The sequence below is a fragment of the Micromonospora sp. CPCC 205546 genome (assembly GCF_036902715.1).
Lineage (GTDB): Bacteria > Actinomycetota > Actinomycetes > Mycobacteriales > Micromonosporaceae > Micromonospora.
This window is the reverse complement of the sequence record NZ_JBAKHL010000057.1, coordinates 1-42,661: the sequence shown is the minus strand read 5'-3', so window position 1 is coordinate 42,661 and position 42,661 is coordinate 1. Positions and strand designations below refer to the sequence as shown.

Annotated in this window: 35 protein-coding genes; 15 read left to right on the top strand and 20 right to left on the bottom strand. The window is 70.1% G+C overall.

The genetic code is table 11. The annotated features are described in order from the left end of the window. The first annotated feature begins 261 nt into the window (after positions 1-261). A complete protein-coding gene (gene coaD, locus V6U77_RS23320; RefSeq protein WP_334608759.1) occupies positions 262-873 on the top strand; it encodes a pantetheine-phosphate adenylyltransferase in 612 nt (203 codons plus the stop codon). Between the two features lie 35 nt (positions 874-908). Here coaD and V6U77_RS23315 read toward each other — a convergent pair whose 3' ends face one another. Beyond that, complete coding sequence (locus tag V6U77_RS23315) at positions 909-1,175, bottom strand: helix-turn-helix transcriptional regulator (RefSeq protein WP_334608758.1); 267 nt, start codon at positions 1,173-1,175, stop codon at positions 909-911. Between the two features lie 75 nt (positions 1,176-1,250). Between V6U77_RS23315 and map the strand changes: the two genes are divergently transcribed. Further along, on the top strand, positions 1,251-2,069 hold the full coding sequence (gene map, locus V6U77_RS23310; RefSeq protein WP_334608757.1) for a type I methionyl aminopeptidase: 819 nt from the start codon (positions 1,251-1,253) through the stop codon (positions 2,067-2,069). A gap of 238 nt (positions 2,070-2,307) precedes the next feature. Here the strand turns inward: map and V6U77_RS23305 are convergent, their stop codons facing one another. After that, on the bottom strand, positions 2,308-3,540 hold the full coding sequence (locus V6U77_RS23305; protein ID WP_334608756.1) for a cytochrome P450 family protein: 1,233 nt from the start codon (positions 3,538-3,540) through the stop codon (positions 2,308-2,310). Between the two features lie 239 nt (positions 3,541-3,779). Here V6U77_RS23305 and V6U77_RS23300 point away from each other — a divergent pair, with 239 nt between their 5' ends. Genes V6U77_RS23300 through V6U77_RS23290 form a run of 3 tightly spaced genes read left to right on the top strand, consistent with a single transcriptional unit; the run spans position 3,780 to position 5,626 of the window. Next, complete coding sequence (locus V6U77_RS23300; RefSeq protein ID WP_334608754.1) at positions 3,780-4,643, top strand: 3-hydroxybutyryl-CoA dehydrogenase; 864 nt, start codon at positions 3,780-3,782, stop codon at positions 4,641-4,643. Then, on the top strand, positions 4,640-5,137 hold the full coding sequence (locus tag V6U77_RS23295; RefSeq protein WP_334608753.1) for a YbaK/EbsC family protein: 498 nt from the start codon (positions 4,640-4,642) through the stop codon (positions 5,135-5,137). Before V6U77_RS23300 ends, V6U77_RS23295 begins: the two co-directional genes overlap by 4 nt. Positions 5,138-5,140: 3 nt before the next feature. Further along, positions 5,141-5,626: a pyridoxamine 5'-phosphate oxidase family protein gene (locus V6U77_RS23290; RefSeq protein WP_334608752.1), complete on the top strand. Its 486-nt coding sequence runs from the start codon at positions 5,141-5,143 to the stop codon at positions 5,624-5,626. Positions 5,627-5,654: 28 nt separating this feature from the next. On the opposite strand, the gene V6U77_RS23285 is transcribed toward V6U77_RS23290, so the two are convergent. The 7 genes from V6U77_RS23285 to V6U77_RS23255 all read right to left on the bottom strand — a co-directional run bounded on the left by V6U77_RS23285 (position 5,655) and on the right by V6U77_RS23255 (position 14,832). Beyond that, positions 5,655-6,287, bottom strand: a complete 633-nt coding sequence (locus tag V6U77_RS23285; protein WP_334608750.1) for a hypothetical protein — start codon at positions 6,285-6,287, stop codon at positions 5,655-5,657. Positions 6,288-6,290: 3 nt separating this feature from the next. After that, positions 6,291-8,015 (bottom strand): acyl-CoA dehydrogenase family protein, encoded by a 1,725-nt coding sequence (locus V6U77_RS23280; RefSeq protein WP_334608749.1) that lies wholly within the window; start codon positions 8,013-8,015, stop codon positions 6,291-6,293. A 93-nt stretch (positions 8,016-8,108) separates the two neighbouring features. Beyond that, positions 8,109-9,158, bottom strand: a complete 1,050-nt coding sequence (locus tag V6U77_RS23275; protein WP_334608747.1) for a methyltransferase — start codon at positions 9,156-9,158, stop codon at positions 8,109-8,111. Continuing rightward, positions 9,155-9,898 carry an N-acetyltransferase gene (locus V6U77_RS23270; RefSeq protein ID WP_334608746.1) on the bottom strand — a complete coding sequence of 248 codons (744 nt, stop codon included), beginning with the start codon at positions 9,896-9,898 and terminating at the stop codon, positions 9,155-9,157. The genes V6U77_RS23275 and V6U77_RS23270 overlap by 4 nt, the downstream gene beginning before the upstream one ends. Before the next feature lie 18 nt (positions 9,899-9,916). Continuing rightward, complete coding sequence (locus tag V6U77_RS23265; RefSeq protein WP_334608745.1) at positions 9,917-10,675, bottom strand: leucyl/phenylalanyl-tRNA--protein transferase; 759 nt, start codon at positions 10,673-10,675, stop codon at positions 9,917-9,919. Continuing rightward, positions 10,675-13,674 (bottom strand): non-ribosomal peptide synthetase, encoded by a 3,000-nt coding sequence (locus tag V6U77_RS23260; protein ID WP_334608744.1) that lies wholly within the window; start codon positions 13,672-13,674, stop codon positions 10,675-10,677. Before V6U77_RS23260 ends, V6U77_RS23265 begins: the two co-directional genes overlap by 1 nt. A gap of 291 nt (positions 13,675-13,965) precedes the next feature. Further along, positions 13,966-14,832 (bottom strand): helix-turn-helix transcriptional regulator, encoded by an 867-nt coding sequence (locus tag V6U77_RS23255; protein WP_334608743.1) that lies wholly within the window; start codon positions 14,830-14,832, stop codon positions 13,966-13,968. Positions 14,833-14,997: 165 nt separating this feature from the next. Between V6U77_RS23255 and V6U77_RS23250 the strand changes: the two genes are divergently transcribed. Next, the gene (locus V6U77_RS23250; RefSeq protein WP_334608742.1) at positions 14,998-15,939 is read left to right on the top strand and encodes an isopenicillin N synthase family dioxygenase; all 942 of its coding nucleotides are present in this window, start codon (positions 14,998-15,000) and stop codon (positions 15,937-15,939) included. A 108-nt stretch (positions 15,940-16,047) separates the two neighbouring features. Here V6U77_RS23250 and ispH read toward each other — a convergent pair whose 3' ends face one another. Beyond that, complete coding sequence (gene ispH / locus V6U77_RS23245) at positions 16,048-16,992, bottom strand: 4-hydroxy-3-methylbut-2-enyl diphosphate reductase (protein ID WP_334608741.1); 945 nt, start codon at positions 16,990-16,992, stop codon at positions 16,048-16,050. Between the two features lie 201 nt (positions 16,993-17,193). Further along, positions 17,194-17,778, bottom strand: a complete 585-nt coding sequence (locus tag V6U77_RS23240; protein ID WP_334608740.1) for a TetR/AcrR family transcriptional regulator — start codon at positions 17,776-17,778, stop codon at positions 17,194-17,196. Between the two features lie 105 nt (positions 17,779-17,883). Here V6U77_RS23240 and V6U77_RS23235 point away from each other — a divergent pair, with 105 nt between their 5' ends. Then, on the top strand, positions 17,884-19,263 hold the full coding sequence (locus tag V6U77_RS23235) for an MFS transporter (RefSeq protein ID WP_334608739.1): 1,380 nt from the start codon (positions 17,884-17,886) through the stop codon (positions 19,261-19,263). A gap of 427 nt (positions 19,264-19,690) precedes the next feature. On the opposite strand, the gene V6U77_RS23230 is transcribed toward V6U77_RS23235, so the two are convergent. Then, positions 19,691-20,689 carry a DsbA family oxidoreductase gene (locus V6U77_RS23230; protein WP_334608738.1) on the bottom strand — a complete coding sequence of 333 codons (999 nt, stop codon included), beginning with the start codon at positions 20,687-20,689 and terminating at the stop codon, positions 19,691-19,693. A gap of 108 nt (positions 20,690-20,797) precedes the next feature. Between V6U77_RS23230 and V6U77_RS23225 the strand changes: the two genes are divergently transcribed. From V6U77_RS23225 to V6U77_RS23210, 4 genes are all read left to right on the top strand, one after another. Further along, the gene (locus tag V6U77_RS23225) at positions 20,798-21,382 is read left to right on the top strand and encodes a TetR/AcrR family transcriptional regulator (RefSeq protein ID WP_334608737.1); all 585 of its coding nucleotides are present in this window, start codon (positions 20,798-20,800) and stop codon (positions 21,380-21,382) included. Positions 21,383-21,675: 293 nt separating this feature from the next. After that, the gene (locus tag V6U77_RS23220) at positions 21,676-22,065 is read left to right on the top strand and encodes a hypothetical protein (protein ID WP_334608736.1); all 390 of its coding nucleotides are present in this window, start codon (positions 21,676-21,678) and stop codon (positions 22,063-22,065) included. Next, on the top strand, positions 22,062-22,436 hold the full coding sequence (locus V6U77_RS23215) for a winged helix-turn-helix domain-containing protein (RefSeq protein WP_334608735.1): 375 nt from the start codon (positions 22,062-22,064) through the stop codon (positions 22,434-22,436). Before V6U77_RS23220 ends, V6U77_RS23215 begins: the two co-directional genes overlap by 4 nt. 396 nt (positions 22,437-22,832) lie before the next feature. Then, a complete protein-coding gene (locus V6U77_RS23210; protein ID WP_334608734.1) occupies positions 22,833-23,717 on the top strand; it encodes a hypothetical protein in 885 nt (294 codons plus the stop codon). Between the two features lie 1,093 nt (positions 23,718-24,810). On the opposite strand, the gene V6U77_RS23205 is transcribed toward V6U77_RS23210, so the two are convergent. The 8 genes from V6U77_RS23205 to V6U77_RS23170 form a co-directional block, all read right to left on the bottom strand. Continuing rightward, positions 24,811-25,011, bottom strand: a complete 201-nt coding sequence (locus V6U77_RS23205; RefSeq protein WP_334608733.1) for a hypothetical protein — start codon at positions 25,009-25,011, stop codon at positions 24,811-24,813. A gap of 50 nt (positions 25,012-25,061) precedes the next feature. Further along, positions 25,062-31,217, bottom strand: coding sequence for an RHS repeat-associated core domain-containing protein (locus tag V6U77_RS23200; RefSeq protein ID WP_334608732.1), 6,156 nt, complete (start codon positions 31,215-31,217; stop codon positions 25,062-25,064). 368 nt (positions 31,218-31,585) lie between these two features. Continuing rightward, positions 31,586-37,942, bottom strand: a complete 6,357-nt coding sequence (locus V6U77_RS23195) for a carboxypeptidase regulatory-like domain-containing protein (protein WP_334608731.1) — start codon at positions 37,940-37,942, stop codon at positions 31,586-31,588. 651 nt (positions 37,943-38,593) lie between these two features. Continuing rightward, complete coding sequence (locus V6U77_RS23190) at positions 38,594-39,022, bottom strand: Imm1 family immunity protein (protein ID WP_334608730.1); 429 nt, start codon at positions 39,020-39,022, stop codon at positions 38,594-38,596. Beyond that, positions 39,019-39,501, bottom strand: coding sequence for a DddA-like double-stranded DNA deaminase toxin (locus tag V6U77_RS23185; protein WP_334608728.1), 483 nt, complete (start codon positions 39,499-39,501; stop codon positions 39,019-39,021). The genes V6U77_RS23190 and V6U77_RS23185 overlap by 4 nt, the downstream gene beginning before the upstream one ends. Further along, positions 39,399-40,025 carry a DUF6244 family protein gene (locus V6U77_RS23180; protein ID WP_334608727.1) on the bottom strand — a complete coding sequence of 209 codons (627 nt, stop codon included), beginning with the start codon at positions 40,023-40,025 and terminating at the stop codon, positions 39,399-39,401. The genes V6U77_RS23185 and V6U77_RS23180 overlap by 103 nt, the downstream gene beginning before the upstream one ends. A 371-nt stretch (positions 40,026-40,396) precedes the next feature. Beyond that, positions 40,397-40,675 (bottom strand): hypothetical protein, encoded by a 279-nt coding sequence (locus V6U77_RS23175; protein ID WP_334608725.1) that lies wholly within the window; start codon positions 40,673-40,675, stop codon positions 40,397-40,399. A 408-nt stretch (positions 40,676-41,083) separates the two neighbouring features. After that, positions 41,084-41,374: a hypothetical protein gene (locus V6U77_RS23170; protein WP_334608761.1), complete on the bottom strand. Its 291-nt coding sequence runs from the start codon at positions 41,372-41,374 to the stop codon at positions 41,084-41,086. Between V6U77_RS23170 and V6U77_RS23165 the strand changes: the two genes are divergently transcribed. The 4 genes from V6U77_RS23165 to V6U77_RS23150 all read left to right on the top strand — a co-directional run. Then, positions 41,264-41,530, top strand: a complete 267-nt coding sequence (locus V6U77_RS23165) for an SNF2-related protein (RefSeq protein WP_334608760.1) — start codon at positions 41,264-41,266, stop codon at positions 41,528-41,530. The two genes, V6U77_RS23170 and V6U77_RS23165, sit on opposite strands and share 111 nt — an antisense overlap. Further along, positions 41,523-42,032: an SNF2-related protein gene (locus V6U77_RS23160; RefSeq protein ID WP_334608724.1), complete on the top strand. Its 510-nt coding sequence runs from the start codon at positions 41,523-41,525 to the stop codon at positions 42,030-42,032. Before V6U77_RS23165 ends, V6U77_RS23160 begins: the two co-directional genes overlap by 8 nt. Beyond that, positions 41,987-42,421, top strand: a complete 435-nt coding sequence (locus V6U77_RS23155) for a C-terminal helicase domain-containing protein (protein ID WP_334608723.1) — start codon at positions 41,987-41,989, stop codon at positions 42,419-42,421. The genes V6U77_RS23160 and V6U77_RS23155 overlap by 46 nt, the downstream gene beginning before the upstream one ends. A 37-nt stretch (positions 42,422-42,458) precedes the next feature. Next, the coding region (locus V6U77_RS23150) for a transposase (RefSeq protein ID WP_442934486.1) at positions 42,459-42,661 on the top strand (203 nt) is incomplete at its 3' end.

Sequence of the window (42,661 nt, the reverse complement as noted above, 5' to 3'; positions counted from 1 at the left end):
CGGCCTCGAACCCGGCCGCGACCTCCAACAACTCCAACAACGCATCCTCGAACACGACGCCAAAATCCAGATCCCCGTACTGGCCCACTGACCCGGCGGCCGGAGATCGGTGTCGACCTGCGGCGGCGCGTCCGGTCCGTGGAAGGCACGCAGTTGCCGGAGAGCCGGCGAATGGCGGGGGCCGGAGGTGTCCACGGCGCTGTGACATGTCGCCCACGCCCGGGGCCAGCGCATCCGACAGCCGATACCTACAGTCGGGCCATGAGCACCGACGAAGGCGCGCGGGTCCGGCTCCGCCGGCACGCAGCTGAGCAGAGCGCGCCTCTGCACGACGCCCCCGACCGGCGGCAGCCGGCAACGAGGCCTTCGACGGCACCCGCCCCCGGTCGCGTACGCGTACGGGCCGTCTACCCCGGCAGCTTTGATCCCTTCACGCCCGGGCATCTGAACGTGGTGAACCGGGCACGCGAGCTCTTCGACGAGGTGGTCGTGCTCGTGGCGGTCAACGGCAGCAAGCATCCGGTCACCGACCAGGAGGAGCGAGCGGCCGCTGTCCGGGCCCTCCTGCCGGTCGGGTGGGCCTCCGTCACCGTTGCGGCCTGGAGCGGGTTGACCTCCGCCTACTGCCGTCACCATGAGGTGCAGGTGATCGTCCGCGGCGTGCGTAACACCACCGACCTTCAGACCGAGTACCAGCTCGCCGCGATGAACCAGGCGCTGGGCGTCCCCACGGTGTTTCTGCCTGCGCAGCCCGAACTGGCCGCGGTGTCGTCAACCGTGGTGCGCACGCTGGGGAGGCCACCTTCGCCCACCTGGCCACGGACCGCGGGACATCGGCGAACCCCCGGCGGACCGCCGCCGGCAGGTTCCTGAGGCTGGCCGCGTCAGGACCGGGTGGCGCCGGAGGGCTAGGACGCCTGGCGGACGGGCATGTCGGCCAGCCAGACGTCGGCCAGCTCGTGGAGGGGGACGTCGAGGGCCTGGCTGAGACGGACCACGGTGCCGAAGGCCGGCGCGGGGAGGCGGCCGGCCTCGATCTTGCGCAGCGTCTCGGGGGAGATGCCGGCCGCCAGGGCCACCTCGGCGAGACCGCGGCCGGCCCGCGCGGCCCGGAGGGCGACTCCGAGGCGCTGGCCCGCTGCGATCTGTGCGGCGGTGAGTGGCTGGCGAACCATGCCAGCAGGATATCCCACCGCAGCGACCCGACCTGACGTGGTATAAAAATACCGCCACGCGAGAGGGAGGCTGCCGTGATCGAGCTCAAGTCCACCGAGGAGATCGGCCGGATGGCGGTGGCCGGCCAGTTCGTCGGCGAGCTGCTGGCCGAGCTGAGCGGTGTCGCCGCGGTCGGCGTCAACCTGATGGACCTCGAACACCACGCCCGCCGCCGGATGAGGGAGCGCGGCGCGGAGTCCTGCTACTGGGACTACGCCCCTTCGTTCGGCCGCGGCCCCTTCCGCAACGTGCTGTGCCTGTCGGTCAACGACGCGGTGCTGCACGGCCTGCCGCACGACTACGTCCTGCGCGACGGCGACCTGCTCAGCATCGACATGGCGCTCGGCATCGACGGCTGGGTCGCCGACTCCGCGCTCTCCGTCGTCGTCGGCACCGCCGCCCCGGCCGACCTGGAGCTGATCGAGGCCACCGAGGTCGCACTGGAGGCCGCCATCACCGCCGCCCAGCCCGGCGGCCGCCTCGGCGACATCTCCGCCGCGATCGGCGAGGTCGCCCGATCCTACGGCTACGGCGTCAACGCCGAGTTCGGCGGCCACGGCATCGGTCGCACCATGCACGAGGCTCCGCACGTCGCCAACGACGGCCGCGCCCGCCGCGGGATGAAGCTCCACCCCGGCCTCACCATCGCCATCGAGCCCTGGTTCTGCCGTTCCACCGACAAGATCAGGTTCGACGACGACGGCTGGACGATCCGCTCCGCCGACGGCTCCCGCACCGCCCACTCCGAGCACACCGTCGCCATCACGGACTCCGGCCCCCAGGTCCTGACCCGCCGCCCCACCCACGGCGGCGCCCCGGCCGACCCCACCAGGACGCCCGCCACCGCCCCCTGACCGGCTGCGGGCGGGCGGCGTTCGTGGTCGTCGCGGCCGGGACCGGCCGCGCGCGGCAGGCGGGGCCCGGCGTGCGCGTACCGCGACGGCGGCGGCACCACCGGTCCGACGCGGTGGCCCCCGGGGGTCGGCTCGACCGCCGGGGCCACCACGCGTGATCCGGTGCGCCGCCGCCCGACCCGTTCCGGGCGGGTGGCGCGGTGACAGCTGCCCGCGGTCCGGCAGCAGCAGCCGGTGGCTACCTGTGGTTCAGCAGCACCGGCAGCGACGCCACGTCGTTCGCCATGAACGAGCGCAGCGGCTGGATCTCCTCCGGCGACACGGCCAGCGCGAGGCGCGGGAAGCGCGCGAACAGCGCCGGCACGGCCACGGCCGCCTCCAGCCGTGCCAGCCGGGCGCCGGGACAGAAGTGCGGGCCCGCCCCGAACGCGAGGTGCTCCTTGTTCTCCCGGTCGATGTCGAACGTCCCCGGGTCCTGGTGCACGGCCGGGTCGCGGCCGTGCGCCAGGTAGCTGATGAGGATGGCGTCGCCCGCCCGGATGACGACGCCCTCCCCCAGGTCGATGTCCTCCTTGGCCCAGCGCATCGGCAGTGCCGCCACCGGGCAGTGCGCCCGCAGCGCCTCCTCGATCGCGTCCGGCCAGCGGGCCGGGTCGGCCGTCAGGGTCGCCAGCTGGTCCGGGTGGGCAAGCAGCTCGCGGACCGTGTGGTCGATCAGCGTCACGGTCGTCTGGCTGCCGCCGCCGATGAGCAGCAGCAGCATGTCGACCAGCTCCTGCTCGCCGAGCGGCTCCTCGCCCTCCACCCGGGCCGCCATCAGGAAGCTCGTCAGGTCGTCGGACGGCTCGCGGCGCTTGAGGTCGATCAGCGTACGCATGGCGACGTTCATGTCGACGTAGACCGCGGCCGACTCCTCCTCCGGCACGTTGTCGGTGTTCAGCACCACCCGCAGGATGCGCAGCACCTCGGGCCGCAGGTCGTCCGGCACCCCGAAGAGGTCGCAGATCATCCTGGTCGGCAACTGCTGGGAGTAGGTGGTGTGCAGGTCGACCGGCTCGTCCGACGGGCGCGTGGCCAGGTCGTCGAGCAGCCGTCGGGCGATGAGCTCCAGGTGCGGGCGCATCGCGTCGATCCGCTTCGGGGTCAGCGCGGGTGCCACGAGCTGCCGCAGACGCTGGTGCTCGCGGCCCTCCGCCGTGGACATGGACTCGACGTCCACCCACGGCGACAGCCACTTGATCTCGCCCGGGGTGTAGCTGGGCACGTTCTTCGTGACGTTGCGGGAGACCCCGGGATGGGTCAGTAGGCGCCGGACCACGTCGCCGCGGGTGATCGACCACGCCAACATGCCTTCCGGCAGCTCGACGGCCACGGCGGGGCCGGCCGCGCGGAACTCGTCGATCTGCGCGTACAGGCACTTGCCGCCGCGGCTGTCGATCTGGGCGGTGGGGGCAGCGCTGAAGTCGACCATAGTGCGCCTCCTACGAGGATGAGGGAACGCAAAAAAAGGTAACTGTCGATCGGGAACTGGCGGGTAACCGCTTTCTCGCACCCGACGTGAATCCGCCTGGACAAAGGCGCACATCATTGCGTGACGCCAGCGGACCAGCCTATCGTCCTTCCACGACACGTGTCAGGGAGCGGCGATCCCGCCCTACTCACCGAATTCCGCGACAACCCATTTGTTAACGCGTGTGCGGAGGCAGAAACATGGACAGGATTCGCCGGATCGGCGTCGTCGGGTGCGGGGTCATGGGCGCCGGGGTCGCCGAGACGTGCGCGAGGGCCGGGCTCGAGGTGCTCGTCGCGGTGTCGCGGCCGGCCTCCCTCGCGCCGGGCCGGGCGCGGCTCACCGCGTCGCTGGACCGCGCGGTGGGCAGGGGCAAGCTGAGCGAGGCGGACCGGGACGCGACACTGGCCCGGGTGTCCTTCACGGCCGACCTCACCGACTTCGCCGACCGGCAGCTGGTGATCGAGGCCGCCTCGGAGCAGGAGTCGATCAAGCTCGACGTGTTCGCCACGCTCGACAAGGTCGTCGAGGACGAGGACGCGATCCTCGGCTCCAACACGTCCTCGCTGCCGATCGTGAAGCTCGGCGGCGTCACCGCCAGACCCGAGCAGGTGGTGGGCATCCACTTCTTCAACCCCGCGCCGGTGCTCCCGCTCGTGGAGGTCGTCGGCTCGGTGCGCACCTCCGCGCGGACCGTCGAGACGGCCGACGCGTTCGTCACCGACGTGCTCGGCAAGCAGGTCGTCCGCGCCAAGGACCGCGCGGGCTTCGTGGTGAACGCGCTGCTGATCCCGTACCTGCTCTCCGCCGTGCGGATGGTGGAGTCCGGAATGGCGACGGTGACCGACATCGACAAGGCCATGACGCTCGGCTGCGCGCACCCCATGGGCCCGCTGCGCCTCGTCGACCTGATCGGGCTCGACATCGTGGCCGCCATCAGCGAGTCGCTGTACCGGGAGTTCCGGGAGCCGCACTACTCGCCGCCGCCGCTGCTCGCCCGCATGGTGGCCGGCGGCATGCTCGGCAAGAAGTGCGGCCGGGGCTTCTACGAGTACGGGCGATGAACACGTACGAGCGGCTCGTCCAGCTGCTGGAGTCGCACGGCGCGCGGTTCCGCCTCATCCCGCACGAGCCGCAGGGCGTCACCTCCCCGGCCAGCCGGCTGCGCGGCCACGCGCTGTCCCAGGCGGCCAAGTGCATCGTCGCGCGGGTCAAGCTCGGCAAGAAGACGAACCGATTCGTGCTGGCCGTCGTCCCCGGCGACCGGCTGGTCGCGCTCGAGGAGTTGCGGCGGATGTGGGACGGCACCTACGTGTCGTTCGCGACCAGGCAGACGGCGGAGGAGCTGTCCGGCTGCGTCAGCGGCACGATCATCCCGTTCAGCTTCCGCGACGACCTGGAACTCGTGGTGGACCCCCGGCTGCTGGACGAGCCCGAGATCTACTTCAACGCCGCCCGGCTCGACATGTCGATGGCCCTGGACACGCGCGACTACGTACGCCTGGCCGGGCCCCGGATCGCGTACGTCGCTCAGACGTCGCTGGCGGAGGTGGGCTGAAGCGTGGACCTCGCCGGCCGCCTGCACCGCGTCCTCGCCGAGGCGAAGTACCTCTCCCTGTCCACCGTGTCCCCCGAGCGTCGACCATGGACCGCGGTGCTGCAGTACGCGTGGCTGCCCGACCCGCTGCGCCTGCTGTTCGGCTCCGCCACGCAGTCGCGGCACAGCAGGCACGTGGCGGCCCGACCCACGGTGAGCGGGGCCCTCTTCGTCACCGGAGGCGGGCTCACCGAGGTCGACGGCGCCCAGTTCACCGGCACCTGCCGGGAGCTGACCGCCGACGAGGTGCACGCGCACCACGCGACGTTCTACGACGCCCTGCTGCCGGACGAGGCGACACGGGCGGAGTACACCCTGCCCGTGTCGGCCCTGCTGGCGCCGGCGGAGCACCGCATCTACCAGGTCTCGGTGGACCGCGTGTGGCTCGTCGACACCAGCACCTGGATCGAGGACCGGATCGACCGCCGGATCGAGGTGGACCTGCCCTGAGCGGGGCGGGTCCACCCCGGTTCCGGGGTCAGTCGGCCATCGTCGCCCAGAACACCGCCTCGTAGGCGTGCACCATCCGCGCCGCGCGCAGGGCCTGCACCGGGTCGTCGCCCGCCGCGAGGCCCGTCGACACCACCCCGGCCGCCTGCTCCAGCACCTCCTCCGGCGTCTCGGCGAAGTAGCGGAAGTGGGCGACCGCCTCGTCGGAGAACGTGTAGCGGGCCTGGAGCGCGTCGGCCACCCGGGCGTAGAAGCCGCCCGACTCCTCGACGTTGACCAGCAACGCCAGCGGGATCGCCGAGCGCGGCCCGAACACGGCGGTCCGGACGACGAAGGCGGGGTACGCCTGGGCCAGCGGTCGCGGCTCGTACGCCCGCAGTTCCTTCTCCCCCAGCCCCACCGCGGCCGCGAAGGCCGGCAGCAGGCCCAGCGCCTCCTCCTCGGCGGCCGCCATCGCCAGGAACAGCGGCTCGGGGAAGCGGGCCGCCAGGAACGCGAAACTGCTCCGGTCGCTGGACACCAGGTGGTGCAGCTCGCCGGCGAGTGCGGCCAACCGGTCGGTCGGCACCTCACCGCGCTCCAGCTGCTCCAGGAAGCGGTTGGGTGCCATCTCCAGCGATCGCCGGCCCTGTGCCACCAGCTCTGCCACGTGCTCGTCCACGGGTCACCTCCGAATCGTGCGGTGCAGGTTCGGCCCGGTCGCCGGCCCCGGTGCGGGCTCGGCGATCCACGGCCCCTCGATGGACGCGTCGAGCACGCCCTCCTCCAACCAGGTGAAGCCGCCGTCCAGCACGCGCCGGGCGACCGCGACGTCGTCGCCGTCGGTGTTGTCCCACAGCCGGCGGCACAGCTCGGCCACCCGCTGGCGGGACTGACGGCAGAACGCGTCGGCCAGCTCGACAGCCGTGCCGCCGAGCGCCCGGGCGTAGACGCAGGCGGCGGTCATCGCGTACAGCTCGGCGGCGACGTCCACGACCCGGCCCAGGAACAGCTGCCGCTGCGCCACCGCCTCGCCCCACCGCCGCCGACCGTCGGCGAGGTGCCCGGCCAGCTCGGCGCCCGTCGCGTCGGCGAACGACAGGTGCCCGGCCAGCACGCCGAAGCCGGGCGGCGGCGTGCCCGGCGTGGGCCGGTCGGCCGGATCCGCCTCGTCGGCCAGCGCGTCGGTGGCGACGAACACCCGCAAGGCCTCGCTGGAGCCGTCGAAGATCCGGCCGATGCGCAGGTCCCGGAAGAGCTGCTCGACGGGGACGCCGCGCTCACCACGGGCCGCGGCCGACTCCGCCGTCTCGTATCCGCGACCGCCCCGGATCTGCATGAGCTCGTCGGCGACGCGCCACGCCTGTTCCGAGGCGAACAGCTTCGCCAGCTCGGCCTCCGTGTGCGTGTCCAGCAGGCCGGCGTCGGCGTGCCGGCCGGACACCTCGACCATGGCCTCCAGGGCGAAGGCGGTCGCCGCGATGTAGGCGATCTTGCCCGCCACCGCCTCGTGCTCGCCGATCGGCCGGTCCCACTGCACGCGTACGCCGGACCACTCGCGGGCGATCTTCAGGCTCCACTTGGCGGCGGCGGCGCAGACGGCGGGCATCGACAGCCGGCCGGTGTCCTGGGCGGCGAGCGCCACCTGGAGCCCCTGCCCCTCCGGGCCGATCCGCCGGCTCGCGGGCACCCGGACGTCGTGCAGCCGGACGACGCCGTTCTCCAGGCCGCGCAGGCCCAGGAAGGAGCTGCGGTGCTCCACCGTGACCCCGGGCGCGTCGGTCTCGACCACGAACGCGGACATGCCTCCCGGACCGCTCTCCGACGGCGGGACCAGGGCCATCACCACGATCAGGTGGGCGATGGTGCCGTTGGTCGTCCACAGCTTGACCCCGTCGAGGCGGTAGCCGCCGTCGTCGGTGGGGGTGGCGGTCGTCCGCATCCGGAAGGGGTCGTTGCCGATGTCCGGCTCGGTGAGGGCGAAGGCGGAGATCTCGCGTACGCACCTCGGCAGCAGCTCGCGCTTCTGCGCGTCGGTGCCGAACAGCCGCAGCGGCTGGATGAGGCCGATCGCCTGGTGTGCGGCGAGCAGTTCCCCGAGCGAGGAGTGCGCGCTGCTGACGATCATCAGCGCGCGGTGGTAGCAGACCCCCGACAGGCCGAGCCCGCCGTACTCCCGGGGGAGCTTGACGGCGAACGCGCCGAGGTCGCGCAGGCCGTCGACCACCTCGTCGGGGATCCGGTCCTCGCGCTCGATGAGCCGACCGTCCACCTTGTCGGTGCAGAACGCGCGCAGCCGCGCGAGGAACGCCTCGGCGTCGGCGTCGAGCCCGGTCTCGGGCAGCGGATCGAGCAGGTCGACCCGCAGCCTGCCGCGCAGGAGCTCGCTGCCGAAACTCGGTCTGGACATGGTTGCCTCCCGGTCGACGGGTGCGGTGGATCGGGGACACGGTCGTGCCGCGTCCGCCCCGCCAGGGCGGACGCGACACGACCGCGAGGCGGGTCAGCTCGCCGGCACGGCCTTGATCAGGGACAGCGGGCCGGCGGCGCCGTGCCCGCACCACTCGACGGTGAAGCCGGTCTCGGCGAGCAGGGCCCGGAACTCGCTCTCGGTCCGCTCCCGTCCGCCGGCGGTCACCAGCATGTTGATGTCGGTGTAGAACATCACCGGGTTGTCGGTGTTCGCGGTGTCCGGCAGCACCGATCCGACGATCAGCAGGGTCGCGGCGGCGGGCATGTGCGCGCGCACCGTGCTCAGCAGCTTGCGGGCGTTCTCGTCGTTCCAGTCCTGGAAGACGCTCTTGATGACGTACAGGTCGCCGCCGCCCGGCACGGACGAGAAGAAGTCGCCCGCGACGATCTCGCAGCGGTCGGCCACCCCGGCGGTGGCGAGCACGCCGGCGGCCTCGGCGACGCCCGCGGCGCTGTCGAAGCACACCCCGGTCAGATGTCCGTGGGTGCCGAGGATCGCGGCGAGCAGCGTCCCGTCGCCACCGCCGACGTCCACGACGGTACGCACGCCGGAGTAGTCGTACCCGTCGGCGACGAACTGGGCGGAGGCCCGCGACTCCTGCCCCATCGCCACGTTGAACAGCGCCGACAGCTCGGGGTGCTCGGCGAGGTGCACGTAGGCGTTCCTGCCGTGCACGTGGTCGAAGGCGCACTCACCGGTCTCGACGGAGTGCCGCACCTGCTGCCAGGACGAGAAGAGCGCGGGGTTGGTGAAGAACCGGGTGAACGCCCACAGCGAGTCCGGCGAGTCGGTGCGCAGCTGCTCGCCCACCTCGGTGAGCCGGAACTCGCCCGGCGCCGGTTCCGCCAGCAGGCCGACGGCCACGAGGGTCCGCAGCAGCCGGTGCAGCGACGGCGCGTGGGTGCCCGTCGCCTCGGCGAGCTGCGCGCTCGTGGTGCGGCCGTCGTGGATGTGGTCGGCGAGCTTCAGCTCGGCGGCGAGCGCGACCGACTGCGAGGCCATGTAGCCGCCGATGATCTCGATCAGCGCGGCGCGGTTGCGGATCTTCGGGGCCGAGGTGGCCGGGACGGTGCTGGTCATCTGGCATGCCTTTCCACGAGGGGGTGTCGCACCCACACGTTGGGTTCGACGTAGACGGCGTGGTCGTGGTCGACGTTCACCTCGACCGGAGTCAGGGCACCCGGCACGACGACCGGTCCGCTGGTGTCGAAGGGCAGCCCCGTCCAGGCGCGCCACTGCGCGAGGCTCCCGGAGATCGTCATGGAGGCCGGGCAGACGTCGAGGACCTGACCGCCCGCCCGGACGTGGACGCGCAGCCACGGGTCGGTCGGCAGCCCGTCGTCGCGGGTCCGGGCGGCGTACCCGGTCATCGGCTCGTGCGGCTCGGCGTGCTTGCCGCTGGGCCGGACCGGCCCGACGACGTCGCGGTAGCCGTGCCGGCGGGCGTTGTCCTTGACCGCCGCCAGGACGCGCCCCGACATGTTCCTGGACTGCATGCCCGGCACCACGGCTATCTCCAGCGCGCACAGCGCGGTGAGCTCGCGGCCGGCGGCGGTGTCGAGCATGCTCAACCCCAGCACCGCGTCCCAGCCGGTGTCGGGCAGGCTCGCCGGGTCGCCGTCCCACGCGAAGGGCACGCTGGCCGCGCGGGCGATCACCGCGTCGTCGGCGTCGACGACGACGAGCTGGTGCTCCGGGTACCGCTCGAGGGCCCAGCCGACCACCATCGGCTCGGGCGGGATGTACTCCGGCCAGGACGCCTCCATGTGGAGCATCCCGTCGAGCAGGTCCGGTCGCTCCGCGAGGGTCGACACGCGCATGGGGGTCACCTCCGTCGGTCAGGCGGCCAGGCTGCGCGCGGGCAGCGGGTCCGCGGGCATGGCGCAGTCGTCGTCGGCGTGCTTGCGCAGCAGCGCCAGGTACTCCGAGCGGGGCACCGCGACCGCGCCGATGAGCTTCGCGTGGTCGCCGTCGTGCTGGACGTCGACGGCGACGCCGCCGCTGTCCGCGACGCGCCGCACCAGGCACGCGACCGCCACCTTGGCCGCGCCGCTGCGCAGGGCGAACTGGGAGTCGGCGCTGAACACGCCGCCGACCCGTACGCCGAACGTGCCGCCGACCAGCTCGTCGCCTTCCCACACCTCGACGCTGTGGGCGTGCCCCGCCGCGTGCAGCTCGCGCAGCGCCGACACGAGCGGGTCGGTCAGCCACCGGGGCTCGCGGCCCACGCGGCAGTGCTGGACCACCCGGTCGAAGCAGGCGTCGAGCGTCGTCGTCCACTCGACCTTGTTGCGCAGTTGCCGGCGCAGGCTGCGCTGGATGCGGGCCCGGTCGACGTGGATCACCGGACGGGGATCGGGCGAGCACCAGGCCACGGCGTACGGGTCGGCGCTGCCGGCCAGCACGGCGATCCGGCCGGCGGCGACGTCCGCCTCGTAGGTGAACTCGCTGACGATCTTCCGCTCCTCGGTGTCGGCCGGGAACGGGAACAGCCCGTGCCGGTAGGCGTCCAGCAGGGTCGCGGCGCCCAGGTCGTCGCCGAAGGCGACCGGGCCCTCGGTGGGGGCGTCGACGAGGTCGAGCGTCTGCCAGCCCATCACGCGGCCCGCAGGAACTCGGTGCGGGTCAGGTAGCCGATGTAGCGGTCGAGCATCTCCGCGTCCACCGTCGGGATCTCGATGCCGCTGCCCCGCAGCGCCTGCTGCACGTTGGTGCGGGAGAAGGCCGGGAACGTCGTCTCCAGGTACATCTCCGCGACGCTCATCTGGCCGGTCGCGCAGCGGTCGATGAACAGCGGCGCGAAGGGGGTCATCGGATGGTCGGGCTGTTCGACCGCGACCCGTACCATCTCGTCGAGCCAGTCGGCCCAGGGGACCTCGCGGATGTCGTGCCCGTGCGCGCGCAGGCGCTCGACCAGCACCGAGATGTTGACCTTCCCGGGGTTGGTGAGGTGGTAGACCTCGCCGGCGGGCCGGGCGGTCCTGGCGATGTGCGCGACGGCGGCGGCGAACACGTCGACCGGCGTGTAGTCCAGCGGCAGCTCCGCGACCGGGGCCGTCCCGGTGTCCACGACGAACTTCTTCATCGCGCACATCTCGGTGGCGATGTTCCACGCGCCGTTGACCCGGTCGCCGGAGATGTCGGCGGCCCGGTAGATCGCCACCGGCAGCCCCTGCTCCGCGGCGCGGTGCAGCAGGGCCTCGGCCACCCACTTGCTCTCCACGTATCCGACGGAGAGATGGTCGGCGTACGCCAGCGGGGTGTCCTCGTCGACCTGCCGTACGCCGGCGGTGCCGAAGCCCGCGACGACCGCCATCGTCGACGTGTAGTGGATCGGCACGTTGCGGTGCCGCGCGGCCATCCGGATGATCTCGCGGGTCCCGTCGACGTTCGCCGGCCGCATGTGCGAGTACGGGTAGATGAAGTTGACGGCCCCGCCGGGGTGGTGGATGACGTCGACCGTGCGCGCCAGCTCGTCGAAGGCCGCCTCGGACAGGCCGAGCCCGGGTGCCGCGAGGTCACCGGGCACGGCGACGATGCGCCCCGCCGCCTGGTGACCGGCGAGGTCCTCGCCGAAGTAGTGCCGCGCGTTGGCCTGGATGCGGGCGAGGCACCGCTCCGGGCCGTCCGCGCGCACCAGGCAATGCACGACGGCGTCCGTGGTGTCCAGCAGCTCCCGCAGCAGGTAGATGCCCAGGAAACCGGTGGCGCCGGTGAGGAACACGTGGCGGGGGTCCTGCCAGCGCGGCTCGTCGGACACCTCACGACGGATCTGGACGTCCAGCTGCGTCTCGGCGGCGAAGTCGACCCGCTTGCGGGTGTCGTCGCCGGCGAGCGTGCCTTCCCGGGCCTCGCGCACCGCCCGCGCCAGTCCGCGCGGCGTCGCGTCCTCCAGCAGCAGCCGGATCAGCGGGCGTACCTGGGTGATGAGCACGCCGAAGGAGCCGCGGATCTTCGCGAGCAGCTCGGCGGCGAGGATCGAGTTGCCGCCCTGCGCGAAGAAGTTGTCGTCCGGCAGCACCCGGGGCACGCCGAGCACCTGCCCCCAGAGCCGGGCCACGCCGCGCTCCACCAGGTCGACGGGCGTGTCGTCCGTCGCGTCGGGCACGAGGGCCGGGCCGGGCGCGGGCAGCGCGGCGAGGTCGACCTTGCCGTTCGCCTTCAGCGGCAGCTCGTCGAGGGCGACGAACGCCGTCGGCACCATGTAGCCGGGCAGGTAGCGGCCGGTGAACTCGCGCAGCTCCGCGGCGTCGAGTGGCCGCGGGCCGGTGTGGTACGCGACGAGACGCCGCTGACCGTCGTGCTCGTACGTGGTCACGGCGACCGTGTCGACGCCCTCGTGTGCCGCCAGCGTCGCCTCGATCTCGCCGGGCTCCACCCGGAAGCCGCGGATCTTGACCTGCCGGTCGATGCGCCCGACCACCTCGAGGTTGCCCTCGGCGGTCCAGGCGCCCAGGTCACCGGTCCGGTACATCCGCGCGTCGGGCTCGGGCGCGAACGGGTCGGCGCGGAAGCGGCCGGCGTCGTCCTCGGTCAGGTAGCCGCGCGCCACGCCGCGACCACCGATGTGGATCTCGCCGCGCTCGCCGGGGGCGACCGGTCGGTCGTTCTCGTCGAGGACGTACACGGCGGTGCCGGGCAGCGGCCGGCCGACGGGGGCGGCGCCCCGGGCGGGCAGCACGTCGGCGCTCAGGTCCATCAGGCAGGAGGTGATGGTGGTCTCCGTCAGCCCGTAGGCGTTGAGCAGCCGGACCCCCGGCATCAGGCCCAGCGCCGTGCGGCAGTCCTCCGCGTTGACCGCCTCGCCGCCCACGATCACCAGTCGGACCGGCAGGTCGGCGGCCCCCGCGCCGACCTCGGCGAGGAACCGGCGCCAGTACGCGGGGGTCAGGTCCATCACGGTGATCCCGTGGTGGCGCAGCCGCTCCGGCAGCTCGCTGGGCGCCCAGCTCAGCTCCGGCAGCACGAGCGTCGCGCCGCCGAGCAGCGCGACCGTGATCTGCTCGATGGAGGTGTCGAAGGAGAGCGCGCCGAACTGCAGCACCCGGTCGTCGGGGGTGACGCCGTAGCGGCCGACCAGCTCCCCGCACAGGTGGCTCAGCGAGTCGTGGTTGACCACCACGCCCTTCGGCGTGCCCGTCGAGCCCGACGTGTAGATGACGTAGGCGGCGTCCCCGCCGTTCACCGCCACGGCGGGGGCGGTCGCGAGGCCGTCGGCGACGGTCGCGGTGAGCGCCGTGACCGGCAGGTCGGCGAAGCGCGCCACGTCCCGCTCGTGGGTGACGACGGCGGTGCAGTCGGTCTCCTTCACGAACGCCTCGACCCGGCTGTCCGGCAGCCCCGGATCCACCGGCAGGTATGCCGCGCCCGCCTTCCAGCAGGCGAGCAGGGCGACGACGGCGTCGATGGAGCGTTCCAGGTGGACCATGACCACGCGGTCCGCGCCGACGCCCCGGTCGACGAGGTGGCGGGCCAGGCCGTTCGCCCGGCGCTCCAGCTCCGCGTAGCTGATGCGCGCGTCGCCCTGCACGATCGCGATCCGGTCGGGCTGCGACGCCGCGCGGGCGGCGACAAGTTCGTGGACACGCGGTTGCATACGGATGTTCATGTTTTCCCTCGGGTGTGAGCACGGTCGTACCCGTGGATTACCTGCCGCTGACCCAACGAATTTCGATACGGGCGACATTACTGCCTGACGGCGGTCCCTCCGACTACCAGAATGAGCGCGGATCCCGAATCGGCACTACTCATCAGGGTAGTCGTCAAGGCACGGTCGACCCTTAGTGGAATTCGACTTGAATCGTGCCGGAAAAGGCGCGGCGGCGCGGCGGACGACGGTCGGCCGCGCCGCCGGACCCCGTGCGACGGGAAGGTCCGCAGCGCGCCCTCACGCCGCCGAGGAGGCCGGCACGTGGCGGACGAGCTCCGCCCGCGAGGAGATGCCCAGCCGGCGGAACAGACCGCGCAGGTGGTAGTTGACGGTGTGCGGCGACAGCCGTACCCGCGTGGCGATCTGCCGGTTGGTCATGCCCTCGGCGACGAGTCGCGCGATCGCCCGCTCGACGCCGCTGAACGACTCCCACGCGCCGCCGGCGTCCGGGCGGTGCTTGCTGGCCACGGCCGCGGAGCGCAGCCCGATCCTGCGCCGCAGCTCGGCGGGGACCACGGGCTCCACCGACGGATCGGCGACGCGGGGCGCGCCGGGTGCGGCCCGCCCCCGGCGCAGGCGGTCGCGATCGGCGCGAAGCGCCTGCCGGACCGCGGGCGGCAGCGCGTCGAGCACCGCCCACCACACCAGCTCGTTCCGGAAGACGAGGTCGTCGCCCGCCCAGTCGAGCAGGCCCGCGTCGAGCAGCGCGTCCAGGTCCGGCAGCATCTGGGCGGTGTTCCGCCCGGTCATGGTCGCCAACTCCGCGAGCCGGCAGGAGCGGCCGAGCACGGCGGCCACCCGCAACAACTGCCAGGACCCGGCCGGCGCGCCGCGCAGCGTGGCCCGCACCACCTCCTGGACCCGTCGGGGCGTCCGCGCCCGCCCGGGTGAGTCGGTGACGCCCTCGACGCGGATCCCCTCGAGCAGCGCGGTCAGCAGCAGCCCGTCCCCCGCCGCGGCGGCGACGAGCCGGCGCACGGCCGGCTCCGCCACGACGCCCGACCAGTCGGCGGCGAGCCGACCCCCGGCTTCCCCGGGCAGCGGGCGGCCCGCCTCGGCGAGCGTCCCGGCCAGCTGCGACAACTGCTCGTCCTCGTATGTCACAACACAATCGTGCACATGAATGTCTGCGGGCCTCAACGTTGCCTTACCACCAGGTGCGTCGAGCAATTACCACGCATGGGGGAAGCGGGACCGCAGCAACTTCCCGGCGAATGACCCGAGATTGCTTCCATCAATGTAACGACGTCGCAAGAGAGGCGGGCAGCCGTGGCACCCGTTGTGGTCCAGGATTTCGTACCGACGATCGACCTGTCGGGCCGCACCACCGCCGAGGGACGCGCGGCCATCGCGGCGGCCATCGGCAAGGCGTGTGAGGGCTCGGGGTTCTTCGCCGTCGTGGGGCACGGCGTGCCCGACGACCTGGTGACCCGCATGTACACCACCACGAAGAGCTACTTCACCCAACCGGAGGAGGAGAAGGACAGGAGCGCGAACCGCGGCTCCGGGGTGTCGGGCCTGCGCCGCCCCGGCGGCCCTTACGAGGCGTTCGCCGCACACGTGACGGGTGACCTCGGCGACGAGGAGCGCGCGAGCCTCGGCACGCACCCGGCCACCTGGAAGGCGGCGAACATCTGGCCGGACGACGACTTCAAGGCGGTCTGGCACGAGTACATCGCCGCCATGACCGAGCTGTCGGCGGACATCATGCGGCTGTTCGCGCTCGCGCTCGGGCTGCCGGAGCGCTTCTTCGACGGCAAGTTCGACGAGCACGTGTCGCTGATCATCGCGAACTACTACTACCCGGCGCCCGACGACGGCGTGCTGCGGCGGGAGATGCACACCGACTGGGGCAGCCTGACGGTGCTCTACGTGGAGGACGAGCTGGGCGGGCTCCAGGTGCGCCGGGACGAGGACGACTGGCTGGACGTACCCCCGATCCCCGGCAGCTTCGTGGTGAACATCGGCGACCTGATGTCGTTCTGGACCGGCGGTCGGTGGGCGTCGACCGTGCACCGGGTGGTCAACCCGCAGGGGGCGGACGCGCCCTCGCGCGTCTCCATCCCCTTCTTCTACCTGCCCAACCACGACGCCACGATCGAGCCCATGCGTCCGCTGGCGCAGGCGAGCGCCGAGGCCGGTCTCGACCGGGTGACCGTCGGCGAGTGGTTCTCGCACAAGATGCAGTCGACGTACCAGGCTTCCGCGTAGCCGACCGCTAGCCCCGCCCGCCGACCGCCCACGACAGCGGCCGGCGGGCGGCGGCTGGCGGCGGGCGGAGCATCCGGGTGGCGGGGGCGGACGCCGGGTGGCGCGGTGTCAGAGGGAGCGCACCGCGCCCGGCATGGTGAACTCGACCGTCTCGCGGGCGACCTCACGCTCCAGCACGGTCACCGGCCCTCGGGCGCGCAGCGCCTCGACCACCCCCGAGACCAGGTGTGGCGGGGCGGACGCGCCGGCGGTGATCCCGATCGTGCCGACACCCACCAGCCATTCCGGCAGGATCTGCGCCGCGTCCTCGATGAGGTGGGCCGGCCGGCCCGCGCGGTGGGCCAGCTCGACGAGCCGCTGCGTGTTCGCCGAGTTGATCGAGCCGACGACCAGCACGAGGTCGGACTCCTCGGCGACCGTACGCAACGCCGTCTGCCGGTTCGTCGAGGCGTAGCAGATGTCGGCCGAGGACGGGCCACGCAGCGCGGGGAACCGTCGGCGCAGCACGTCGAGCACCTGGACGGTCTCGTCGACGGCGAGCGTCGTCTGGGTCAGGTACGACACGCGGTCCGGGTCGGGGACCTCGACGGTGTGCGCGTCCTGCAGCGACTGCACGAGCAGCATCCGCTCCGGCGCCTCGCCCAGCGTGCCCTCGGTCTCCTCGTGCCCGGCGTGCCCGACCAGGAGCACGGTGTCCCCACGGTCGGCGTACCGGCGCGCCTCCGAGTGCACCTTCGCCACCAGTGGGCACGTCGCGTCGAAGACCTCCAGACCCAGCCGGGTGGCCTCGGCGCGCACCACGGGCGACACCCCGTGCGCCGAGAACACCACCGTCGCGCCCACGGGCACCTCGTCGAGTTCCTCGACGAACACGGCGCCGCGCGACTCCAGGTCGGCGACGACGTGCGCGTTGTGGACGATCTGTTTCCGCACGTACACCGGGCTGCCCCGGCTCGCGAGCGCACGCTCGACGATCTCGATGGCACGCTCGACACCGGCGCAGAACGCACGCGGTGCCGCGAGCAGTACCGTTACGGACTCGACTACGGACATCGCGCACTCCTTCCCACGTATCTCCGCAGTATCGAGCCGTCTCCTCGCAATCCGGTGGGGTCGCGGTGGAGGCCGACGACGCGCCGTACGCCGAATGCCGCCCGACCCGCGGGCGGAGGCCGCCCTCGACGGGGCCGCGGCGGCGGGTGCCCGGCCCGCGGCAGGCGTGGGCAGGCGGGCCGGGTCACTCCGGCGTGCGCGCTATCCGTCCACCCGGTAGGCGGCGAGGACCGTCTCGGAGATGAGGCGCGGGGCTTCCGCCCGGTCCACCTGCCCGGTGGCCACGTCGGCGGCCGCGCCCTTCATGACGTGGTGCAGGACGCTGGTCAGCCAGCTGGCCGGCAGGTCGGCCCGGAACACGCCCTCCTCCTGCCCCCGGCGGATGAGCTGGTCGACGCGCCGCGCCGGCTCGGCGTGCAGCTCGTGCACGCGCTCGGGCGGCAGGAATGCCTGCGCCGCCGCCAGGACGGCGCTCGACTGGGCGATCAGCAGCCAGCTCGACCGGATCAGGACGCGCAGCGCGTCCCGCGGGTCGCCGGTCAGGTCGAGGCCCGCCAGCAGCTCCTCCCCCTCGGCCAGCACCCGGGTCAGCGCGGCCTCGACCAGGGCTTCCCGGGACGGGAAGTGACCGTAGAGGGTCACCCGGCCCACCCCGGCAGCCTGCGCGATCTCGCTCACGCTGGCGTCGGGGTCACGACTCAGGCAGCTCACCGCCGCCCGGAGGATCCGCTCCGCGTTGTGCTGGGCATCGGCGCGACGGCTCGGCTTTGCCAATGGGCGAGTCATGGAACTTCCCCTAAGTCGAACAGGCATGTATGAGTTAACGTATCCGCGTAACTTGAACACTACCGTTCGACTTAGCGGAGGAGCCTGGCAGCCATGGCGGAACCTGTGACCGCAACCAAAACCCCCGCGCCCGCGGGTCCGCTCCCGGGGCGCTGGCGGATCCTGGGCCTCGTCGGCATCGCCCAGCTGATGCTGATCCTGGACGTCACCGTCGTCGCCATCGCCCTGCCGCACATGGGCTCGGACCTGGGCATGGAACGGGAAGCCCTCACCTGGGTGGTGAGCGGCTACACCCTGACCTTCGGCGGCCTGCTGCTGCTCGGCGGCCGCGCCGCCGACCTGTTCGGCGCCCGACGCCTCGTCCTCGCGGGGCTCCTGCTGTTCAGCGCCGCCTCCCTGACGGCCGGGCTGGCCACCAGCGGCCCCATGCTGCTGGGCGGGCGCATCGGGCAGGGCCTCGCGGCGGCGATCCTCTCCCCCGCCGCCCTGTCCCTCGTCGTCACGACCTTCGACGGCGAGGAGCGCAACAAGGCGCTCGGCATCTGGTCGGCGCTCGGCGGCGGTGGCGCCGCCCTGGGTGTCCTCCTCGGCGGCCTGCTCACGGCCGGGCCGGGCTGGCCCTGGGTGTTCTTCATCAACGTGCCGGTCGGGATCATCCTGCTGCTGGCCCTGCGGATGCAGCTTCCGCCCCAGGCCCCCACCGGTGCGACGGCCCGGCTCGACGTGCTCGGCGCGGTGCTGGTGACGGCGGCCACCGGATCGCTGATCTACGCGCTGATCCGCGCCGGCGACGTCGGCTGGGGCGACCCGAGCATCCTGCTGCTGCTGGTGGTCGCCGTGGCCCTCTACGCGGCGTTCATCCTCCGCCAGCGCCTCGCCGCGAGCCCGCTGATGGACCTACGACTCCTGCTCCGCCGGCCGGTGGCGGTCGGGGCGCTGCTGATCCTCGTCGCGACCGCGTTGATGATCACCGTCTTCTTCCTGGGCACGTTCTACCTCCAGAACTACCAGGGCTACGGCGCCCTGCGCACCGGGCTGCTCTTCCTGCCCGTGGCGATCACGACCATGCTGGGCGCGAACGCCGCCGGTCGCGCCATCGGTCGGATCGGGGCGCGCACCCTCGGCGTCCTGGGGCTGCTCGTCGCGGCGGCCGGCATGGCGGTCCCCGCCGTCGTTGACGGAACCCTGGCCCTCGTCGTCGGGGTTGCCGTCGCCGCCGCCGGCACGGGCGTGCTCTTCGTCGTGGCCTCCGCCGTCGCACTCGGTCAGGTCGCGCCGCACGAGGCCGGTCTCGCCTCCGGCATCGTCAGCACCTTCCACGAGTTCGGCGCCTCGCTGGGAGCCGCCGTCGTGTCGAGCATGGCCGCGGCCAGCATCGCGGGCACCAGCACCGCCGGCTTCTCCCGAGGCTTCACCACCGGTGCCGTCATCGCCGTCGTCGCGGCGGTCCTGGCCTTCGTCCTCACCCCCCGACCGGCCCGCTGACCCCGAACCGGTGGTCGGCTGGGGGCCCGCCCGCCGACCACCGGTTCGGACACCGTCAGGGTGCCGGCTCCACGGCGTCGCGGCGTTCGGAAGCCGGCCGGTCAACCGCGGGCGAGCAGCACGACCTGCTGCACACGTTCCGCCAGCCCAACGGCTACCGCGGCTGCTCGTGGTGATCCTCCTGCTGACGGCCCGGGAACGGCACGGCGCCCGGTCCCACGAGAAGCCCGCCCGGGAAACGGCCACGAGTCCCGCCTAGGTTCCGTCGCACGGGCCCGGTCGCGTCCGCCGCGCGGTCGCGGCCCCAGCGCGGTCGCGTCCGAAGCGCGGTTGCGTCCCCAGCCGTACGACGGTTCGGGGTCCCGGCCCGGCTACGACCTTCCGGGGCGGGGGCGACGATTCGGGACCGCCGGCACCCGTTCAGTTCTCAGGCGCTGATCCGGGTGCTGGCCCGGGCCATGGCCTGTGCATACTCCGGCGACGGCGACAACGCCATGGCGACCCGGAAGTGGCGTAGCGCCTCCGGGTGGTCGTTGGCACGTTCCATCGTGCGGCCGAGCAGGAAGCGGGCGTAGTCGTCGGTGGGGTCCCGCTCGACGAGACGTTCCAGCACGTCGCGGGCCCGCCCCAGCTGGCCGGAGCCGAACAGGCACCGGGCCGCCAACAGCTGCAGGCTGCTCTCGTCACCGTGCTCTGCGAGCGCGGGTTCGAGGATGTGCAACGCCCCGAGCGGGTCGTTCACCTCCAGCAAACCTTCGGCGAGGCGGTACGCGCGGACCGGCGACCTCTCGGTGTCGTCACCGTCGCGCCCCGACGTGAACAGCGAGACCAGGGCCGCCACCGGCTGTGCCCCGGGCAGGGCATGATCGGCCACGACGAACGTCGGGGCGACCTTGACGCCGGAGAGCGCGCCGACCGTCAACCAGGTCCGCACCCTGCCGACGTAGCGGCCCGAGTCGAGCACCTGCGCCGCCCCGGACAGCCCGGCGTCGGCCGCGACCGCTTCGAGGACGGCACGCTTGCTGACGTCTTCGCCGCGCAGGAAGTGGGCGCGCAGCAGTCCTTCCTCGAGCCGACCCTGGGACCGCCACCCACCCTCCTGCAAGGCGTAGGCGAGCAGGCGATGGGCGTCAAAGGTGTTGGGCTTCCAGGAGGGGCGCCAGGTGAACTCGGCCCCGGAGCCGGCGGCCACCTCGGCGATGTAGCCGCTCACCTGGTCGGTGCTGTGCACGCCGTACGACCGACGCTCCTCCTCCGACAGCGGCAGGGTGTCCAGCGGGGCGTCCGGCGCGAGCTGGATCGGCCGATAGACGACCTCGACCGGCTCACCGCCCTGCGCCTCCCACTGCTCGAGCGCTCTCGTCAGCCGTCGCTTGCCGAGGTAACACCACGGACAGCTGACGTCCGACCAGACCTGGACGCGCACCTGACGTCTCCTCCGTTGCGTGTGGACGTTTCCTGAAGCCGTTGACGTGGGTACTGTATGCGACAGGTGTCGCTTAGTCGACATGTGTCGTCGAAACTGGAGGCGTCGATGGCCAGGACGGGTCCCGCACAGCGGAAGCCGGATCCCCGGGCGGAAAGCACGCGCCGGCAGTTGGCGGCGGCCGTACTGGACCTCGCCAGCCAGCGGGACCTGAGCCTGATCACCGTGTCCGACATCGCCAACCGGGCGGGGGTCAACCGGGCCACCGTCTACCTGCACTCCGCCGACCGGGACAGCCTCCTGGTGGGGGCACTGGAGTCGTGGATGTCGAGGATCGCCGAGCTCGCCGCCCGGTGCTGCCCGTCGCGCCCCGGCATGGACGTCACCGCCGCGCCCGATGAGCTGGTCGGCCTGTTCCGTGAGTTCGAGCAGGACGCCGCGCTGTTCAGGCGGATCCTCGGGGCCGACGGCAGCGGCAAGCTCGTCCACCGCCTCCAGAACGTCGTCCGGGAACACGTCCGCCGCCACCTGCCCGAGCAGGAGGAGCCGGGCGGCGTCCCGCACGACCTGCGTGCCGCCTTCCTCAGCGGCGCCCTTCTCGGCGTGGTCGGCCACTGGCTCAGCCAGGACACCAGACCGCCCGCGGTCGAGGTCGCCGACTCCACCTGGAAAATGATCAACAGTCTGTCCTAGGCGACGCCGGGCGAGGTCGTGGCGACGCTCCTCACCCTGGCCGGGCCAGGGACAGTCCGGCGCGGGCGCCCGGGCGGCAACCCGACTGGCGGCCCAGGAAGCCAGGATCGCGCCGACGCGCTCCTCGGCCGGCTACGCGACGCCGGGCTCCAGCGGCCCGCTCGACCCCGGCGGGCGGCGGACGTCGACTTGCCCGTCAGGAAAGTACGCGCTACTTTCCTGCGAGGAAAGCTGAGCACCGGACCAGGAGGCGACCCATGGACGCACGCGAAGCAGAACAGACACTGGCACAGGTGGCGGAGCGCCGTCGGCAGAGCATCGAGGCCGGCACCACCGCATGGCCTCCGCGCGCGTTGTGGAGCATCTGCCTCGGCGTCGTCGCGCTGGGTCTGCTCGTCGACGCCGACATGGTCTGGCTCTGGGCCCTGCTGGTGGTCCTCTGCCTGGGGACGGCGTGGAACCGCGGGGTACAGCTCAGGCCGACCCGCTCGTCCCGGCACTGGAAGGTGGCGCTGGCAGCGACCTTCGTCCTGGCCCTCGTCGCCGACATCGCCGTGCAGTTCGTGGTCCGCGCCCTGGAGTGGCCGTTGCCCAACACCTTCGGCGCCCTCGGCGCCGCCGTCACCATCGCGCTGCTCAGCCGGCCGGTGCAGGCGCGCCTAGTCGCCAGCCTGCGCCCGTGAACCGCCAGCAGCCGGCCATGCCCGTCGTCCACGGCGTACCGCTGCCCGCGGTCGGTCTCGACGCGTTCCTGCACACCCCCGCCCGGTTGAACATCTGCGCCCTGCTCGCCCCCGCCGAGTGGGTGCTGTTCTCCTTCCTGCGCGACAGCATCGGCACCAGCGACTCCGCGCTGTCCAAGCAACTCACCGCGCTGGAGCAGGCCGGCTACGTGGAGATTCGCAAGGACCGCAGCATCCGGCGCCAGACATCCGTCCGCCTCACGGACGAGGGACGCGCGACGTTCGACGCCTACCTGGCCAGCCTCGAGGTACTCGTCGCCCGCGCGCGAGGCACGGCCGACAGAGCACCGATCCGGAGCGAGCAGGGCTGATCAGGGCCGCACAGCCATCCGGTTGTACGGCCCCGGCCGCCCCGAGTGGCCGTCGAGCTCAGCGAACGGATGGGCGTCCGGTCGGGAGGACCCCGCTGGTAGCCGTGGTCAGATCAGCCGGCTCGTGTAGCCGGCTACAACCAGGCGCTCGAAGGCAGCCCGTACCTCGTCCGGTATCTCATGCAGATGAGGGACGAGCCGTCTATCAATAATCCGTCGCAGCCCAGCAGAAGAAGCGGATCTATAGGCGCCCACCAGGCAGAACGCCCGCAGAAGGTGGAGGCCCAGAGTCGAACTGCCCCGGCCGAGTCACGCACCCATTGGCATCCATCGTTGTCTGACATAGAGTCACTGGCTAGTCACAGTAAGTGCAGACGACCGGGCGGCGACTTGCGGATGATGACCAACACCCACAGAGCCAACTGCGCAAATGCCCAGAGGCCGGGCTGCACATGCTCCGGCTGCGGGGGCTCACAACACGGCTGGCAAGGATGGACATCTCTGGCCGCCGACCGGCCAGAGAAGCGCGACGAGCGGCGGCGTGAACTCAAGGAGAAGGTGGAGGGGGACAGACGATCCGGACGCCAGAAGTTCAACGCCCACAACCGGGAAATCTACTTTGACCTCGCACGCCTGGACATCGCCGACTACCTGTGGGCCGCAGACGGCCGAACCAAGATCAACGGCCGACTGCCACGCGATGTTGAACCAACATCGATGTCATCAGACCTTGGCCGGATGGACACCCTTGCCCACCAGGTCATGGAGAACCCGTGGGACGAGATCTCAGCCGGCATAGACAGCCTCGTCCGGAATAAGGCTGACGCCAGGGAGGTCAAGAAGCGCCTGGCCGATCACACGTGGTGCAGCCTGCTGGTGGCCCTGATCCAGTTGATCGAGAAGATCAACAAGACCGTCGAACTGCTGACGGACACCGCCAAGCAGTTCATCACCGGCGCGTTGTCGCGGCGGTTCGATTCGGGGCCGCCCCGGCTGGTGACCGACGCCATCATCCGCCTTGTCGTGGACAGGGTGTGGTCAGCCCTGGCGAGGCTGCTGGAGGCTCACTTTCCCCTCCTCGGAACAGACACCCTGCGCGTCCTGAGGATGCTGGCCATCTTCACCTGCCCCTCGGTCGAACACCACCCAGCGGTCTACAAGCACGCCGTCCGGCCGCTCATGGGCGACGCGCACGAGATCATCACGGACGAGATCAAGACGCACGTGGTCACCCTCTTCAGCGCGTGGTGGCGGCGGCGCGCCCCGGAAGCTCTGGCCTGACGCGCCCCGGACACGCCCGGCCCCATCAACCCCGGAAAAGAACCAGCGGTGCGCGACGCACGTACACGAGACCCGCGCTCGGTCCGGGCGACAACGGCCCGGTCCCACGGCTCCCGAGCACCCATCGAGCGACCACCCACCACCCGCGTACGCGAAAAAGGCTCCGGCCGGGTGGAAACCACCAGGCCAGAGCCTTTATTGCTGGTGCGCCGCCAGGGACTCGAACCCCGAACCCGCGGATTAAGAGTCTACGCTCGTCAATGCCGGAAGATGACGGTTAATGCTAGCCAATGCCGCCTGAGCAGGCAATAAGCCCGATGACATGTCGCGCAGTGCCACGCCGTGCCGGACCGTTCCCGGACGTCCGGTCCCCCTACGGTCCCCCAAGGAACCGGCAGGCACTAAAGGGGCAAGCCCGACAATACTGATGCCACCTGTGGCGTAGCTAACAAAATTATCAATCGGTCGGTTCGTGCGCCCCCGCTTGTCTGGCCGGCCTGGCTTTGTGGCGGGGTCGGCCAGACATACCGACAAGCGAGGTCGACCCGCAATGGGGTCTGCTGCACCCCCTGTCACCTACCGGTGCAGCAGACCCCGCCGCCTACCGCTGCCGCCACGGCCACCGCAGTGCCTCAACAGGTGACGCGCCCCGGCCGCGCAACGTCTACATCCACGAAGCCGAAGCGATCACACAACTCGCCGAATGGATCGGCATCCCGGCAGCCGACCCCCACACGGTCACCGACGCGCTACTCGAACACGAGCTCCACGTCACCTGCGCGATCGGCGGGACACTGACCATCACAAAGATCTCCGAGGCGGCCGCCGCGGAGCGACTACCCGCGATCCCGCACCAGCGCAGGGCAGCAGAAACCCCCACCGAGGCGCTTCATCTACCGTGAAGACCACCCGTGGGGGTTAACGTGTCCGAGCATACTATTCAACTCAAGCTGGTTCCAAGAATGAGAGCTGCGAGGTCTCCAACAAAAGGTCCTTATTTCTTCTGGACCGTTATTGGAGACCTCGCCACCCTGAATAACTGGCCAACTAAGACGGCCCGGCGATTTTGGCCCCCGCCGCCGCCCTTTCCGCGCTATTGATCGGCAAAAGAGGCCCATACGCGCTGCGCGACACCTTCACCATGAATGCCTTGCTTACGGAGGATTTCAGCGCAGTCCTCCGCATTCGTCGCATGCTTCAGGAGAGGCATCAACCTCATCGCCACCGGCTCATACTCATCGTCAGGCGCGCTAACCGCCGAACCCATACCAAAGGGATCGATCTCATAGAGCAAGCGGGCTATTGCACCAACACGCTGCCGATATGTCGCCCCCATTGATCAACCTACCTAGCGTCTTGAATGATCTGCTGCACGAACGGCTTGTTTTGACTCGCGTTCCATGCGGTGACGACCTGCCCATCTGGTCTCATCACCACGGTAGCATCTCGCCCTAAATAGGTGTAACGGACATTGCCAGCAACTTTGTTTTCCACCACAGCGATGGGGTTGTACACAGCGTCAAGCATGGACTGAGGCCTGACACCTCGATCAATAATCTGGTTCAGGGCATGCCCCTGTTGCATGGACCCGCCAAATCCTTGGATCTGAATCTTAGGATTCGCGACGATCGTGGCATTCGTACCATAGGTCCAGCCTAGGTTCTTTGGTGCGCTACCCCCGAACCTGCCTCCCGCCGCACCGAGCACCGCAGCCAGCGCCACGGCCTCAGTGTTGGCGCAATCATCCGTGCATTGGCCAGCGAGACCAGCCAGTGCACCGGTGGCGAGCAGACAGCCCGCGCCAGCTGTTTCCGGGCAGAGTATGGCGCCTACCGTAGCCACGACAGTGGCGACTACCATCTGATCCAGCGCTTCCCAGTAGTCCTTCAAGCTGGGCGTACCGTACAGAGCACGCTTGATGCGGAGCATGATGGCGTTGTAGGCGGGCGAGCCAGGGACGTTCCAGGTGTCCGGGTTCTGGTCTATGACCATCCGGATGTAGCTGTCTAGCTGCCGCCTTTTCTCTGCCGGGATGGTCGGCACGTTCGCGGAGGGGTTGTTGCCGGAGCCCGAACCACCGGTGGCCTGCCCGGCGCTCGTGTTCTGCCCGCTGCCCTGGTTCTCCTCGCAGTGACGCTGGGCGGTGCCGGTGTAGTTGTAGCACTCGTCCTGGGGTGCGGTTCCTCCCCCTTCGTTGGCACCGTCACAGGAGTAGGCGCCGGCGCACTCCTTCAACCCGCTCGGATCGCTGTAGGTGACCGGCGAGGCACTGCTGTACCCGTAACCCGTCCAGGACTGCGGATCCTGCAGGTCGAAGACCGGGTCGACCGAGACGAACCGACCTGTGGCCGGGTCATACTCCCGTGCCCCGAGATGGGTCAGGCCGGTGTTGTCGATGGTGCCGCCGACGAAGCCCTTGTCGTTGGCCCAGGTCGGGTCGCCGCCCCGCGAGTTGCCGTACGGGTTCTGCCGGCGGATCGTGGCGGTCTGTGCGGCGTTGGCGCTGACCGACACGTTCGCCGTGCCCTGATGGTCCGCGGCGAGCCAGGTCAGACCGGCGGCGGTTCGGGAAGCCACCAGGGATCCGCCATAGGAGTAGTAGCGGGTGCAGGTCGTGCTCGCGGTGCTGTTGCTGTACCGCAGCTCCTGGCCGGGCAGGTAGAGGGTCTTGCCAGCCGGATCGCGACGGACGAGCCGGTTGCCGTCGGCGTCGTAGATGTAGGTGGTGGTGCCGGTCGAGTCGGTGCTGGTCTCCAGGTGCCCCTCGGCGTCCCAGGTGAGCACCTGCGAGCCGGTGCCGCTCGGGCAGGTATTCGTGGCCGTTCCCGCCGGTCGGCAGATCGTGTTGCCCGATGCGTCGTACCGGTAGTTCTGGGTCAGCGAGCCGGTGGTGGTGGTCGAGAGCGCGTGCGGTTGCGTTGCTTGGGCGGCCGGATAGCTGTAATTCGTGGTGGTGTTGCTGGCGCTGGTGTGCACGACCTGGGTCTTGCGGTTGCCCACCTTATCGAACGTCCAGGAGTGCCAGTAGGGTGCCGGTCCGCCTAGTGTGATGGCCGATGGTGCGGCGGCACAGTCACCGCTGCTTGGCGTCCAGGCCTGGGTGAGCCGACGCAGGTAGTCGTACGTGAAGCACTGGGTGTCGTCGACGGGGTTCGGTGCGGCGTCGACCGCCTTGGTGATGTTGCCGGCGTTGTCGTAGGTATAGCGGACGTCGGACAGGATGTTCGGACTGACCGTGTCCCGGTCCACCCGGACCCCGGTCAACCGCCCGGTCTCCAACTCGTGGGTGAACTTGTGCCACACCCGGCCGCCGGCAGTGTCGTCCGTGTCGAGCGTGAGCTGATCGAGTTGCCCGAGGGCGTTGTAGTTCGTGCCCGCCACGTACGACAGGTTCGTCGCGTCGTATAGGGAGGTCATCGTAGTGGCCTGACCGAGCGCGTCGTAGGTGTAGGAGAGAGTCTCGGCCGGCAGGTCACCATTGGTGGAGGGCATGCCCCTCGAGGCGAGGCTGCCGTCGACGTTGAACGTGCTGGAGAAGGTGTAGGTGTCGGCCAGGTTGGTCTCCGAGGGCGGAATCAACACCTGGATGCCGGTCGGCTGGTACTGGTCGGTGTATCCGGCGACCTTCTTCTTGTAGGAGGCCCCACCCACAAAGCGCGTTGACTCCGACAGGCGTCCCTTGGCAATCGTGTCGTACATCCACTGCGCCCGCATGGTGCCGCCGACGGCGTTGTCGTACACCGCCCGCTTGCGGCCCAGCGGATCGTACTGGTATGCGAGCTTCTTGCCACGGGCGTCGGTGGACGAGGTGACCCGGTCGGCGGCGTCGTAGCCGAAATCGGTGGCACCCGTGTCCGGATCGGTCGTCTTGGTCCGGCGGCCCTGCATGTCGTACTCGTAGAGCCACTGGTTGCCCATCGCGTCCGCGACGCTAATCTGCTGCCCCTTACGGTTGTACGCGAAGGACGTGGTGTCCCAGGAGCCAGCGGTGTTCGGCGTCGGTGTCGCACCGTGGTACTGCCGTACCGACACCGTCCGACCTCGCGCGTCGGTGAGCGTGGAGGTCGCGGTGCCCCCGGCGGGCGGGGTCACGTCGGCGCGGTCACCGGCGTAGTAGACCGATGTCCGCCAGCGCTCCACGTCGTAGGGCTGGAAAACGGACGCGGTCGGTCGTCCGGCGCCGTCGAAGACGGTCCGGGTCTGGGTCGGCACAAGCTCCTGCTCGGTGGCGGTGACCAGCGTGGTACCCGGCGCCCCGGTGGCGTGGTAGCTGTCGAACGTCTTCGTCTCCCGGCCGGCTGTGTCGTAGAAGGTGTCGGTGAGCAGCCGGCCGCCCGAGGGCGAGGGCGATTGGGTCTGTCGCACCCGCAGCAGACCGTCGTAGAGGGCGTACATCGTGTTGTACGCACCGGCCGCGTTCAGCCGGGAGGAGGAGACCACGGTGACCGCGTTGTTGCGGATCAGGTAGCTGAAGGTGGCGTTGGCCGACTCGGTCGCCTTGTCGCGGCCGGGCAGCCACACCGCGGTCAGCCGGCCGAGGCCGTCGTAGGTGAGGTCGGTCCGCTTGTTGTTGGGGTCGACGATTGCGGCGTTGTTGCCCCACGCCGGGTTCACAGTCGTCGTGGCCACGTGTTGCATCGGGTTGGTGACCGTGGTCGCGGTCACCGGGCCGCCGGTGGCGGGGGTGTAGGCCGTGGTCGTCTTGGCGTTCAGGGCATCCCAGGCCGCGGTGACCCGGCCGTACGCGTCGTAGGTGCCCTGCGAGACGGTGGCGAAGGTGGGTGCCCCCGCGTTCCAAGCGGTCATCTTCTCGGTCTTCGTGCCGAGGCCGCGGGTGGGTGCGGTTTCGAAGGCCTGGCCGTCGAAGCTGGTCCGTTCCTCGGTGATGACGTCCGCGTCGGTCAGCGTGCCGGTGGTGTCGGCGCACTTCACCGCGTATGTCTGAGTGCGGTGCACCTTGTCCATCAGCCACAGGGTGGTGTTGCGCGGAAGGTAGTCCATCGTCTTGCATTGCTCGTCGCCGGCAACTCCGTCCTGGCCGAAGTCATCGACCTGCGTGGGCATGCCGAGCGGGTCGTAGGTGGTGGTGGTCCGCGTCACTCGCTCGCCGCGTCCCGCGTCCAGGGTGGTGTACTTGCGGGTCGTGGCGACCCGGGCGAACCGGGCAGTCACCGTGTCCCCGTTGAAGGTACGGGTCGCGGTCGCGTCGGAGCCCCACGGATCACTCGTCTCACGGGACACCGCTGGCCCACCCGGCCCGTTCAAGGTCTTGACCTCGCGGGTCATGCCGGCGAACCAGTCCGCGTCGGCGATCCCGTCGACGGTGGCGGTCTTGGTACCGCCCGACGGTGCGGCCCGGTCGCCGTCCATGCCGCGGAAGTAGCGGGTCTCGGTGTAGGTCTGCTGCCCCGGGTCACCGGTGGTCACCCCGACCCTGCCGTAGCCGCGGTAGCTCGACCAGGTCTTGTACTTCTTCTCGATCAGGCCGTCGTCGTCGCTGTAGTGCCACGCGGCGCCGTCCAGGTATGAGTAGGTGTGCACCACTCGAGGGCTGCCCTGCGGCGGTGCTCCACCGGTGTTGTCATGCTCGTAGACTGTGGTGACCACGTATTTGTGGAACCAGTCGGTCACCGGGTTGGTATAGCCCTCTGGGGTCCACACCGACGGGTAGCAGCGTTTCGTGTTCGTCTGCGGCGTCGGCGTCTGCCCCGCCACACAGTCCGGGTCGGAGTACGTGACGTTGATGGTGCCGCCGGTCTCGGTCTGGATCTTGGTGATCCGCCACCAGTTCATCGCCGCGGCGAAGTCGATCGTGTCGACCCGGTTGGACAGTTGCACCCCGGTGAACTCGATGTCCGGCACGGTGGTGGTCGTGCCGACCAGGCCGGCGTGGGATATCTTCGACAGCCAGAGTCCCGCGCGGGTGCCGTCGCCGGGATCCGGGAACGTGTGGGTGAACGTCCACCGCTCGACGTCGGAGTAGGAGCTGCCGGAGCGGACCTCAGTGGTCACCGACGCCAACCGCTTGGTGGTCCAGAAGGTGGGCGAGTAGACCGTGCCGCAGCTGGACCCGGTGCACTGCTGGTCCCACGGCGTGTCCGGCCAGTGCGCCGCGTCATGGGTGGTGCAGTTGGACAGGCAGCGGTCCGCGACCCCGAAGACCACTTGTGCCGGTGCCGGCGTGTTCAGCACCGACTCCACGCCGCCGTCCCGGCGGGTGCCGTAGGAGATGTGGTCCAGGTAGCCGGCGCGGTCGTAGGGGGCGTCGTCGTCGGCGTCGAGGTTGCGGCCGTACTTGTTGGTCTCCTTCGTGTACCAGTACGAGGCGGAGTTGCCGTGCACGTCCACCACGTAGTCGAGGTTCCACCGCCACGCCTGATTGCAGTCGGAGTCGATGAAGGCGCTGGCGTGGCACGGCTCGCTCGGGTCGTTGCCGAACACGGGCGCGGTCAGCGTCGAGTTGGTGACCGGCTTTCCAGATGCCCAGCCGGGCAGCCGGTTGATCCCGAACCAGTACTGGGTGCCGTCGGTGGTGGTGACCACCCAGTACTCGCCGTCGTCGTCGCCGTTGCTGGCGCCGGTCTTGCGCTCGATCCGTGACCCGTCGTCGGAGCGCAGGTGCCAGCGGTCCTCGGTCGCGTTGTAGATCAGCTCGCCGGAGTGGCCGGCCAGTGACAGCGTGGCGTTGTCAGTCTCCCAGCACAGATCACTGGTCTTCTTGGTGTTGTTGGCGGAGCCGTCCATGTCCTGGCCGCAGTTGAGGTAGCGCCGCTCGATGAATCCGCCGGGGTTTGCTTCGAAGCCCTCACCCACCCAGGAGGGCTGGTTGTTGCTCGCCGCCTGGCGACCGTCCACGGACTGCGACGAGTAGGCCAGAGCGAGGCTGGGCGCGGGCCCGTTGAGCGACGGCGGGACGCGCATCGGGTAGTTCCAGGTAAACGCGCCGGAGTTCCCACCGGCGCTCCAGGTCGACGACGGTTGCAGCGAGGTGGCCTTGTAGTCACCTGCGGCGCTGGAGTCCCCGGCCGTCACCGCCAGCAGGCCGCCGGTCTCGAGGACTGGGACGGCTGCCGAGACGGTGCGTGCCTTGAGGTCGTTGGTCGACCGCAGCGGAGTGCCCGCGCATGCCTCAGCGGCAGGCTTGGTGAGCGCGCACGCCGGCACCGACACCAATCGCAGGCGGGCGGACCAGTCCGCACCGAAGGCGTTTGCGAACTCCGCGTAGTCCACCGACAGCCGCACACTACCCGCGGCCCGGGCACCATCACTCCGGCCGATCCTGAGCAGGACGCCGTGGACTCCCGCCCGTTCCGTCTCGATCCGGTCCAACACCTCGATCCGTACCCGGGACGGCGTGGCAGCGGGCGCGAGCGTACGCCCGGTCGAAGACACCGCGGCCGAGCCGGACGGTGCGACCCGCACCGGAAGCGAGCCCGCGCTCACCGGCGCGATCGCACGAGCGGTGACATCGACCTCGGCGGCCCCCGCCTTCGGCCACACTGGCGCTGGCCTACGGCTGGCGTCGGGCATCACCGTTCGTGCACCCGATGTCGCCGGAGCCACGGGGGACACCGGCACCGCCCGTACCTTTTCCGGGGCCGGCTGCTGGTGCGGTGCCGCACCCGAGGCGGGAGTGGGTGCATTCAGCAGTGCCGTGGCCATGAGTGCCGCTGTCGCGGCGGCTGTCGCCAGTCGTGCGCGGCCACGACGCCGCCGCGGCGGGTGTGGTGGGCGGGCTTCGTCCATGGTGCGCTCCCCGAGGTTTTCGTAATCGCCATGTGCAGTTGGGTCCTGCCGGCCCTCAATCCGGGTGGATCGAGGGCCAGCGCTAAATCGGCAGTTGACGGGCCGTAGCAGATAGGGGCCTGTCATGGGGTGGGCGTGTTGAATCGCAGCCCCAGTCCCGGCCGGAGCACCGGTTGCCGGTAGGTGTACTGGATGGCGGACGTGCCGTCAGCGTTCTCGATGCCGATGGTGGCGGCGCCGCCGCGTTCCAGGAAGGTGCCGTCGTTGTCGGTGTAGGTGAAGCTGTAGCCGCCGGCCTCGTCGATGACGACCTGGAAGGTGATCCGGGTGAGGGGGTCTTCGTAGGAGTGGACGTTGCGCCACTCGATGACGAACTGTCGGTTGGGGGCGCTGCCGCGCACCACGGTGCGGACGCTGGCGTTGCTGTCGACGAACCAGTCGTGCCAGAAGGGGTAGAGCGCGGCGTTGGGCTCCTCAGGACTGTCCGATGAGGGGATCGGCCACGCGTCCGGTGACGGTTCGCCGGGGTCGACGAAGCTCAGCACGCCGTTGATGTCCACCCAGCCGGTGGTGTACGTCTGGCCGTAGTGCGTCACGGGGAAGGGCAGGGTGACCGGGGTGAAGGCGTCGTCGCCGGTCAGCGGGAGCACGGCGCCGTTGGCCGGCATGTAGGGCACGGCCTGTTCGGTCAGCGTGTAACCGCCTCCGCCGGGGGTGGCGCCCAGGGCGTAGTCGACGGCGGCCTGGGTGTTGGTGCCGACCACCACCTGGCGGACGTCGGAGCCCTTGCAGGTGCCGCCGGTCACGGTGACGACGGCCGCCCAGGTGCCCGCCGGCACGGCACCAACCTGGTACGTGCCGTCCGCCGCCGTGGTAGCCGACTTGTCGGCCACCTTGACGGTCGCCCCGGCGACCGGGGTGCCCTGGCAGGTCACCGTGCCTGCCATGCTGCCCAGACCCGGCGGGTTGGGCTTGAAGGTGACACCCTGACCGGTGGCCAGCCAGGTCTCCCGGTGCAGGTACTGGAAGCCGATGGACCCGTCGGCGTTCTCGACGCCCACGGTCGCCTCGCCACCCCGCTCGACCGGCTTGGCCGGGTCGATGTCGGCATAGGCGAGGGTGATGTCACCGCCCTCACTGAAGATCACCTCGAAGGTGGCCCGGGTACTGGTGTCGCCGTAGAGGTGCACGTTGCGCCACTCCACGACCCACTGCCGGTTCGGTGCGGTACCGCTGATCTTCGTGGCGATCCGGGCCTGCGAGTCGACCACCCAGTCGTCCCAGTGCACGTACACGGCGGCGTTCGGGGAACCCTCGGCAGCCGGTGACGGGAGCGTGCCGGGAATCGACCCGATCCAGCCGAAGTAGGCCGGGTCCTTGAAGCTGATCAGGCCGTTGGCGCTGATCCAGGCCGAGGTGTACGACTCGCCGTAGAGCTTGACCGGGAACGGCGGGTTCTTCTGCCAGACGGTCTCGTCGCCGGTCCAGCCTTCGACCACGTCGCCGGGGACGAAGGTCTGCGCACCGCTGGTGCACTTGTAGCCGAACTCGTCCCCGTCGACCATGACCGACAGGTCCACGTCCGAAGTTCCCCCGGGGTGGTTGACGGTCTCACGGGCGTACTGGCCGGCGCACCGGTTGTCCCCGGTGGACGCGGTCACCTTGTACTCACCGACCTTCACGCCGGTGAACTGGTAGCTGCCGTCGGTGGCAGTGGTGGTGGTGCGGTTGCCCGGGTTCAGGGTCACCGTCGCGCCGGCGACCGACTGACCGGTCACCGCGGTGGTGAGCACACCGCTGACCGTGCCGGCCGGCGCGGGGCTGTAGGTGATCGAGCTGTTGCCGGTGAGCACCGCCTCCTGGAAGGCGTACAGCGCCGCCACCGTGCCCGAGCCGTTCTCCAGGCCGATGGTCGCGCCCGCGCCCTGCTGCACGGGGGTGGACATCGCGCCGTAGTGGTACGCGATCCGCCCGTCCTCGTGGAAGATCACCTCGAAGGTCAGCCGCCCGATGCTCGGCGGGCGGAAGTTGACGTTGCGCCACTCGACCACGTACGACCGGTTCGGGGCGGTACCGAGGGTCTGGGTCCGCACGCTGGCCGACGCGTCGACCTCGAAGTCGTCCCAGAACGGTGCCACCACCGCGTTGGGTGCCGTGGCCGTCGGCATCGTCGGGTTCGCCCAGGTGTCCGGCTCACCGGAGGCACTGCCGAAGCTGACCAGGCCGTTGGTGTGCACCCGGCCGGTCGTGTACGCCTCGCCGTGGAACTGCACCGGGAACGGCAGCGTCACCGACGCCGTCGCGTCGTCGCCGGTCAGGGCGAGGACGTTGGCCGCCGCGACGAAGCCGCCGGTGCCGGTGGTGCACGCGTACCCCATGTCGCCGTAGTCCGGTCCGAGCTGGAGGTTGCGCACGATGTCGGCCGAGAGCTCCACCTGGGCGCGCACGGTGGGGCCGCAGCGACCGGCGAGCTTGGCCGAGACGGTGTAGCTGTCGGCGACCAGGCCCGTGAAGGCGTACGTCCCACCGGCGCCGGTGGTGGCGGTCAGGCCGCTCGGGTCGAGCGAGATCGTGGCGCCGACGACCGGAGCGCCGCCGGCGTCGGTCAGCGTGCCGGAGAGGTTGTGCGTCTCCAACTCGCCGGCGACGTCGGGACGGGTGAAGGTGATCGCCTTCCCGCTGGTCAGCACGGGCTCGCTCACGGAGTACGACAGGCCGTCCTCGCCGGCTGCCGCCTCGATGCCGACGATCGCGTTGCCGCCCTTCTCCGCCGGGGTGTCGAGCTGGTCGTAGTTGGTTGTCACCGTGCCGTCAGGTGCCAACACCACCCCGAAGGACAACCGCTCCGCCGTGTTGCCCTTGCGGTGCACGTTGCGCCACTCGACGACGAACCGCTGCCCGCTGCCCGTGCCGGTGCTGGAGGTACGCACGCTCGCTGACGCGTCGACCACCAGGTCGTCCCAGAACGGCGCCACCAGCGCGTTCGGGTCCGCCGGCGCGGGCAGTTGCCCGCCGCCGGTGTAGGGGTGGGAACCGCCCGGGTCGGTGAAGGAGAGCAGACCGTTGGTGTCGACCCAGGCGCTGCGGTACGCCCCGCCGTAGAACGGGAAGGCGAACGGCAGCTGGACCGTGGCGACCGCGTCGTCGCCGGTCAGCGTCAACGGGGTGGCCGCCGTGGCAAGTGCGGCGGTCTGCTCGGAGCAGGTGTGGCCCAGGTCGTCACTCAGCGCGGACATGAAGATGTCGAACGTGAGGCCCTGGCCGTCGATCTCGATTTGGCCGCTGAACGCCTGGCCGCACCGCCCCCCGACCGTCGCGGTGATGGTGTACAGGCCGGGTGCGAACCCGGCCAGGGCGTAGCTGCCGTCGGCGCCCGACGTGCTCTGGTGGCCGCCGGGCTGAAGCTGGACGACCGCTCCGGCCTGCGGCATGAAGTTCGCATCCCACACCGTGCCGGAGAGGCCGGCTGCGGAGGCGACAGTGAACTGTCCCTGGTTCATGCCGCTGACCCTGTTGCCGTCGTCCACCGCGACCGCGTACACCGGCCGCTCGCCGATGGTGGTGCCCACGTTGACGGTCACGGTGGCCGTACCCCCTGCGGCGGTGGCGTTCACCGTGCTGCCCAGGCCGGTGCCGTCGACGCTGTACTTGAACTTCGTGACGTTCGTGTCGCCGCCGGCGTCGAAGGTGACGGTGAGCTGGCCACCGGCGGTGACGGCGGTGCCGTTGGGGAAGGTGACCTTCGGCGGTAGCGGCACGGCCAGCTTCGCGAGGTTGGCCGGCGTCTCGACGAAGTTGTAGAACCGCACGTCGTCCGCGGCCCCGGCGAAGAAGCTGTCGGAGTTGCCGTTGAACTTGCGCTTGCCGATCGCCACCTCGGTGGTGGCGTTGAAGCCGCCCACGAGGGTGGCGGTCTCGGTCTGGGCCACACCGTTGACGTACAGGGTCAACTTCTTGGTTGCCCCGTCATACGTCGCGGCCAGGTGCGTCCACTTGCCCGCGATCGGCGCCGCATTGGAGTGCACGCTGTACATGGCCGCGTTGTCGGTGTCGGTGGCCGCCATGGTGAACCGCCACCGTTGGTTACTACCGGCGTAGCCGAGGTGGTAGGCCGACATCCGGGAGCCGCTCGTGCTCACGAGAGCCTGCGCACCGGTGCCAGACAACGAGTTGATCTTCACCCATGCGGTGACGGTGAAACTCGCGTCCGTCCGGACCGGGGTGGAGACTCCGGTGTCCGGGTGCGGGGTGTTGATCGTCCCGGTCTTCGTCGCTGCGGTCGTACCCGACAGCGACAGCGTGGAGCCCACCCCGGATCTGCCGGCAACTCGGGTGAGGGAGCCAAGGGCCAGGGTGTTGCCATGCCCGGAGACGTCGGTGGCGTTGGTGCCGGTCTCCTCGAACGTCCACTCCGCGGCCGGCCCGGATCCTGCCTTAACGCTGAAGGTGTACGTCACAGGGGCCGAGAACCGACCTGCGTGGTCCTTGGACCACACATGGAGCACGTTGACCCCGTCGTGCAGCGGCGCCAGGTCGAGGGACGCCCCGTAATCGGTGGTACGCGCCGGCACCGTCTTCGCCGCCGTCAGCACCCCGGAGTCGAGGCTGTAGGCGTACTCCCGCACCTCATGCGGTCGAGTCGACGGCGGCGCGATGTTGAAGGTGCCGGGCAGGCCGACGCCACCGCGCGGCACACCGTCGTTGGTGTAGTTGGTGGAGCCGACGCCGGCCGGTGCCGGCGGAGGCGTCGCGTCCACGGTGAACTCGCACGTGCCGGACCAGGCGCCGTAGTGGGAGCCGTCCCACGTCCGGGACTGCCAGACGTAGCTGGCTCCGTCGGTGAGCTTGCCCGACGGGATCGCCTTCGACACCGTCGAGGGGTTACCCGCCGCCTGGGAGACCTTGTCGGTCTCGTTACGCGCGCCGCCGACCGGCCACCAGTAGAACCAGGTGGTCAGCGACTGCTGCGAGGTGTCCGGGTCGGAGTGCTTCGCGGCCAGGATCGGCGTCGTAGTCAACACGTACGGCCGCGAGGTGCCGGTGGCACAGACCTTGCCGTCCGACTTGCGGTCCGACGGCGCGTTCGGGTTGGTGTTGTAGGTGATCGCCAACTTCGGCGACGCGTGGTTGAACCGCTTCCACTGCCCCAGCGTGCCCTCGTCGATCGCCCGCAGACCCACCGTCAACGTCGACCAGTTACTCGCCGCCGCCTTCGCCACCATGGTCTTGACGTTGAACTCGATGGTGCCGGTGCCGAGGCAACCGTGCGCCGCCCCGTACTTACGGTTACCAAGAGTCTGGGCGGTGTAGCTGCTGTACCAGGTCGGCTGGTTGTTCCACGTCGTGCCCGACGAGATCGCCCCCGTCATCCACAGCTTCGCGTTGGTCTTCGGGCTACACGTCCAGGCGTGCCGCTGCTCGACGCGGAACTGCGCGGCGAGGATGTGCTTCCCGCGTACCGACGAGGTGTTCATCCGGAACATCGACCGGATGATGTGATCCGCGCACCCCGTGCAGTCCTCCGTACGACCGGCACCCGCCGAACCGAAGGTCTTGCCGTTGTTCAACGCCGTCGAGTTCTGCCAGAACGAACTCGACTTGTGCTTGCTCCACACCGACGTCCACGCGTTACTCGAGATCCCGCCGGTCCACGACGGATCGATGTAAATCGGCAGCTTCGTGCGCGGATCGACCAGCATCGCCTTGTCCGGCACCACCGTCACCGTGTCACCATCCACCCGCACCGGCATCACGGCCCGACGAGCGAACTCAGACACCGCCTTGCGATCGGGTGCCACCGGCGCGGACCGCTCCTGCTCCTGCTGCTGCGCCGCGTCCGGCTTACGCGGTGCCCCGAGCACGCGCACCCGCTTCTCCGCCGGCTTGGCCCCGTCGGCCTCGACGTCCGGAGCCTCTGACGAGTCCCACATGAGGGGCGCGGGCGCGGCGAAGACAGTGCCGCCCTTGGCGTCACGGGCCGCGAGACCTCCCCCGGCCGCCGTACCGACGGTGACTCCCTTGGTGCGCAGACCGAACCGCAGGGACGCCAACTTCGGATCCGCCGCCGCCTGGCGGGACCGTACGACCAGCACCTCGGAGAAGCCCAGTGGCTGCGCGGTGACCCGCAGGTCGACATCCGGCAGGACGTTCCTGTACACGGCCGTGGGCCCCTCCAGCACCGGCTTCGGCAACCCGCCCGGCCAGGTCATGGCGACCTCCCGGTCACCATCGAGAAGCCTGGCGATCGGGGCGTCACCACCGGCGGAGAAGACCATGGGCAACACGGTGGCCCGCGGCTTCACCCCGTCGCCAGACACCTTCAGCGTGGTGTCCACCGGCGCCCAGGAGCCGCCCTTGCGCACCCGGGTCGGCTCAATACTCTGCTCCAACGTCCGCGATCCGTCGACATTGAGGAACGTCTGGGACCACTCCGTACGCGCCGAGAGATCCTCCACGCGGCGGCCGCAGATCGCCAGCATCCGACGGGCTGCGCCGGCGTCGGGCTGCTCGGCGACGCACGGGGCCCTCGCGGGTTCGGCACCGGCAGCGGAGGTGGCGGGCGCCCCAAGCACCGTGGCAGCGGTAGCCGCGACGACCGCCACCGCCAGCCACCGCCGGCGAAAACCCGATGTGACGCGCGAAACGTCCGCAGGCATGGGCCAACCAGCCACCAGCCACCCCCGTGATCATGTCTGACAGTGCGCCGAACACTAGAGATGTAGATGCATAGATGTAAACAGGCAACTACAACTGGTAAGCACAAGACGGACAACGCCCCCTACAGGGGGCAGCCGATTGACTGAACGTCGCCTGACAACCCCGATGACTGGGCGACGGCAGCCCCCGCTCGGGCTGGGTCCTAACCAGGCCGCGATCAAGGACGAGGGCACTTGAGAACGGCAGCGGCCCGACTCGTCCGGCCGTCCTGATCCCGGCGAGGAGCCCACCCGACCCGACCAGGGACACCCCGTCGGCCTTGGCCCGCTCCACCAACTACTGAGCGAACTCCACCTCCGCCGCCGACGGCTGCGGAAGCTGGACAGCGTTCTTCTGGTCTGCCATGACGTGGTCCTTCCCGGACAGGCTCAATGTCCTGTTCAACGGACCACACCCAGGTCTAACCCGGAAATCTACGCAGTCTCGGTGGATTCGGCGGCGGGTAGGTGGGGCTGCTTGCCGCCAGTCTTGAGGAAGGCGGCTGCTATCTGTATGGCCGTTGCGGGCCGGAGCCGTAGGTTCTCGGCGCCGTATTCGGTGGGTATCCCGCCGAGGTCGAAGCTAATGTCCCCGTCGGGTGTCTGGACTGTTGGGTCGTTGAGGTAGCCGCCGTCATCGGCGATGTGTACCGCGAAGGCGTGGGTGGGGTGGCCGAGCCCGATCTGCAGGCCGGGTGGCAGTTCATCGGGTTCATCGGTGGTGTTGCTGAAGATGGTGACCGCGACGGGCTCACCGGCCTGATGGATCTCGTGGAGAAGTGCCTCCAGGACAGCGGGGTCGGTCACGTCGCTCTCGTGGTTGTCGCGGTGGTCGCCTCGGTCGTACGCCCACGTGGCCTTCATGCGATCGCCTTTCCGTTGCCTATGTAGGTACGCCAGAGACGTACCTGATCGTCATCGTCGCGTAGGTACACGTTCAGCTGTGCGCCGGCGGGCAGGAGCCGGGAGAGGATCTTCTCGCATCCGTAGGGCTCGTAGTCGCACGGCGGGTTGTTCGTCAGCACCTCCGCATGCATGACCTGGTCGCGGCGCATCCGGGCGGCGAGTTTGGCCTCCAGGTGGTCGGTCGTGGTGGCGATGAGTTTGTAGGCCTGCTTGAGATCGGCAGCGGCGGCGGGGTCCCGGCCGGATCTCATGGGTATCCGCTTACCGTTGATCAGCGCCACACCGGATGTGGGGTCCTTCGCCTGTCGTCGAGGCAGGTCGCGGGCGGCCTCTGTCAGCCAGCCAGGGAGCCACTCCGGCGGGTTCGGTGCGCGCGTGGGGTTCGCGGCGCCGTCGCGGGTAGCGGGCGGCCGGCTTGCGCCGTCGCCCGCAGCCATTTTCCCACGTCACCGACTTGCCGGGCCTGCGCAAGTGCCGCTTCGACATGGTGCCGCGCCTGGTTTCCTCGGGCTTTGACGGCCGAGAGCCCTTGGCTGAGCTGCTGCAGGCGGGCCAGTGTCGGGCCGGGTTGGCCTCCCCGCAGCGCCACTGTGACGAGCCGCCGAGCCTCCTCGATCCCGCCTGCCGACGCCGCGACTTCGGCATCGACCCGGGAGAGGACGGTCAGCAGCGGCGTGAGGGCGCTGATCGTCTCCTGAGGTGACGGTTGTTGCGCAGCGCTGGCGACCGAGCGTGTTGCCTCCCCCAGGATTGCGTCGATCGCTGTCAGCCGGGCGCGGGCACGCCCGACCACCTCGCCTACCTGCGCCAGCCCCGCCGCGATACCCGCGAAGCCGGCCGCGACGGCCCGGGCGGCGATCTGCGCGATGACATGCTCGGCCGCAGCAGCCTGCCGCTGCGCCGCGCCGACACCTGCGGTCATCGCGCACAGGTCGTCACTGATGCTGTCGGTCAGCGACACCGGTTCCTACCTCATCCTGACGATTTCGGTGCTCCCCTAAACGGTGACAGCCTAAAGATGAGTTTCGACGGCTCGCCAGTGGCGTTCGTTCGCGCACGGACGGGCCAGCAGTGCTTGACGCCGATGGGGAGATCAACAAGTCGAGGCGTTCCTTGTCTATCAGCGATCTGACAGCGCTCCATCGTTGCCTTTACCTGCTGGCCTAACCGAGGGTGGATGCTGCGGTTGCCGGAAGGAGTAGAGGCTTGAGCCAACGGGGGGCGGCGCCACCAGAGCCCCGGGGCGCGACAGAGGCATCCTTCAATCGACTAGCTGCGCGGGACGTGTGGTGGCGTGGGCACCTACTGCTGGAGCAGCTCACCGCATTCCGATCAGCTCGAACAACCGCAGAGCTCGAAGCGGCAGAGCTCTATCGCCAAGCACACCATGCTGCCGTGGTCGAGGGGTTGCGGGGGACGCCCGTCCAGGAACTCCGAGCGGTACGGCCGGGCCTGCGAATCGCGCCGAGCCTTGAGCGACAGGGTTACCGCACAGTTTTGGATGTGCTGGGCGCATCGCACGGGGATCTTGTACGACTTCCAGGAGTAGGAAGCCGCAGCGCGGCGGCCATAGCCGATGCGGCGCAAGCGCTTCAACGTCTTGTCGAGCATGGCGCCTCGGTGCGCTTAGATGCCGATCGCAAAGACCCTGCCTTGGAACCGCTGCTGCGGGCCCTGCGGGTACTTCGCATTGTCACGCAGCTGCACGCCGACGGTGTCGCCCGCCTGGGCCCTCTTGCCGACGACTTGGCAGACGCTCTGCGTAGGGCAAAGCGCGCAACACGCAGAGGAGGGCTGCTCATCGCTCGGGCAGCCACCAAGGCGACTGCGAGGTCAGCGGTAGCGGAGGTGGAGCGACTGTTGAGCAGTCGCCAAGCAGACGCAGCGGCAACGATTCTTGGGCAGTGGGACCAATCAAGCAGCCAGGCACTAACTGACGGCCGGGACGCGTTGTGGGCCGACTTCGCACGCCACGCCGCGGTCTACAACACGCTGCTGGAGCGAGTCAGCGGTAGCACGTCAGACGGCGCGGCGGCGCATGGGCACTTGCCGCAGGCTCTCCAGAACCAGGCTGGGCAGATCGGGCTGGACCCGGGAAGGTTGCGCGTCACTTTGCGCGGCTATCAGGCTTTCGGAGTCCGGTACGCACTCCTGCAACGCCGTTGCATCCTCGGTGACGAGATGGGGTTGGGCAAGACGATCGAGGCCATCGCGGTCTGCGCCCACCTCGCTGCCGCCGGAGGGCGTCACTTCCTCGTCGTCTGCCCGGCCAGCGTCATCGTGAACTGGCTCAATGAGGTTGCATCCCACAGCACGCTGCCCGCCCACCGCCTACACGGGCCGCAGCGCGACGAAGCGATCCGACATTGGCACGCTGACGGAGGCGTGGCCGTCACAACGTTCGAAACGCCTGAGCCGGCTGTCCTTACCTCAGGATCTCCGCCCCGGAGTCGTCATCGTGGATGAGGCACAACTGATCAAAAACCCGGCAGCTCAACGGTCCCAGGCCGTCGCCGCCCATCTCGCCCAGGCACCCCGAGCCCTTTTTCTGACCGGTACGCCAATGCTGAACCGGGTCGACGAGTTTCGAAACTTGATCCGCTACCTGAACCCTGCGGTGGCGGCCACGATCAGCGTCACCGACGGTTTGGCCGGCGCCGCCAGCTTCCGCCGCAAGGTCGCCAACGTGTACCTCCGCCGCAACCAAAAAGACGTCCTAGCCGAACTTCCGGACCTGATCGAGGTCGCGGATTGGGTCGAGATGGGCCAGACGGAGACGCGCGCCTACCGGCGGGCGGTCGAGGCCCGGCAGTTCGCCCACATGCGTCGAGCCGCCGTTGTCGTCGACGGGTCAGTGATGCCGGCGAAGGTGGAGCGACTGCGCGAGATCATCCAAGAGGCTGCGGACAACGGATGGAAGGCGTGGTCTTCTCCTTCTTCTTGGAGGTCCTGGAACGGGTGCGCGTGAGCCTCCAGGAAGGCACACCGGTGTTCCTGCTCTCTGGGGCGGTCCCTGTCGCTGCTCGGCAACAGGTTGTGGACGACTTCAGCGGCACGGACGGCCACGCCGTCTTGGTCAGCCAGATCGGCGTTGGCGGGGTGGGCTTGAATCTTCCGGCGGCGTCGATCGTCGTGCTCACCGAGCCGCAGCTCACCCCGGCACATGAGGAGCAGGCCATCCGGCGGTGCTACCGGATGGGTCAGACCCGGGGTGTACGGGTTCACCGCCTACTAGCCAGAAACACCGTGGATCAGCGGTTGTTGGAAATGCTCGAACGCAAGAGCGCCCTGATCCGCGCATACGCCCACGACAGCGTCGCGAAGGGGTCTGTGGATCTAACGGTGTTTCCGGCCTGACCTGCCGGGCGTTGTGCCTGGTGAGGAGGGTGCCGTGATGACCGCGACACTGAACGACCAGACCGGACGTAAGAAGCGGCCTGAGCCGTCGGCGGAGGCGAAAGCCGCGGCCGAGCTGGTTCGGGCGGCGAAGGAGCAGGGCCTGTCGCTGACGGGCCCGGACGGGCTGCTCAAGCAGTTGACCAAGACGGTCCTGGAGACCGCGTTGAACGAGGAGATGACCGAGCATCTCGGCTATGC

Coding starts and splice junctions, on each gene's coding strand:
- V6U77_RS23295 (WP_334608753.1), top strand. CDS start 4,640: ATGAACACGTACGAGCGGCTCGTCCAGCTGCTGGAGTCGCACGGCGCG.
- V6U77_RS23225 (WP_334608737.1), top strand. CDS start 20,798: ATGGCCAGGACGGGTCCCGCACAGCGGAAGCCGGATCCCCGGGCGGAA.
- V6U77_RS23175 (WP_334608725.1), bottom strand. CDS start 40,675: ATGCTCGACAAGACGTTGAAGCGCTTGCGCCGCATCGGCTATGGCCGC.
- V6U77_RS23280 (WP_334608749.1), bottom strand. CDS start 8,015: ATGTCCAGACCGAGTTTCGGCAGCGAGCTCCTGCGCGGCAGGCTGCGG.
- V6U77_RS23210 (WP_334608734.1), top strand. CDS start 22,833: ATGATGACCAACACCCACAGAGCCAACTGCGCAAATGCCCAGAGGCCG.
- ispH (WP_334608741.1), bottom strand. CDS start 16,992: ATGTCCGTAGTCGAGTCCGTAACGGTACTGCTCGCGGCACCGCGTGCG.
- V6U77_RS23260 (WP_334608744.1), bottom strand. CDS start 13,674: ATGCAACCGCGTGTCCACGAACTTGTCGCCGCCCGCGCGGCGTCGCAG.
- V6U77_RS23275 (WP_334608747.1), bottom strand. CDS start 9,158: ATGACCAGCACCGTCCCGGCCACCTCGGCCCCGAAGATCCGCAACCGC.
- V6U77_RS23305 (WP_334608756.1), bottom strand. CDS start 3,540: ATGGTCGACTTCAGCGCTGCCCCCACCGCCCAGATCGACAGCCGCGGC.
- V6U77_RS23270 (WP_334608746.1), bottom strand. CDS start 9,898: ATGCGCGTGTCGACCCTCGCGGAGCGACCGGACCTGCTCGACGGGATG.
- V6U77_RS23265 (WP_334608745.1), bottom strand. CDS start 10,675: ATGGGCTGGCAGACGCTCGACCTCGTCGACGCCCCCACCGAGGGCCCG.
- coaD (WP_334608759.1), top strand. CDS start 262: ATGAGCACCGACGAAGGCGCGCGGGTCCGGCTCCGCCGGCACGCAGCT.
- V6U77_RS23185 (WP_334608728.1), bottom strand. CDS start 39,501: ATGGCTGCGGGCGACGGCGCAAGCCGGCCGCCCGCTACCCGCGACGGC.
- V6U77_RS23315 (WP_334608758.1), bottom strand. CDS start 1,175: ATGGTTCGCCAGCCACTCACCGCCGCACAGATCGCAGCGGGCCAGCGC.
- V6U77_RS23195 (WP_334608731.1), bottom strand. CDS start 37,942: ATGCTGGCGATCTGCGGCCGCCGCGTGGAGGATCTCTCGGCGCGTACG.
- V6U77_RS23300 (WP_334608754.1), top strand. CDS start 3,780: ATGGACAGGATTCGCCGGATCGGCGTCGTCGGGTGCGGGGTCATGGGC.
- V6U77_RS23240 (WP_334608740.1), bottom strand. CDS start 17,778: ATGACTCGCCCATTGGCAAAGCCGAGCCGTCGCGCCGATGCCCAGCAC.
- V6U77_RS23190 (WP_334608730.1), bottom strand. CDS start 39,022: ATGAAGGCCACGTGGGCGTACGACCGAGGCGACCACCGCGACAACCAC.